Source organism: Microbacterium xerophyticum, from assembly GCF_053543555.1.
Window position 1 is genome coordinate 45,873 of the sequence record NZ_JBLVOB010000002.1, and the last position, 57,671, is coordinate 103,543.

Consider the following 57,671-nt stretch of genomic DNA (forward strand, 5'->3'; position numbering starts at 1 on the left):
CGGGGCCTTTTACGCTGTCGTCGAGTCGCTCAGCGAACGACGACGGCGAGAACGTCGCGAGCCGAGAGCACCAGGTACTCGTCGGCGCCGAACTTGATCTCGGTTCCGCCGTACTTGCTGTACAGGACGCGGTCGCCGACGGAGACGTCGAGCGGGACGCGGTTGCCGTTGTCGTCGATGCGGCCGGGGCCGACAGCCACGACCTCGCCCTCCTGGGGCTTCTCCTTGGCGGTGTCGGGGATGACCAGTCCACTAGCGGTGGTCTGCTCTGCCTCGACCTGCTGGATGACGATGCGGTCTTCGAGCGGCTTGATGGAAACCGACACGGTCTACCTCTTCTTTCTTGACGCTGACACGAAAGACTTGTTCGCACTCTCAACCCGAGAGTGCTAATCACAAGTGTAGGGCGTCGGCTGGCACTCATGCAATGCGAGTGCCAGTTTCGGCCGCGTAGGCTGAACCGGTGGAGATGTCCGAGCTGACCGCGCTGCTCACCCCCGAGGGCCTTCGGCTGCTCGACGAGGTGGGCACGGTCTCATCGACCGCCGAGGTCGCGCAGACCGTGTCACGCCTCCGCGGAGCCGGGCACTCCCCCGATCTCGTGTCGGCGGTGGTCGGCCAGGCGCATCTGCGATCCAAGGGCGCGGCGAAGTTCGGTGGCTTCGCCGAGCGGATGCTGTTCACCAGAGCAGGCCTCGAGCAGGCCACGCGTCTGGGAGTCGCCGCACGGCACGCCGGCCGCATGCGCCGGGCAGGAATCTCGCGCGTGGCCGATCTGGGATGCGGCATCGGCGGCGACTCCCTCGCCTTCGCGGGAGCCGGGCTCGACGTCGTGGCTGTGGACGCCGATGAGGTGACCGCCGCGATCGCCGCCTACAACCTGGCCCCGTTCGGGGAGGATGCCGCGGTGCAGCACGGTACAGCCGAGGAGTTCGTGAGCGCGAACTTCGCGAGCGCCAACTTCGGAGAACTGCAGCATCTTCGGACGAATTCGGCAGATTCCTCCGAAGCCCCCCCACTTCTCCGACATACGCGTACAGCGGTGTGGCTCGACCCTGCCCGGCGCACCACAGGTCACAGCGAGACGCGTCGGGTCACGGCATCCGACTACTCCCCCTCTCTCGACTGGGCGTTCGACCTCGCCTCACGGATGCCGACCGGCATCAAGCTCGGCCCCGGCCACGATCGCGACGCCCTTCCCGCCGACGCCGAGGCGCAGTGGGTCAGCGCCGACGGCAGCGTGGTCGAACTGGTGCTGTGGTCTGGCGCTCTGGCGCGCGAAGGCGTGCGGCGTGCGGCGCTCGTGATGCGCGGCGACGAGTCCCACGAGCTCACGGCGGGGGCGGATGCCGAGGATGCCGGAGTCCGCGAGCTCGGTGCCTTCGTGCATGAGCCAGACGGCGCCGTCATCCGTGCACGCCTGATCGGGGACGTCGCGCGGAGCATCGATGCGGGGATGCTGGACGAGAAGATCGCCTATCTCACCGGAGACGCGGCGCTGACGAGCCCGTTCGTGCAGTCGTTCCGGGTGCGCGAGGTGATGGCCGCGAACCCCAAGGCCATCAGCCAGGTGCTGCGCAGCAACGACATCGGCACGGTCGAGATCAAGAAGCGCGGGATGGACGTCGATCCGGCGGCGTTCCGCAAGAAGCTCACGCTGAAGGGCTCGCAGAGCGCGACGCTGATCCTCACTCGTGCGGGCGACAGGCGGATGGCGATCCTGGCGGATCGCGTCTGAGGCTCAACGAGGGGTCTCGCCGGTCTCGCCCTCGCTCACGAGGTCGTCGTGCGTGGGATCCTCGAACGTGAACTCGATCGGGTCGCCGGACCCTGGTCCGACCGGAGCACCGGAGGCATCGGCGTCGCGCGTGATCACGACCGACGCGATCATCTGGTCGGTGTAGCGCAGCGTCACGGACACCGAGCTCGGAGTCTCACCCACCCGGTACGGCACCGTCATCGTCATCCCGTCCGTCTGCGCCTCTCCGATGGGCCCGCAGACGGAGGATGCGTCCGGACCACCCCCGTAATAGATGCATGCCTGCTGACCGGAGTCGCGCGTGCCGATCCAGATCTGCGTGTCGCCGTCGTACGCCGCGAGCATCGGCGACCATTCGTCGAGGCCTTCGTCGAGCAGTCTCTCGGCCGTCGCGCGCTGCTCGGAGTCGGTGAACTGGTCGAGGTAGTCCGTGCCGGAGGTCGACCATCCCCGCTGGATCATCACGACCGGTTCGCCCTCGCGGACGAAGCCCATCGACGCACTGATCATCTCGGTGGCGTTCTCGGGCGCGTCCTCGAGGGAACCGGCCGGTGCGTCGCGGGACAGCATCCCGTACAGGCCGGTCTCGGCGATGGACTCCGTCGGCGCGCACGACGGCGCATCGTGTTCGCCGTCCTCGATGATCATGCACGTGATCTCGCCCGAGTCACGCGTGCCCACCCACACCAGCACGTCGTCGTCCTCCGCCATCGGGAGGATCGAGCCGGCGTCGAGATTCGACTCCTCGGCGAGCTGCTCGCCGCGCACCTGCTGCTCGGCCGTGATCGGGATGCCCGGCCCTGTGTCGCGGCCGAACACGAGCCAGCCGATCCCGACTCCGAGGACGAGCGCGATGGATGCCGCGACGGCGAAGGCGAGCGGATGCCTGCGCCACGGCTGTCTCTCGGTCGAAGCGGACGCTTCGGGAGGGTCAGCGTTCGGCTCGTCAGACTCGTCCGACTCGTCCGACGGGGTCGTCGTGAGGGGCTCGGGGTCTGGATCCGCTCGCGGAGCCGTCTCGGGACCTGCGCCCGTTTCGAGCCCACTCGCCGCAGGCACTGCGCCCGTTGCGAGCCCGGCGTCCGACCTGCGATCCGGCGCTCCCGCTGAGGTCGCAGCCCCCTCCGCCACCGCGGCGCTGCGCAGTCGGACGGGGTTCAACTCCCGCAGTCGATCGAGTTCCGCAGCGGTGATGCCGCCGTCAGGGCCGTAGGCCTTGGCCTGCAGCATCCGCAGCTCTGCGGTCTCGTCGGCGGACAGCATCCGTCAGCCCAGATTCTCGAACTGCATGCCGGCCCAGATGAGCCAGCCCAGGCTGTAGATCGTCGCGGTGATGCCGAGGATCAGTGCCCAGAGCGCGATCGCGCGGCTCTCGACCGGTCGCCTGAGCGACATGATCGCCGCCACCACGGCGACGATCGCGAGCGGGATGCCCCAGCCGACGAACCACGATGCGCACAGCGCCACGATCGCCGCCAGCAGGGCCCACGGCGCCAGGCGGGTGTTGTCCTCCGCGACGGCTTCGTCATTCGGTGCCCACTGCACCGCCGGCATCCCCGCCGTGTCTGCAGGACCGCTGGCGACGACGGGCTCGACCCCGACCGGTCCGGTGGGCAGCTTCGTGTAGCCGTCACGAGGGGCACCGGGCATCCGGGTCGCGCCGGCGGGGCGCTCGACCTCCGCGGACGGCCGCTCGAGCGTCGGCTGATCCGACGCCGCGGCCTGCGGGCCGGGATCGCTCATGTCGCGCTGGTCACTCATGCGGCATCCTCCGCCGGTGACTCGGCGATCTGGATCTCGGTGACCGGCAGCGTGGAGTCGGCCCCGAACGCGAGCGTCGACGGTCGGCGGCCCGAGCTGATGAGATCAGCGGCGAGCGCGGCGATCATCGCGCCGTTGTCGGTGCACAGCGAAAGCGGCGGGATCCGCACGGTTACACCGGCAGCCGCGGCCCGCTCGATCGCGACGTCGCGCAGCCGCTTGTTGGCGATCACGCCGCCGCCGAGCAGCAGTCGCGGCACGCCCAGATCGGCGCACGCGGCGAGCGCCTTCGTGACGAGCACATCGACGACGGCTTCGCGGAAGCTCGCGGCGACATCGGCCACCGGCACGTCCTCGCCCGCGGCCTCGCACCGCTCCACCCACCGGGCGACGGCGGTCTTGAGCCCCGAGAACGAGAAGTCGTAGCGGTGCTTCTCCATGTCGGAGGCACGCGACAGGCCCCGCGGGAAGCGGATCGCCTTCGGATCGCCCTCTGCAGCCGCACGATCGATCTCCGGTCCGCCCGGGTACGGCAGCGAGAGCAGCCGGGCGACCTTGTCGAAGGCCTCGCCAGCCGCGTCGTCCATGGTCTCGCCGAGCAGTTCGACGTCGGTGGTGAGATCGCGCACGTGCAGCAGCGAGGTGTGGCCGCCGGAGACGAGCAGCGCGATGGTCGGATACTCGAGCGGGTCGGAATCCGGCGTCACGATGTCGGCGGCGATGTGTCCGACGAGGTGGTTCACGGCGTACAGCGGCTTGCCGAGCGACACTGCGAGGCCCTTGGCCGCGCCGACACCGACCATGAGCGCACCGGCCAGCCCTGGGCCGCTGGTGACGGCGACGGCGTCGAGGTCTTCCAGCCGCACCTGCGCCTCGGCGAGCGCGGCCTCGATCGACGGCTGCAGCGCTTCGAGGTGCGCGCGGGCGGCGACCTCGGGGATGACGCCGCCGTAGCGGGCGTGCTCGTCCATGCTCGAGGCGATCGTGTTCGACAGGAGCGTGCGGCCGCGGACGATGCCGATGCCCGTCTCGTCGCAGCTCGTCTCGATGCCGAGGACCAGGGGTTCGCTCATGACGTGGTCTCCTTCGAGGCGGCGGCCTGGGTTGCGGCATCCGGGGTCGCGGCCCCACCCTCATAGGCGGAGTTCACGCCGTCGGGCGGAGGAATGCGCGGGATTTCTCCTCCCGAGGCGGAGTTCTCCTCCCGAGACTGTGGTGTCGCGGCTCCCGCAGCCCACCCACGCAGATCGAGTTTCATCACGATCGCATCGACACCGTCCGGCTGGTAGTAGCGCGGGCGGCGGGCGATCTCCTCGAACCCCTCCGAGATGTAGAGGCCCTCTGCACCGGGATTGTCGGCGCGAACCTCGAGGAACACCTCACGGGCACCACGGGCGGATGCTTCGTCGAGCAGAGTCCGCAGCATCCTGCGACCTCTCCCCTCCCCGCGCCGCGCCTCGATCAGCGCGATCGTCTGGATGTCGGCATCCGCATTCCCACGGATCGATCGGAGTCCGGCGTAGCCGATCACCTCGCCGCCGTCCTCGTCGACGAGGTAGTGGCTGTACTCGGTCACGAGCTCGGCCGCCATCGACTCCGCGCTCCACGCGTCGGTCGGGAAAGAGGCGTTCTCGATCGCCATGATCGCGTCGAGGTCGGCGGGGGTCGCGGTGCGGATGGTCACAGTCCCACCCGCTTCGGTGCGCCGGGCATCGTGACGTCGGGCTGCCGCAGGTAGAGGGGTTCGGCGCCGACGAGCTCGCGCCCGGCGCGCGCCGCACGGATGCCGACGCGGGCGAGGGCCGCCCCGTCCAGCGTCGTGACCTCGCGCCCGTCGAGTCCGTCGAGGTAGGCCTCGGCGCCGGTGCGCGGCACGAGCACGGTCTCGGACGTGAGGTGCGGGATGCCGTCGTCGTCGAGCCCGCGGAACAGGCTGATCGCGACCTCGCGGCGGCGAGCATCCGTCACGATCGCGAACGTGCCGATCTGCGGGTTCTCCTCGAGAACGGCGAGGGCGGCGCCGAAGTGGCTGGGCACGGCGATCACGTCGATGCCGCGGCCGAGCGCGAACGCGCGTGCGGTGGCGATGCCGATGCGCAGGCCTGTGAACGGGCCGGGGCCCATGCCGGCGACGACGTGCGTGATCTCGTCGCCCGCTTCGGCGAGAGCCCGCTGCAGCAGGGTGCCGACGACTTCGGCGTGCCCGAGCGGGTCGGGGCTGGACGCGTCGGCGCGGCGACGACCATCGGCGTCGACGATCGCGACGGCCGTGCCCAGGGAGGTGTCGACTGCGAGAATCACCTCTCCAGGGTAGTCGGCCGCGCGCCGTGGTCGCTGAGGGGCATCCTGGTCCGGTTCGCGGCGCTCACTGTCGGGATTGGACGCCACCGCCCGCACACTTGTCAGTGGATCTGCACACCTGTCAGCGTGAACCGCCCTGTTTCCGCTGACAACTGTGATCCGGACTGACAGATGTATCGGCATCCGCCGTGCGTGAGCGCCTGCGGCGTCCAGCGCGGCGCGCACCTCCTAGCCGGCGACGCGCTCGATCGTCACGACGCGAGGTGCGTCAGCATCCAGATCCTCGTCCGCCACGTCGTCACCGGCGGCGCCGACCGGGCGCTCGAGCTCGATGTCCCACCAGGCATCCGCGATCGACGGGGCCATCTCGCGCCCCCACTCGATCACGACGACGGAGCGCACGAAGTCGATGTCGAGATCGTCGAGCTCTGCGGCCGACCCCAGCCGGTACGCATCAACGTGCACGAGCGGCGCGCGGCCGACGAGCGACGGATGCGTGCGCGCGATCACGAACGTCGGGCTCTGCACCGGTCCGCGCACGCCCAGCCCCTCCGCGAGGCCGCGGGTGAACGTGGTCTTGCCGGCCCCGAGCGGACCTGTGAGCACGAGCAGGTCCCCCGGCTCCAACTGCTCGCCGATGACGAGGCCGAGGTGCTCCATGTCATCCGACGTCGCGATCTCGCGGCGTCCGAGGAAGGCGGGGTCGATCATGCGTTCCGCCGCGGCACTCGATTTCCGATGCGGGCGACGACCTCGTAGTTGATCGTGCTCGCGGCGTTCGCCCACTCCGTCGCCGACGGCGCACCGAGCGTTGGATCCCCGAACACGACGGCCTCGTCGCCCACAGCGACATGCGTGTCGCCGACGTCGACGACGAACTGATCCATCGCGATGCGGCCGGCGACCGTGAACCGGCGACCGTTGATGAGGACAGGGCCGCGTCCGGACGCCTGGCGCGGGATGCCGTCGGCATAGCCGAGCGGGATCAGGGCGAGCGTGGTGTCGTGGTTCGCCCTGTGGTCGTAGCCGTACGAGACGCCCGCGCCGGCGGGCACGCGGCGGACGGCCGCGACGGATGCGCGCAAGGTCATGGCCGGACGCAGCCCAAGGTCGGCGGACGAGCGGTCATCGAACGGCGAGAGCCCGTAGATGCCGATGCCGATGCGCACGGCATCCAGTCTCGTCTCGGGGATGTCGAATGCGGCGGCCGTGGCGCCGAGGTGCCTGATCTCGGGGCGGATGCCCGCGGATGCTGCGGCAGTGGTCCCCTCCTCGAATCGCGCGAGCGCTTCGAGGTCGTCGGCGCGCGATGCGTTGGAGACGTGGCTGAAGAGGCCGACGACGCGGATGCGTCCGATTCGCTCGAGCCGCGCGGCTTCGGCGAAGACCCGACCCCAGTCGCCCGGGGCGACGCCGTTGCGCGAGAGCCCGGTCTCGAGCTTCAGGTGCACGTCGACGGGGCCGTCGGCGCCGGCGGCTGCGCCGGCCGCCTCCAGTTGATCGAACGATGAGATGCCGAGCTCGATGCGGTTCGCGGCCGCCTCGGTGAAACGCTGACCGGGCTCGTGCAGCCACGCCATGATCGGCGCGTTGATGCCCTGCCGGCGCAGGTCGATGCCCTCGGCGATCTCGGCGACGCCGAGCCTGGTGGCACCGCCGGAGAGCGCGGCGACGGCCGCCGAGGCCGCGCCGTGTCCGTACGCGTTGGCTTTGACGACGGCGATGACGTCGACTCCGGTGAGACGGCGGATGTGCCGGGTGTTGTCGGCGATCGCATCCATCTCGATCGTGGCCTCACGGAACGGGACGGTGTGCGCGCTCACAGCGGCTCTCCCTCGGCGACGACGAACGCGGTGGCGAGGCCGGCGTCGTGCGACATCGTCAGGTGGAGGTTGAGGATGCCCTTGTCCTTCACGGCCGCGGCCGTGGTGCCCGTGAGCAGGAAGTGCGGCCGGCCGGAGGGCTCCGACGCGATCTCGATCTCGGTCCAGTGCACGCCGTCCGATCCGCCGAGCGCCTTGATCAGGGCCTCTTTCGCGGCGTAGCGCGCGGCGAGCGACGGCAGCCGGAGAGTGCGCTCGGACGGGGCGAAGAGTCGCTCCATGAGCCGCGGTGTCCGGGACATGGTGCGCTCGAACCGCGGGATGTCGACGAGGTCGATGCCGGTCCCGATGATCACCGCTCCAGCCTACCGGCCCGCTGTCACAGCGCCCCGAACCGCGCTTCGTAGTCCGGCGAGAGTCCGGCGAGAGTCCGACGAGAGTCCGGCGAAGCGGACTGCCACGCGTCACCGTCGCCCTTCGTCCTTGTTGACACTTGTCGGTGCTGATCACACCTGTCAGGAGAAAACGAGCGGTTCGGGCTGACGACTGTGATCCGGGCTGACAAGTGAGCGGATGCCGAGTCGATGAGCGGATGCCGCTGGCTCGACTCGTTCTGCACATACAGAGCTACGGCGAAATCGTCCACATTTCAGTCATCGACGGCCGTTCGCGCCGACCGTTGAGGCATCCTCTGTGGGATGTTCCCGCCCGACCAGATCCTTCCCCATTTCGACGGCATCGCACGCGGTGTGCAGCTGCAGCGGTTCGGCTGCACGCGTACTCAGCTCGCCGCCGCTGCGAAGACCGGCACCATCGTCCGAGTCCGCACTGGCGTGTACGCACTGCCGGGAACCGATCCGTACGTGGTTGCTGCCGCTCTGCACGGAGGCGCGCTCACCTGCGCGGCTGCTCTGCGACGCCACGGGGTCTGGCTCCTGTCCGATGTGACAGACGTGATCCATGTCTGGATGGGTGCCGCCGGTCGGAAGCATCATGGGAAGTGCGGATGCACGACCCACTACACGCCCGGAACCTCTGGACTCGGCCTGGCTCCGGTCGCGGCGGCGCTCGTCCACCTCTACCGCTGCAGCGATCAGGAGACGTTCTTCGCCGCTTACGAATCCGCGTGGAACCAGCGACTGATCTCGGCAAGCGACCGTGACCGCATCAGACGTGAACTGCCGCGCACCGCGGGGTGGCTCCTCGACCTCGCGCGAGGTGATGCGGAAAGCGGTCTGGAGTCGCTGCTTCGATTGCGGCTGCATCTGCTCGGAATACGGCTCGACTGTCAGGTCAGGATCGACGGCGTCGGTCGGGTGGATTTCGTGATCGACAGACGGGTCATCCTCGAGGCTGACGGCAAGCAGAATCACGAGAAGAGCAATCGGCACAAGGACCTGATCCGGGATGCCGCGGCCTCCGCCCGAGGCTTTGAGACTCTGCGCTTCGACTACGCGATGATCGTGCACGACTGGGACCGGGTCGTCGCTGCGATCCTGCCCGCGCTCGCTCGCGCGCGGGCCTGACGCCGCGGCATCCGCTCGTCGGGCGTTGAAATACGTGTCGAACCGCAGCTCCGCAGCGGATCCCGATCACAGGTGTCAGTCCCGAATACAGATGTCAGCCGAAACATCGAGGTTTCGACTGACATCTGTGATGTGGACTGACAAGTGTGCGGGGGCGGTGCTGGTGGGGGCGGTGCGGGCGCTGCGGGCAGTGCGGGCGCGACGGGGTCTCGGCACGAGACGTGACTCGCCGAACCAGGGCCTACTCGACCGTGACGGACTTCGCGAGGTTGCGGGGCTGGTCGACGTCGAGGCCCTTGGCCGTGGCGAGGGCCATGGCGAAGATCTGCAGCGGCACGACCGCGAGCACCGGCTCGAACATGGGCCCCGCGAGCGGGATGTGGATGACCTCGTCCGCGAAGGGCAGCACTGCGGCGTCGCCCTCTTCGGCGATCACGATGACGCGGGCACCGCGGGCACGGATCTCCTGGATGTTCGAGACCACCTTGGAGTGGATCAGCGCGGAGTGACGCGGCGACGGCACGATGACGAACACCGGCTGGCCGGGCTCGATCAGGGCGATCGGGCCGTGCTTGAGCTCACCGGCGGCGAAGCCCTCGGCGTGGATGTACGAGATCTCCTTGAGCTTGAGTGCGCCCTCGAGCGCGATCGGGTAGCCCACGTGGCGACCGAGGAACAGCACCGAGCGGGTGTCGGCCATCCAGCCGGCGAGCTGCGAGACGTGCTCGTTCTCCTTCTCCAGCACGCTGGCGATCTTGGCTGGCAGGTCTGCGAGCTCCGCAACCGCCGAGTCGTCGGTCAGCGTCTGACGCACGCGGCCCATGTGCAGGCCGAGCAGCAGCAGCGCGGTGATCTGCGCCGAGAACGCCTTGGTCGATGCCACGGCGACCTCCGGCCCCGCGTGGGTGTAGACGACGGCATCCGATTCGCGCGGGATCGTCGCGCCCTGCGTGTTGCAGATCGAGAGGGTGCGTGCACCGCGCTCGCGGGCGTACTTGACGGCCATGAGCGTGTCCATGGTCTCGCCGGACTGGCTGATCGAGATGACGAGCGTGTCGTCGCCGATCACCGGGTCGCGGTAGCGGAACTCGTGCGCGAGCTCGACGTCGGTCGCGACGCGGGCCCACTGCTCGATCGCGTACTTGCCGACGAGGGCTGCGTAGGATGCCGTGCCGCAGGCCGTGATGATCACACGGTTGATGCCGATGAAGAGCTCGTCGAGCCCGTCGAGCTCGGGGATGACGACCTCGCCGTCGTGCACGCGGCCGAGGATCGTGTTGGCGACGGCCTCTGGCTGCTCAGCGACCTCCTTGGCCATGAACGACGACCATCCGCCCTTCTCGGCGGCGGCGGCGTCCCACGACACGTCGAACGGCTCGGCCTCGACGGCGTTGCCCTCGAAGTCGGTGACGGAGACCTCGGACGGCGTGATCGAGACGATCTGGTCCTGGCCGATCGCGAGCGCCTTGCGGGTGTACTCGACGAAGGCGGCGACGTCGGATCCGAGGAAGTTCTCGCCCTCACCGAGGCCGATCACCAGCGGCGAGTTGCGGCGCGCGCCGACGACGAGGCCCGGGTGGTCCTCGTGCATCGCGAGCAGCGTGAAGGCGCCCTCGAGGCGGTTGACGACGTTCTGGAACGCCTCCTGCAGGTTGCCGCTCTTCGCGTACTCGCGTCCGAGGAAAGCCGCGGCGACCTCGGTGTCGGTCTCGCTGCGGAAGCTGACGCCCTCGGCGAGCAGCTCTTCGCGGAGTACCGAGAAGTTCTCGATGATGCCGTTGTGGATGACGGCGAGCTTGTCGTCGTCGGCGAGGTGCGGGTGCGCGTTGACGTCGGTCGGGCCGCCGTGGGTCGCCCACCGCGTGTGCCCGATACCGGTCGTGCCGTCGCCGAGCGGGGCGTCGGCGAGCGAGTCACGCAGCATGCTGAGCTTGCCGGCCTTCTTGCGCATCCCGAGGTCGCCGTTGCCGTCGATCACGGCGACACCAGCAGAGTCATAGCCACGGTATTCCAGACGGGCGAGGCCGGCGAGAAGGATGTCCTGGCTGGGGCGAGGGCCCACGTATCCGACGATTCCACACATGGTCACAAGGATAAGCGCGGGTTTTTGCGAGGGTTCCGAACGAACTACGAACGGATGCTGCGCCCCCAGTCAGAGCTTGCGCAGAAGCACGCTCTCGACGTTGTGATCGGCGCCCTTGTTCAGCACGAGGCTCGCCCGGTGCCTGGTGGGCATCACGTTCTCGACGAGGTTGGGCATGTTGATGTCGTTCCAATAGCCGAGGGCCGTGGTGACGGCTTCTTCGTCGGTCAGGTGCGCGAACACGTTGAAGTACGACGACGGGTTGCTGAACGCGCCCTGGCGCAGCGCGAGGAACCGGTCGACGTACCACTTCTCGATGTGGGCGCTGTCGGCGTCGACGAACACCGAGAAGTCGAACAGGTCGCTCACTGCGACGTCGTTCGGCGCGGGCGGCGGCTGCAACACGTTCAGCCCCTCGACGATCACGACGTCAGGGCGCCGGACGACGACATGCGCATCGGGGACGATGTCGTAGCGCATGTGCGAGTAGAAGGGCGCGCGCACCTCGGGCGCTCCCGACTTCACCTCGGTGAGGAACGACAGCAGCGCCCGCCGGTCGTACGACTCGGGGAAGCCCTTGCGGTCCATGAGTCCGCGGCGCTCGAGCTCGGCGTTCGGGTAGAGGAAACCGTCGGTGGTGACCAGTTCCACCCGCGGCGTTCCCGGCCACCGGCTCATGAGCTCGCGCAGCAGACGGGCGATGGTCGACTTGCCGACGGCGACCGACCCGGCGACGCCGACGACGAACGGCGTGGTGGTGTCGTCCTCCTGGAGGAAGGAGCTGGTCGCCGCGCCGAGCTGCTTGGTCGAGGTGGCGTACAGGCTGAGGAGCCTGCTCAGCGGCATGTACACCTCGCGCACCTCGTCGAGGCTCAGCCGGTCTCCGATGCCGCGGATCTCGACGACCTCCGTCTCGCTCAGCGGCTGATCCAGGCCCGCCGCCAATCGCGCCCATTCCGCGCGTCCGATCTCTCGATACGGCGACAGGGGCAGCGTGGGGTCGGCGGTGGTCACGCGTTACATCGTATCCGCGCCCACACGCGTAGTCTCATCCCGTGCGCCTCGGAATCCTCGACATCGGTTCGAACACCGTCCACCTGCTCGCTGCGGACGCCCGGCCCGGTGGCCGCCCGCTGGCGACGACCAGCGATCGCACGGTGGTGCGCCTGATGCGCTACCTCACGCCAGAGGGTGCGATCACCGAAGAGGGCGTGCAGGCGCTGGAGGCCGCCGTCAGCAGAGCGCGCGCGATCGCGGAGTCGGAGCGGGTCGAGACGCTGCTGGCGACCGCGACCAGTGCCGTGCGCGAGGCGCTCAACGGCGAAGAGGTCATCTCCCGCATCGAGGCCGCTCTCGGTCAGCCACTGCAGGTGCTCACCGGCGTGGAGGAGGCGGAGCTCACCTTCCTCGCCGTGCGGCGCTGGTTCGGGTGGGATGCCGGGCGCATCCTGCTGCTCGACATCGGCGGAGGCTCCTTCGAGTTCGCGGCCGGTGGCGACGAGGTGCCGGAGGTCGCGGCATCCGTCCCGCTCGGCGCCGGACGCATGACCGTCCAGTTCCTGCCGGAGGACCCGCCGGGTGAGGATGCTGTCGAGCAGCTGCGTGCGCACGCCGCCGAAGTTCTCGCGCCCGTGGCCGCGAAGCTCAACGCCCTCCCCGACCCCGACCACATGGTGGGGTCGTCGAAGGCGATCCGCTCGCTGGCGAACCTCGCAGGGCGAGAGGTGTCAGGGCTCGGCTTCGACCGCACTGTGCTCTCGCGATCGTCGCTGAAGTCGTGGATCCCGCGCCTCGCCCGCATTCCGGCCGTCGCCCGTCAGGAGCTGCCGGGGATCACACCCGATCGCACGTTCCAGATCGTCGCCGCCGCTGTCGCGCTGCACACCGCGATGAAGATGCTCGACATCGACGAGCTCGAGGTGTCGCCATGGGCGCTGCGCGAGGGCGTGCTGCTGCGCTACACCGAGTCGCTCAGCTGGGGTGGTGCCGAGATCTGACACGGACCCGACACAGTGTCAGCGCGCGGAGACGAGATGCCGCGGCGGGCCCTCGATTCGGGCGATTGCGACCTTCAGTTCCACCTGCTCGCTCGCGACCTTGTCGATGCGCGCGCCGAGCTTCTCCTCGACAGCGTCGATACGCGCGCCGAGCTTCGTTTCCACGTCATCGATGCGAGCGCCGAGCCGGCTCTCGCAAGAATCCATGCGCGAGTCCATGCGGTGGATCATCCAGCCGAAGCCACCGGCGAGCGCGAGCAGCATCGACACGACTCCGACCAGCGTCGTGATCATCTCGACGGACATGTACATCCTCCTATTGTGCCGGAGATTCGGTCATCGCGGCGGTGGATTCACCCTAGGACGGCACATCAGAGCGCGGGGGCCTGATGCCGTCAATCGTGGACAATCGGAACTGAACCGTCTCCTGTGCAGAGCTCACCGGTTCCCAAGCCCACGCACAGCCCGCCTCGCTACGCTCTCCCCATGCCCAAAGTGTCGATGCTCGCGCTGATCGCGCGCATCCTCCTCGTCCCCTACACGATCGCGTTGGCGTTGGTGGTGTGGCTTCCGGGCGACCAGGCGAGTCGGGTCACGGGGATCGTCGTGCGTCTCGCGCGCTCGTTGGCGTACCGCCTCGACGTGCCGTTCGTGTACACGTACACGGTGCTGGAGTTCCTCGCGAACATCGCTCTCTTCATCCCGTTCGGGCTCCTGCTGGCCGTGGCGTGGTCGTGGTTGAAGACCTGGCATCTGGCAGTGCTGGGCCTGGTGACCAGCGGCGTGATCGAGTTCGTGCAGCTCTTCCTGCCGTCGCGGTTCTCCACCGTCTCGGATCTGATCGCGAACACGGCGGGAGCGGTCGTCGGCTGCCTGTTCGTGCGCATCATCGCCCGCCTCGCGTCGACACCGGCGTTCGACGAATCCCGCCGCGCAGCGGTGCGCTGACGAGCGGCGCAGGCGAATCCCGCCGCGCAACCGTCAGATGACGGGCGCCGCGACGAGTCCGACGGCGGCGAGCTCGTCGATCACGTCACGCACCATCGACGACGCCTCGCCGTTCGGCGGTGCCCCGTGGCTCTCGATCACCGCGCCGACGACCCGGTCGAGGTCGGTCGATCCGCGCGTCGCGCGCAGCACCGTCGGAGCGATCCCCTCGAGTACGCGCAGCGTGCCATCGGAGAACGTCACGACCGTGTCGCCGAAGTCCACGGCATCCGCCGTCGACGCAGAATCCTCACCGCCCAGACGCATCCGCTCCCAGGGCGCGGGGTCGGGATCCCGCTCGAGGAGCGCGTCGATCACGGCGGGCACATCGGCGGCTTCCGCGTAGCGCAGCAGGCGCACGCCGCCGACCCGGTCGCACAACTCGGCGAGAGCGCCCACGGTGCCCTCGTACTCGATCAGGTAGCTGGACTGCGCGGCGAGCAGTGGTGCGGCATCCGCGAAGTGCAAGTGCTCGATCTCGGGCTCGGCGGCATCCGGATCGCGTTCGAGCAGCACGATCGCCGCGAGAGTCAGATCGGCGTCGGGCAGCTCGCGCAGTCCCGCATCCGCCGGTGACACCTGGTCCTTCGGCGCGTCGGCGCGCACGACGGACAGCGGCTTGCGGTACGGCAGGACGCGCAGCTCGTGGTCGAAGGCGATCGTCTCATCCGAGACGTAGCCGTACTGCGTCGCCAGCGTGCGACTGAGCGTCGTCTTCCCTCGTCCCGACGGGCCGACGAAGGCGATCACCCGGCCGTCGTCGAGCGCGACACCGGCTGCGTGCAGCATCATGAGCCGCCCACGATTGTGCACCAGCGCGTCGAGGGTCACCGTCGTCGACAGCGTCTCCAGACGACGTTCGACGTCTTGCACGTCGTCGATCTCGATGCGCGCATCGGCGACCTGATCCGCATCGGACGCGGGTCCCGGCTCGATCGCCGCACCCGACCACGCACGTCGAACGCGTGCGATGACGTCTTCCGGCACGTTCTCGCCGAACGCCAGTTCGATCCGGGCGCCCAGCGCGGACACGGCGAGCGCAGAACTCGTCACCACAGCATCCACCCCCAGATTCTCGCCCCAACCGTACTACAGCGCGGGCACGGCATCGATCACGTCGTGCTGCAACGGTAGGCGCGTATTGAGCACTCCCGCAGGTACGGCCCGCCCCGTGCTCGTACGATGAGTCCATGACGACCCGAGCAGCCGAGCGCGCCCGCCGCGCCGACCGACAGCGCCGCCCCCTGCTTCGCAGCTTCCGCCTGTGGGTTCCTGTCGGCATCGTGCTGCTGCTCATCGTGATCGCCGTCGTCGGTCTCATCGTCGGCACCCGGCTCTACGACCGGGCGATGGCCGCCAGGGATTCGCTCGAGCAGGCGCTGCCGCTCGCGACGACCGCCAAAGACCAGATTCTCGCCGGCGACTCCGAGGGTGCCGCGGCGACCGCGGCGACCCTGTCAGCGCTCACGGCGGATGCTCGTGAGCAGACCGACGACGAGATGTGGAAGAGCCTGGAGTGGGTGCCGTTCGTGGGGCCCAACCTCAACGCCGTGCGCACCGCAGCTGTCGTCACCGATGATCTGGTCAACGACGCGCTGACCCCCGCGACGAGCCTGAGCCTCAAGGCGCTCACCCCGGTCGACGGCGCCATCAACCTCGCGGCGATCACCGACATGCAGGCGGCCGTGACGCAGGCGGCGGATGCCGTCGAGAAGGCCGCGGCGGATCTGGACGGCATCGACCGGGACTCCCTCATCCCGCAGGTCGAGGGGGCGCTCAGTCAGCTGACCGGAGCCGTCGACGAGATGCAGCCGCTGCTGGGTCCGGCCAAGGACATCATCGGCATCCTCCCGACCGCGCTCGGCGCCGAGGCCCCTCGCAATTACCTGATGGTGTTCCAGAACAACGCCGAATCGCGCGGCACCGGAGGCAACCCGGCCGCGATCGTACTTCTCACCGCTGACCAGGGTCGGATCAGCATCACCCAGCAGGCGTCGAGTTCGGACTTCCATAACGGACGCCCTGAACCGGTCATCCCGTTGAACCCCGAATTGGAAGCCCTGTACGGCGACAAGGTCGGTCGCTGGATCTCCGACACCACGATGAGCCCCGACTTCAGTGAGTCGGTCGAGATCATCCGCGCGTACTGGGCCGAGGAGTTCGGTACTTCGGTGGATGCGGTCGTGTCATTCGACCCGGTGGCGCTGAGCTACCTACTGCAGGCCACCGGTCCCGTAGTGATCCCTGCGGAGCCGCTCGAAGTCAGCGGCGAAATGATTCAGTTCTTCGACGAACCGATCACGCTCACCAGCGAGAACGCTGTGGCCTTCCTGCTGAACCAGGTCTACTCGATCTACACCGAGCCCGTCCAACAGGACGCGATCTTCGCTGTGACGGCGCGATCCATCTTCGACATGATCACGGCGGGAAACGCCGACCCGAAGGCACTCCTGGACAGCCTCGCCCGCGCGGTCGACGAGAACCGACTGCTGTACTCCCCCGCAACCGAGACCGAGGCCGCGCTCGTCGGGGAATCGAAGCTGTCCGGCCGTCTGCCCAGCACGAATGAGGACCGCACGCTTGTCGGCGTCTATGTTAACGATTTCACCGCGAGCAAGATGGACTACTACATGCAGCTCGACGTCGCGGCGTCGTCAACGCAGTGCACCGCGCCCGACAGTCCAACATTCACGACGACTGCAACCCTGACGAACACCGTGACGCCGGAACAGGCACCCGATCTACCGCTGTCGGTCGCTCCGGGCAGGTTCTTCGACAAGGGCACGGTCGCCACGTATCTCGTGTTCTACGGCCCCGTGGGCTCGACGTTCACGGGTGCGACCATCGACGGGCAGGCGGTGACGGCCAGCGGTGTGCAGCACCTTGGTCGCGGAGCGGTCAAGATCGCCGTCGAGAACCTGCCGGCGCAGACGCATACGGTCGTGGCGGCCTTCACTGGTGCTGCCGGCGAGTACGGCCCGCTCGACATCCAGCACACCCCGATGGTGCGAGACGTCAGCGAGCAGCTCACCGCAGAAGGCTGCGGCTGATCCATCACTGAACGGAGCGCACCAGGAGCACAACGCTCTTCTTCAGCAGGTTTCAGACCTGCGGCCTGAATGATCGCAGTCTTCCAGAGGTAACTGAACGGCCATCTCCCGGCTACCGAAACGCCCCATCATCCCGCCCGTACGGACGCGATGATAGGGCGGAACATCAGCCTGGGAGAGGAACTGCCGTCATGCGACTTTCGGTCATAGGCTGCGGATATCTGGGGGCTGTGCACGCCGCGGCCATGGCCTCGATCGGGCACGACGTGGTGGGCATCGACGTCGACCCGCGCAAGATCGATGCCCTGTCAGTGGGCAGGGCGCCGTTCTTCGAGCCCGGGTTGCAGGAGATCCTCGACGACGGGATCAGGTCGGGGCGCCTGTCGTTCACGTCGGACATCTCCGCCGCGGCAGGCGCCGCGGTGCATTTCATCGGTGTCGGCACACCGCAGCAGGCGGGCGGGCACGCGGCGGACCTCACTCATGTGAATGCGGCGATCGACTCGCTGCTCCCCCACCTCGCCGATGGCGACATCGTCGCCGGCAAGTCGACGGTGCCGGTCGGAACGGCTGCCGAACTTGCGCCGAGGATCACGGATGCGGGTGCGACGCTGGTGTGGAACCCGGAGTTCCTTCGCGAGGGCTGGGCGGTGCAGGACACGATCGATCCCGATCGACTGGTCGCGGGCGTTCCCGCCGGGGCGGACGGCGAGCGCGCAGCGGAGATCCTGCGCGCGGTCTATCACCCCGCCATCGCCAAAGGCACTCCTTTCATCGTCACCGACTTCGCGACAGCCGAGCTGGTGAAGGTCGCGGCCAATGCGTTCCTCGCGACGAAGATCTCGTTCATCAACGCGATGGCCGAGATCGCGGAGGTCACCGGCGCCGACGTCACTCAGCTGGCCGACGCGATCGGTCACGATGCGCGCATCGGTCGCCGGTTTCTCGGGGCCGGGATCGGGTTCGGTGGCGGATGCCTGCCGAAGGACATCCGCGCGTTCGCCGCGCGTGCCGAGGAGTTGGGCCGCGGCGAGTCGGTGAACTTCCTTCGCGAGGTCGACGCGATTAACCTGCGGCGGCGCGACCGGGCGGTGCAGCTCGTCGTCGACGGGCTCGGCGGCAGGGTGTTCGGCAAGAAGGTCGCCATGCTGGGCGCCGCGTTCAAGCCTTTCAGCGACGACGTGCGCGACTCTCCCGCGCTCGATGTCGCTGTGCGGCTGAACGGACTCGGAGCGGATGTCGTGGTCACCGATCCGCAGGCGATCGAGAACGCCAGGCGTCTTCACCCGCAGCTGACGTACGTCGAGGGACGCGACGACGCGATCCGCGATGCGGATGCCGTGGTGATGGTGACGGAATGGGATGAGTACCGCCGCGAGCTGACAGCCGAGCACGCATCGACGCTCACGGACGGACGGGTGGTGGTCGATGCCCGCAACGGTTTCGATGCAGGGGCGTGGCGGGCGGCCGGCTGGCAGTACTCCGGGATGGGTCGACCGTGATGACGCCGACGCGCGACGTTAGGCTGTGAGTGTGATTTCGCTACCTCCCAATGAGCCGCCGGCCGGCATCAGCCGCCGTGAGTGGCGTCGACGCGTCGCGGGAGCGTCAACCTCCGAGAGCACGCAATCGTCCGGGCCTCTGCCCGGGCTCTTCGCCTCGACCGAGAGCTCGGCGGCGCGCCCGGAAGACGCGCGCCCGACCATCTTGACCGTATGCACTGGCAACATCTGCCGCTCGCCCATGGCCGAGATCCTGCTGCGTCGCACCCTTGAGCCGCTCGGCGTTCACGTGCACAGCGCGGGGACTCAGGCTCTGGTGGATTACGGCATGCCGGAGCCCGCTCAGGCGATGGCGATCGCCCTCGGTGCGGATGCCGGCATCGTCGACGCTCACCGTGCGCGCTACCTGATCGAGCCGATGCTGCTGCAAGCCGATCTGATCCTGACGATGAGCCGCGAGCACCGCTCTCGCGCCGTGCAGATGATGCCCCGCAGCCTGCGGCGCGTGTTCACGATCCGCGAGTTCGCGCGGCTGGCCTCGACGCTCAGTACGGAAGACGCGCGTGCCGCCGCGGATGCTGCGGGATCGGACCCGCGTGAGCGCCTGCGCGCCGTGGCGCTCGCGGTCGCCGACCAGCGCGGGCTGTCAGAGCCTGTCGCCGACGAGGACGACGTGATCGACCCGTACCGTCGTTCGCAGGAGATCTACGAGCAGTCGGCGGCGGAGATGACACCCGCGGTCGCCGAGGTGGATCGGATCGTCCGGGCAGCGCTCGGCTGAACATGCGTTTGTCGGCGGCAACACCGACAACGCCGTATGCTCTTTGGCAATGCACTCCCGCACGCGATCCCGCGGGAATCGTGAGGGGAATGACTGTTGGAACTAAGCGACTACATCCGGATTCTGCGCGCGCACTGGGTCGTGATCGTCATAGCGACCATCGTCGGCGCCGTTGCAGCGTTCGGTTGGAGCGCGCTGCAACCACGCGTGTACTCCGCTGATACAACCGGAATCGTAACCTCGACCACGGGTGATGGCTCAAGCGGCAGCGCACTGGTAGGTAACCAGCTTGCTCAGAGCCGAGTGCAGTCCTACCTTAACCTCGGCTCTTGGCGCGCGGTCGCTGAGCATGCCATAGACGATTTGGGTCTTGATGCCTCGCCGGAGGCGCTCGTCTCCCGCATCACGGTCAGTAACCCAGCAGACACCACCGCCTTGAAGGTCGCGGCCACGGGCTCGACACCGGAGTCTGCTCAACAGCTCGCTGAAGCGTGGATGCGCGGCATGGCGATCGAGATCGAGAAGCTTGAGGGAGGCACCGAGACCGCACCCGCAGCCGTCACCCTGATCGTTGGAGATTCCGCGCGGCTTCCTATTTCTCCGTCGTCGCCCAACACCCGTCTTAACGTCGTGATCGGCGCACTTGCAGGCGTAGCGCTAGGCCTCCTGTATGCGTTGGTTCGGCACACCCTAGACCGTCGCGTACGTCATCCGCGCGACATCGAACGCGAGACAGGCGTCTCTGTAATCGGCACTCTCCCTTTGGAGAAGACGATGTCGGATGGCCGCCAGGTGATCGATTTCTCTCTCGACGCGCAACACGGCGTCTCACATCACACGGTTGAGTCGATGCGCGAGCTGCGTACCAACCTGCAGTTCATCGACGTCGACAACCCCCCACGTGTCATCGTCGTGACGAGCTCAGTTCCCGGCGACGGGAAATCGACCGTCGCCGTCAATCTCGCCTCAAGCCTTGCAGCTGCCGGGCAGTGGGCGATGCTCATTGACTGCGACCTACGACGCCCGGTCGTCGCCGATATCTTCGGGTTCTCCAAAGACGTCGGGCTGACCGACATCCTTGCCGGACGAGCAGAGCTCAACGACGTCGCGCACCGACCGGACAAGAATGTGCCCTTCGTGGTGATCGGTGCTGGGCGCATCCCGCCGAACCCCAGCGAACTATTGGGGTCGGCCCGCATGCGCGAATTCGTCACCGAGCTCAGCAAGACGGCCGTCGTCATCCTCGACTCACCGCCCGTGCTCCCCGTGACGGATGCTGCAGTGCTCGCGGCGAGCGCGGATGGTGTAATCATCGTCGTTTCATCCGGCAAGACGACGTTCGACATGCTCCAGCGTGCGATCAGCAGCATCACCCGAACGACCGGTCGAGTTCTCGGTGTCGTGCTCAACAAGGTGCCCCGCAAGGGTGCGGAATCCGCGTACTACGGCCGCGAATACTACGGCGCATACGAGCGCTACGGCCAGGACCAGCCGAGTATGGAGAAACCCGAGCTTCCCGAACCGGGCGTTCGTCGCCGCAGCGCCGCGCAGCACTGATCTCGACCCCTCGAACACCGAGAAAGAGGCCCATCGTCATGGCAGGACGAGTACGGGAAATCGGCCACCTTGCCTTCGCCGCGCACGGTTTCCGCGGCCTTTCTGGGAAACTCAACGTAAACGGACGTGAACGCATCTGTGGCGGCGTGTCGATCTGGTCGGTCTGGGGCGATGCCGCGGAGTTCACCGTGCATCCGGAACCCGGTGACGACCATCTCTCGTTCATCTTCGTGGAGGCAGGGACATTCACTTCGCGGCAGACCGGTGAGCCTTGGTTGACATTCGATGCCGGGCTGATCGTGGCTCCGCACGGGCTCGCTCGCGAAGTGCGTTTCGACGGACCATGGCGGTTGCTCGTCGCCCAGATGCCTCGCTCGGCAGTCAACGCCTTCGTGCCGCAGTTGCCCGATGTCGTGAGTTCATTTCCTGACCGCCGACTGCTCGATCTGGCGATGAAGGCTTTCCTTGCAGAAGTGATCGACCGAGACGAATCGAGTTCAGCCATCGAGCAATACGCCATCGAGCAACTCGTCATGGAAATGGGCGGGGCGGTGCTTCTCGATCGTTGGGGAACTGGCGGCACTCACGGGAGCCCGCGCTCCGTTCTCCGGGATCGAGCGCTTGCGGTGATAGCTCAGCAGAGCGCCGATCTCACGTTGACTCCTAGTAGGGGCGCGCGCGACGTGGCCTCTTCCCTTCGACACCTGCAGTCGATATTTGCGGAAGCCGGCACAACCGTCGCAGGAGAGATCCGTCGGCACCGCGCTCGTCTCGCACGAGCGCTATTGACTGACAGTCGCTACGACGTTCTGACAGTGGAGCAAGTGGCGCAGCGGTCGGGCTTCGGCAATGCGATGACCCTGCGGCGCGCACTCCATGATGTGTATCGCGCGAGCCCGAGAACCCTGCGCTCTGGGCGATGAACGTGACCCAGATAGAACATCTCGCGCAGCAATAGCGCACAGAACGCGGAGTTCTCCTCAACGCTCGATTCGGGCGAGACTGTGCCCCTAAGTTGATGGCTACGGGGAGGTTCCTGGGGGATGTAGCGCTATCGCGTCGCCTCACCGTTTACCCTGCGGCGACGCCGCGCATCCATCAGGAAACAGGAGTAGTCAACAATGACTGAAGAGAACAAGGGCCTTTCTCGCCGTACCGTCGTCAAGGGCGCCGCATGGTCGGTTCCCGTCATCGCCGCCGCTGTTGCCACGCCACTTGCGGCAGCATCAGTTACACCGGCCACAATCGCATGGGGACCGTCCGGTGGTCAGCTCCTTTCGGTTGCTCTGCTGAACGGTGCACAGTCCGGGGGATCCCTGGCGAACGTCAACGTGCTGCCAAGCGGTGCAAACTCCTTTACGATCACTAACCCGTCCGCCGGAGACATTGTCGGTCCCCTCACGGGTACCGTCGCGGTGACCTGGACCAGCGGCATTCCCCTCCTCAGCCCTAAGGGGTACGGCGTCTACGCCGTGAACGGCGACACAGCTGCGGTGTCGGACCGCGTCGAGACCCGTCGATCGATCGCTATCGTCATTGGCGCTTACGAGACGACACAGAACATCGTGATCCCGCAGGGTGTACCGGGTAACGATTCTCTCGAAGTTCCGATCACATGGGGACTTACGGACGCTGGAGACTTGGGTCTTAGCGTCCTTGTTGGGTACACCGCGACGCTCACGGTCCGCGACGCAAGCGGGACTCAGATCGGTTCGACCGTCACTACGCCGCTCTCGGTTCCTGTCGGACTCGATATTCTCGGCTGAACGACCACAAGAGCAGATGGGTCTGCCTTGACCTAGACGGTCAGGGCGGGCCCATCCGCGTTGCTCCAGCTTCGGCCGACTGGCCCGTTCTGGGCGCACGACCTCGTCTCCTCGGCCCTTCTCTTGCTCGTTGCTGTGTCACGCAAGAAAACTCAGACACGTTGAGCCCGAGACGCCGCACCGGCCAATCAGGTCTGTCTGACGACACCCACGGACCACAGCGCATGCAGTAGGGCGATAGTGTCCTCGGCAATAAGCGACGAATCGATACCGAATTGCAGCGCACACTCGGCGACCAGCTGTTCCTGGGACATTGAAAACTGATCCGCAAGCAGGGTCCAGATCACGTGCGACGATCCTTCTAGTGCAAGCGGTTGCGCCGACGCGGAAGCGAGATTGAGTACCGTGCTCTGTTCGGACGATGTGGTCCATGCGACGTCATCACGAATCGTCCAGGTCGGCGTTCTACTGAGAAGCCCTTCTTGCAGCATGTTGTTCAATGCCTCGCCCATGAGACGATCGCGGTCAACGCCGTCGGCGACACCCTGCGCGTCGAATGCAGCGTCACCAAGAGCGGACCGAGTGTTTTCGACGGGAGCGGCCGTCCAAAGTGCAGCCTTCATCCCATCGAGGACGTGCAGTTTCCCGCCGGTCGACGTCTGTTGCAGGATCGCGATGCTCTCCTCGTCGAGCGTGAGCGCATCAACCGCTGCGCCACGAAAGTAGAGGTCGACACCGTCTGGTTCGGCAGGCCGCGGAGGATGTGCTGGTCCTTGTCGAATCCTCAATGGGCGTGCTGGAGGTTCGTGACGGATCAAGTCATCGAAGACGCCGTCGATCGTCTCGAGATCCCCGTGTCGCACGCGAGCAGCGCCACCAGTCGCGTTCAGGAGGGACTCAATCGTGCGGAGCGGCGCCCGCATGTCAGTGAGATAGCTGCTTTGAGGCACCAACAGTTCCAGCGCGCTCGGGACATCGAGCTCTTCGATCTCCGCTGGCTCCGTGCCACGCTCGTCCTGTTCGAGAACAATGATCTTGGACAAGCGCAGGTTGCTAGGGAGCTCTTGTGATGTCTCGGACGAGGGCATCCGCTGCTGGGAAGAAAAGCCAGGTCCAACGAACGAAAGGGGCCTCCTGTACGGCAAAACGCCACCCTCAATATCGATGCCGATTGTGTCATCGCTGACATAGGCGTATCGCTGAGAAAGATGTCGCACAACGATGGCTTGTGCATCCTCGGATGCCCCGCAAAATACGACAACGTGTCCTCGTTTGTCAGCAACCCCTGCCGCACGCATCAGCCATAGGCCATCGCGTCGTCGCTGTGCGAGTGCCTCAAGGGTCACGTCGTCAGAGAGCATCGCGAGAGCCAGATCATCGCAGACACCGTCACGATCACGAACCGTCGCGTGAGGCGTGTGGCCTCCGTGCACGAGCGCGTCGTTCCAGGCTGCGAATGCTCGCTCTTGGAATGAGATACCCCTGCGAGAGAGATCGATTCTGATGACAGCACCAAGCGCGCTGATGAGAAACTGATCAGGCATGATCTGACCCTATCGAGCAAACAACGATACCTATATCCGGAAGCGTCAATAGGTCATGGTTACGTCCAGAACGCAACGGAGGGGCGATTGAGCTGATTGCCGATGCGGTGGCATCACGGGGACGGCGAAGTTCCTGGTAAACGGATCCTCCTTTAATCGCCATCTTCAGTGAAGTCTCGTGAACGTCATCTGAAGGGGGCCAGCAGTCATCGCCGCGAGATCGATTGATAGTCGCCGTTCCCTCGATGACAGCAGCGCACAAATCAGATCTGAGCATCAGCGGCGTTGGCGCTCAATAGTTGCCGGTAATTTACCGGCTACTATCCGCGGCGTCATGTCTCCGTCTACTATCAACTTTCGCAAGAGAACTACAATCACCAGCAGAAAGAGGACTGAGGATCCTCGGAAGATCTGACCCTTAACGTTGGCGATAACGAGGCCCACTAGAAGAGCAAAGAAAAGCGTCGTATCCGGACGAGAATTCTTGAACATGAAATAAACAAGCGCAGCATACCCGAGAACAACATAAACGAGCCCGCCCATGAATAGATCATTGGTAAACCCGACGTCCGCACGGAACTGGAGTTCACCCGTATTCTTGTAGACGTGATCACCCGTTCCAAAGATCAGTCCGAAGCCCTCGGGAACGGTTACTAGCTGGTCGTAAAGGACTGCGTATGTCCCTTCCCTAGAACCATCCAAGAGCGCGTCAGTCTCACTTATGAACCGCTCAATAAACGCCGCAGTCGCGGGAACATACTGATTGATGAGGTTCCATGCGAGGCCACCGACGGCCCCGATTCCAAGCAATATGCCGATGGCTGCAAAAACGCCGCGCCCCTGCAGCATCCGCCACAACACGATCACGAAAACCATGGCGACGAAGACGATCAATCCCGTTCGCCCATTCAACAGAATAGACACGAGGATTAACGGAATATAACGAACCCCGCGGAAGCCGTAGGCCAAAGCGAAGTACACGGCGATCGCCGCGAGCATCGCGTGATAGATCGGCGTAACGAAAGTAAACTCGCCCATGAACCCATAGATTCGCGCTGCAACGGTGAACTCTCGCTCTCCGGCAGAGAGCTGATAGAGGGAATTCGAGATGGTTTTCAGTGGCGGAATCACAAACGATGCCAGCGCCCATACGCCCTGGAACGCAGCGAGCTTATACAGCATACGCAGCGTCGATTCTGCAGTAAACCCGCGGCTCTTGCAGACGTGTAAAATGAATGCACCATGTATAGCCATGAGCAACATAATGTTGTTCTGAACGAGTCGGAGATCAACGACGTCCGCAACCTCGGGCTGAGCGATAATTCGCACGACGGCGACATAGAGACTCAGCGCGAAAAGCATGATGAGCAGCATTCGAAGCGGCGGGTACGCGAGTAGTCTCAATGGCCGGTGGCGGCCGAGCATGGCGTGCACCATAATCACCACTGCTAGAGCGGAGAGGATCACGAACTTACTCACCAGGAAGGAACTGGAGAAGGTCGGGTTATACACGACATAGAACGTGTACACGTACAACCCAGCGTTCCTTATGAAACTCCCCGAAGGGGCACGTCGTTCCAACTGCTGGGCACGCTGCGCCGTTCGTATGGTCGTCACCATACCGATTCTAGCTTGTAGCCGACTCTAGCGACGCTTACGAAAGGCAAATCGCACCGCCACAGCTGCTCCCCTCTGCAACCTGGCAGCGTTGTAGGCGATAGCCTCCCTATGGCTCGGCGATCTCATCGGATCACTCCTAGGAACATGGCGGCGGGGCACCCAGAGCGCGCGCAGAGCGATCTGTACCCGAGGCAACCATCGGGAGTGTTGAAGCTCCACCAACCACCCCACCGCGCCGGACTCCTGGCCATATGTTCGCTGATAGCTCCACCGCGTCATCTGGTCGACGCTCGCATCCGCTATCGTGGGCCCAAGCTCGCCGCGGGCAATGACGTGGCGCAGGACCCAGATGGCACCCCCGCTTGATGCAGTCGCATAAAAGTCACGTCGCTCCTGATCACTGAAGTGAAACAGCAGCCGATCCACGACCTGGGCCTCTTCCTCGACATGACGGGGAGAATCCGGGTGTCGCGCCGCGTGCAGAGCGGCAATAACTGCAGACGTCGGCAGGGAAGGTATCAATATTTTGGTGTTCGCGACCTCCAGGACGCTTCTTCCCTTCCACAGCTCGTCGAACACGTCCTGCGGCTCGGCGAAAAACCCGGGGAAATAGCGATGAACATCGATAGCGCACGGCCAACTCGGGTGAGTGTAGGTCCGCGCATGCCAAGGGAGCAACGAGGGCGTCTCCCGTCCAAAGTACGGACGCCATCCGTACTGCTCGAGCAACTCGCAGTATCGCTGATGGTCCACCGGATCTACGAGAATGTCCGTGTCCGCCGAAACGCGATCGCGACGCAACCCGTAGTAATTCGCGGCCGGACCTTTGATGGACAGCATTCTCACGTTGCCATCTCGCGCAACGCGCGTAGCAAGTGCATGCGCGAGCAATGTCGCGCTACCCAGCTGAAGCGTGGTCACGAGCCCAGGGGCACCACATGCGATACTCGCATGTTCCTCCGGCGCTCCGCTCACAGTAGATGAACATAGCGCACGACCGAATCAAGCATGCGCGGTCATCGTTGCCAAACGCGGGCTGGAGGCTCAGCCAACAGCGCTAGCTCTATGGCAACATCGGCGCAGGTTGTTCGTCGCACGGGAGCTGGCTGGCGATGCGCAACCCGTCGCTGCCTTGTGCGTCTGCCGTTCGTTGTGCGTCTGCCGTTCGTTCTTCCCAGTACAGGCGCCAAGAACCAGCGTGAACTGAGGCGGTCGGGAGCGGTTCATCCAATGTTCTTGAGGCTCGGGAGCGAAAATGTAACCGGTCGTGACCGTGCCGCTAATGTTAAGTGCGCTGGGAGCACCATCTCCGTGTTCACCGCCCGGCACCGCTACCGCCATCCCATTGCTTCGAAGTGAAGAGTTCAGCATGAAAAAAGTACTAGTTGTCGGCCAGGGCTACGTAGGGTTGCCAGTCGCCATGCGCGCCGTCGAGGTTGGGTATGACGTGGTGGGAGTCGATCTTGATCAGCGTCGCATCGCCGGTCTGGCAGCAGGCGACTCCTACGTAGAAGACATACCATCGTCAACCTTGCGTGCTGCGTTGGCCTCTGGCCGGTACCGAGTTACGGCCGACTACGATGATGCTGGATCTTTCGATTTCGCCATCATCACAGTTCCGACTCCACTAAAAGAGTCGCTGCCTGACCTTTCGTTCATCGAGTCTGCTACGCAGTCTCTCTCGCGTCATCTCAAGCCCGGCGCGACGGTGGTTCTAGAGTCGACGACCTACCCAGGAACAACAGAGGAACTCGTTGCTCCGCTCCTGGCAGCCGGCAGCGGATTGGTCGCCGGCTCCGATTTCCACGTCGGCTATAGTCCGGAGCGGATCGACCCGGGAAATAAGACCTGGGGCTTTGTCGAAACGCCGAAGGTTGTCTCCGGAATAGATGCTGAATCGCTCACCGCCGTGGACGCCTTCTACTCGTCACTTGTGCACACGACGGTCCCAGTCTCCGGCACAAGCGAGGCCGAGCTCACGAAGCTTCTCGAAAACACTTTCCGCCATGTGAACATTGCCCTAGTAAACGAACTTTCGGTGTTCGCCCACCAGCTCGGCGTCAATATCTGGGAGTCGATTGACGCTGCGGCAACGAAGCCGTTCGGATTTATGAAGTTCACGCCTGGGCCGGGTGTGGGCGGGCACTGTCTGCCCGTTGACCCGAGCTATCTCTCCTGGCAAGTCCGCCGTAAGCTGGGGCGGAGCTTCCGCTTTGTTGAGCTGGCGAACGATGTCAATGAGCACATGCCACGTCACGTCCTCGATCGCGCAACCTCGCTCTTGAATGATCAGAGTCAAGCACTGCGCGGGGCAACGATTCTGCTCGTAGGACTCGCATATAAGAAGGACACCGGCGACATCCGGGAAGCTCCGTCGCTGCGACTCATCGACCTACTCGAGGAGGCGGGGGCCCGCATTCTCGCGGTAGACCCACACGTTGAGGACCACCGCTGGCCGACCGGGGTTGAGAAGGCTGAGCTGACTGCAGATATCGTGCGGGACGCAGACCTCGCGATCGTTCTCGCAGATCATAGTTCCATCGATCTCGCCCCACTAATCTTGTCCGATACACGCATCCTGGACACTAAGAACGCCCTACCTGGGCAACCGAACGTCTCCTCAATCTGAGTTTCTGACGTGGTTGACGTAGTACATCTGATCGGAGGGCTCGGCACTGGTGGTGCCGAGCACCTCGTGGTCAACCTATGCACCGAGCTTCGTGAGACAGGGATCAACGCGTCTATCGCCACGTTAACCGACACGACCGGCGTACCGTACCATCGCGCGATCGCGAATGGGATCCCTGTTACCGCCCTGGGGCGAGTTCGAGCAGATCCACGTCTAACACCGCGGGTTCGGCGGCTCTTCAAAACGTCGCCAATCGTGCACGTGCACCTCTTTCCCGCACTGTACTGGGCTGCATTCGCAGCAGAGCGCATCCCCACTCCGTGGGTCTACACCGAGCACAGCACAGGCAACCGGCGGCGTTCGCTTAAGGCCCTGACTAGCCTTGAGCGGGCTGCGTACTCCCGCCCATCAAAACTTGTTGCGATCAGCGATGGTGTCCGGTCTTCGCTCTCGCAACACTTACAACGACTCCGAATCGATCGGAACATCGATGTCATCCCAAACGGCGTTGCCCCGGAGTTCTATCTTGACCCACCGCGCCGGCAGACTCCTTCCGGGAAAATTCGAGTCATCGCAGTCGGCACGCTCGACAGCCGGAAGAACTTTGGGCTGGCACTGGAGGTGGTAGCCAGATCGCCAGCAGCAACATTGACGATTTTGGGGGCAGGACCTGATCGCGAGCAACTGACAGCCTCCGCGCGACGACTTGGAATCACTACTCGTGTGACGTTCGTCCCCACCACCGATAATGTGACGGCTTATCTCGACCGGCACGATGTGCTGCTCTCGACGTCCGTACGCGAAGGTTTTGGATTGGTTGCCGTCGAAGCCATGGCCCGCGGTCTGCCGGTCGTCGCCCCGCGCATACCTGGAATCGGTGAGGTAGTCGAGGACAATGTCGTCGGCTTGCTCTATACCCCAGGCAAAGATGCTGCCTTTAACGCCAGCGAGCATCTTCGGTCGCTGATTGATTCACGCAAGTATCAAGCGCTATCTGTAGCCGCCACGTCACACGCCCATCGATTTAGCATTAGACAAGCAGCTCGGTCTCATGCACAACTTTACGAAACGGTATTGAGTGAATCGGTCGTCTGAGCCAAGGCTGTCGCTCATTCATGAACAACGAGAAATATGAACGGTGACGCGACGATTAGTTGCCTGCGAAGTCGCCGCAGCGAATTAGCCAGGCAACCAAAGACACAGGGGAACGTTGCAGTCGATTGTCGAAGCGGGACGATTCTCTCATCGGAGACAGTATCAATGTTTCGATGCCCACACGGCACGCGTTCCGGGACGCGACCGGAGGAACTGAGCACCACCCGACCAGCAGCTCGAATGGAGCACCATGCCAATAAAAGTCTCTATTATAGTTCCCGCATATAACGTAGCGGATTATATCGACCGCTGCATAGTCTCGCTACTCGACCAAAGCCATTCGCATATCGAGATCCTCGTCGTAGACGACGGATCCACCGATGAGACCTATCAGCTCTGCGCCGAGCATGCGGCACGAGACTCCCGAATCAGACTCGTTCACCAACAGAATTCCGGAGTTTCCGTGGCCCGGAATACGGGCATTGAGTTGGCGACAGGCGATTGGATTTCATTCGTCGATGCAGACGATCTCATGCCGCAGCATGCAATTGAACATATGGTGGCGATCGCGAGTGAATTCAATGCCGACGGCGTGTGTGGTCGTTACACTAACGACGACAAGTTTCTGAGCCATGATAACCTACAGTCACACCCGGCCGCCATCCTAAACGGCCGTGAAGCACAGATCGCACTCCTTTATCAGCGAACGATCGCAAACGCCCCATTCGCCAAGCTGTTCTCGAAGAATGCGATCGACGAAGCACGCTTTCCGCCAGGAATTCCAGTTGCGGAGGACCTCGCGTTCAACTTCAGGGCACTAAACAACATGCGGGTCGTCGTACTTACGTCAGTTGTTGTATACCAATACTTGACTCGCGTAGATGGAGCAATTAACTCCACCGAGGCGGGTCGACGTGCGTTGGCTCTCTATGTAACAAGCCGTATTCTTGAGGAAGCGCGCGAGAAGAACGACGCTACACTCGTGGCCGCTGCTACTTCTCGACATTTTATGGAGGCAGTGTTTGTGGGATCTCGTTCGCAACTATCCGCTCAGCGACAAGACTGCCTCGCTATCATGCGCGAGAATGGACGGGCCGTCTCTCAAGATCATCACGCACCGCGGGCATATCGTGCGCTTGCGATGATCGCCCGCCTGAACCCATCTCTCGCGCTCTTCGTCTTTACGGGCTACAGTGCCATCAAGAGCCGCCTCAGCGTCGGTGCACGATGAAGCGCGTCGCCGTTCGTTTTTACGCAGCGGACAACCTCGGAGACGACCTATTTCTCAAAGTGCTAGCTGAGCGGTATACTACTCAGTTCGTATATCGTCGGTACTCCCGCGGCGGAACGCTCTCACGACTACCGAGCCTTCGTGGCGTTGGCGGCAGATGGTCAAGTCGCGCCTACATCCTACTCGAGCGCCTCTTGGGCGTCGGGAGCCTCGCAACGCTGCGGCTTGCGCGCGGCACGGAAGCATTGATACACGTCGGTGGATCGCTCTTCATCGATGATGGCGATAGTCGAAGGTGGGAGCGCGAGAGTCGCTTTTATCGCCGATTGGGACGTCCTTACTATATCCTCGGTCTCAACTTTGGACCCGCACGAACCCCCGCGTTCATACAACGTGTGGCTGATATCTTCAAGAATGCGCAAGACGTGTGTTTCCGCGACAGAGCATCGTACGAGATCTTCGAGGGAATTAAGTCGACCCGAGTCGCGACGGATGTTGTTTTTGCGATGGACGTCACTCGCTTGGACCCGACGAACGAGCGATCGGTGGTCATCTCCGTAATCGACGCGCGGCGCCGTTTCGACGCATCGGTGGCAGAACTGTACTTGGAAGCCGTCGGCAAGCTCGCAGCGAAACTGGCAGGTGACGGCTATCGCGTGGTCCTCATGTCCTTCTGCGAACGCGAGGGCGACCTCTTAGCCGCCGAGGAAATCCTGCGGAAGCTTCCGGACGCCACGCGAGACGATGTCAGCATCTACGACTACCAAGGCGAGATTGACGAAGCCTTAGCTGTGATCGCTCGCGCCGATCTGGTTGTAGCTTCTCGGTTCCATGCAAACGTCTTGGGGCTGCTGCTTGACAAGAAGATCATTTCCCTTGCCTACAGCAGAAAGACCACGGATTTCCTGACCGAAATAGGTTTTGAAGGTCCGATATTTGACATCAAGAATCTTGATGTCGAGGAACTCTGCACGATTGATATCAGGTCGATTCCGCGTACCGATATTTCAGCTCAAGTCCACCTGGCTGAGCATCAGTTCGACTCTCTTGACAAAGAATTGGAACGCAGAGCATCGAGAATGGTATAGACCGAGTTTCGATGAGCCGAATTTAGATCATCCTTCCCCGCCCATGTCGGCATGGATTGATTTACAATCGCAACTATCCGCTAGATTCTACTGTCGAGGTTTTTCGACTAATCTCAATGAAGTTGATCACGGTGGATATGGCAGAGCCGCCCGTCACAGGCTAGCCCCGCGAAAGCATCGGTAGCTTGAGCTGCTCGCCCTTCTCCGCTTACTCGCTGCAGTCTTGGTCGCGGTGTTCACTGGCTCGGTCGCGGGATCAGCGGTGTTCCCAAGTTGGGGCGGGCTACTGCGCCGTGAAAGTGTCACCGTCGCCGGCCGCACAGGGCGAGCAGATCGGCACGACCCGACCTGACCCCGCTGCGCCGCGGGCACAACGGCGGTCCCCCGTGGACCGACCGAACGACGGATCACACGTGCGCCCAGTCTCCTTACTACGGGTGGTCAACTTCACATACGTGTCGAAGTGGTCGGGCATGGCGTTCACGGCATTCGTTACTGACGTGTCCTCCCGTCGGATCGTGGGCTTCCGAACGATGTCGAAGTTGCCTACCGATCTGCCGCCCGACGCGCTCGAGATTGCCCCGTGGGCCGGAGATTGGATGAGGATGTGAAACCTCGGACGCGGGATCGCAGTACACGGCTGTGCGCTATGCGGAACTGCTTGCTGAGGTCGGCGCGTTCGCGTCGACCGGGACTGGCTAGTTACAGTTACAACAATGCGCTCACAAGTCGCGTCGCCGCGCTCTGCAAGACCGAGCGCGTGAAGATCGATGGACAGTGCTTCAGCGCCGACGACCCGAAACTGGCAACGCTGACACGGACGCACTGATTCGATGAGGCCCGGTTGCACTCCCGAATCCGATACTCCCGCTCACCGAGAAGGAGAACGAGCATTGCCCTGAGATGAACTCCAGGCCAATCGGCGGTGCTTGGGTAACTCGCCTTCCACTAAGCCTGGGAGTTTCATAGGACTTAGACATGACGTCATGCTTCCAGACCAGTCCACCGGTTCACCAACTCAGATCTCATCTATCCGCGCATCAGACCCTCATCGGCCTGAATGCTCCGTGCTTGACTGTTTTGGAGCGTGGAAGTGACGTTGAACAACTTCAAGTAGAGTGCTTTTGCAGTACTGCGACCGCCGCTCAATGCTGTACAGGCAACGCTGTCATGAGCACCCTAGATTCGATCGGCCATACCCCGACGGCCAACGATGACAGCGATGGAACTGGCCGTCAGGACGCGTCGGCAGGCGGTGGCGCAACTGCGAGCTTACGGTCTTCCGAACGACACACCTGCAGTCCGCAGATCCAAGTTGCGACGTCAGCAATCGTGAGCGCCAAGAGCATCGTCCACACCGCTTGCAACGCGTCCGCCCCAACAATGGCGGATGTCAAGACACCGACACCAAGCAGTGCAGCCCGGAGAAACTCCAAGACCATCGACAGTCTGGCTCGCTCGAAAAGGTCGACGAAACTACGCGTTGGATTCACAACCATGCGGACGCCCGCTGTGATGGCCATTGCTTTCGTGAACTCTCCGGCATCCACCCATTCTTTACCAAGTGCGATGGGCAACAGCCACGGCCCAAGAATGAAAAAAGTACCGCCGACGATGAAACCGATAGCCAAGAGCAACAGCGAGACACGCACGTAAAGGTTGCTGTAGTCACCGTTCCGTGCCCGTATACGCTCGGCCATATGAGCACGAAACACGGACCCTATCGAAAGCCCCAACATCGCGAGAGGAGCTGAGATGACTCGCTCTGCCATTCCCATCTGACCACCGGAGCTCGCACCGAACCAAACGATAATGATCAACAGGGGCCCTTGTTGTGTAAGAAACACCATGAAGGAGGAGGGCACGAAAACTGCGGGAAATCGCCAGTATCTCCGAATACTCGCTGTCACCTCGCGGAACGAGGTCGGCTTCAGGTATCTGCGCGAGCGTGGGAGGAGCGTAAGAACCCCAAGCGCGGTGCCGGCCGCACTGCCCAGTATGAGCCCGTTGGCGACTTGCGATTTGAGTGGCGCTAGTCCAAGTTGCGTGGCACTAATTGACAACGAGTGAACAATATTCCGGCCAGCCACGAAGCCAAACTGTTTATCACGCAACGTGAGTTGCACCAGAAGATATTGCAGAGCGGTCAGCGCTACAAGCAATCCAGCGAGGATACAGTCAACAAACGTAAGGTTCAAGTCTGAAAGTCCCGCCTGAACAACACCAATCAGCACGAGCGCTGTCGCAAGGCCAGTAAAAATGGAACTGGCAAACACCGCAGAGACGAGCGAACGCACAACACGCTGGGAACGAGGCAAAACTACCGCGTAGTCGAATCTGAGAGTCGCGATGGGGGCCAGTATCGAAGCGATTGAGAGCACGAAAGACAAAGCGCCGAATTGACTCGGAGAATATAGTCGGGACAGAATAGGCAGAACAGCCAGCGTGATGACCTGGCCAAGTGCAGTAGCGATTGTTATCGACGCTGCGCCCCTGAACGCTCCGAACTTCATGTCGTCAGAATGCAATCAATTCGCATAGATCGAGTCGCTATTCGCCCGGTTTTCATTGGAAGCTTTCCCCACGATTGCACAGGATATCCCTGACTTGATTCATCACGATTGTGATCGAAACCACCGCACTGTCGAAGCAATTCCGTCTGCCAGCGGAACCGCTCGCACAGAAGGGAAATGTTCCTGCAGACGCAGACCGTCGGACTGAGATGCGCGTACATCTCCGATGCGTGATTCGACGTGTTCGATGGTAAACGATTGACCCACCTCAGCAGAAATTATCGCAATGAGGTCGAGTAGAGTTGTCGATGTTCCGAATGCAAGATTAACCGGATCGGGCAACATCAAACGTCTTTCAACAGCAGACCAGATCGCAGCGCAAACGGTGTCAACGTGCGTGAAATCTCTCGACTGGAGACCATCGCCGTGTACAATCAACGGACTGTCCGACAAACCTGCGTCGACGAACTTGGGGATCACCGCCGCATAGACATGATCCGCCGGTTGTTTCGGACCGTAGACATTGAAGAACCTGAAGGCGAGCGTCGGCAGGTTATATGCATACTGATACGCAACGACATAGGCTTCGGCGCCAAGCTTCGTGACCGCATACGGGCTCATTGGCCTGGTCCAGTCAAACTCTGACTTGGGGAGCTTGCTGTTGGCACCGTACACCGAGCTGGACGAAGCGAAAACTACGTACGCTCGATTTTCTCGCGCAGCTTCCAGTACGTTAAGTGTGCCAGTCAGGTTGGCTACGTGGCTCGCCACGGGATCCTTCACAGACCGGGGAACACTACCCAAGGCACCAAGATGAACGACCGCATCAACGCCAGCCATGGCTCGTGAAACCGTCTGTTCGTCCGCGACGCTTCCAACAATGAGTTCGATGGACAACCCATCGAGATTCGATTCTCTGCCAGTACTGAAGTCATCGAGCACTACGATCTCGTGCCCCTGTCCCAGTGTGGAAATGTATGCGACCAGGTTGGATCCTATGAATCCGGCCCCGCCGGTGACGAGTATCTTCATGCTGCCTTTCGATTCTGAAGTTTCATTTTCCCCGACTGTGTTGAGGCTCTGACAGCGCCTGGGTCAGGTGTGCTTCAAGGTTCTCCCAAACGAGTGCCTGCCTAAAGTGCTGAACTACCCACTCTCGGGAACGGTTTCCATATTCTCTGCGTAGTTCCGGATCAGAAATGAGATCCGCGAGCGCGCTGGCAAGTTCACTATCGCTATCCTTGTTCACAACGCGTCCAGTCAATCCGTCTATCACCGAGTCAATCGCACCAGTCGCGTTGGTCGTCACGGTTGGAACACCGCTGGCACCTGCTTCGAGAACGACGTTAGGAAACCCTTCCCGCCGCGTGGGAAGGCAAAGCACATCAATCAATGCATAATACGGACTGGTGTCTGCGACGTGTCCAGTGAAAAATACGCGCGACTCGTCGAGCGGGTCAGTATCTACTGAGCTTTGTCCCTCCGCTCCGCCGATCACGAGAAGTTGAAAGTCTATGCGTTGCTCGACTAGTCGCTCTATCGCGGCTTTCAGCAGCGTGAATCCCTTGTCGGCAGTGAGGCGCCCGACGAAGCCGACCACCGGAATACCGTGAGCAAGTCCAATCTGATGTTGAAGCGTGCGAACCGTTTCGTCGTCGGACGCACGTGGACGAAAGCGTTGCGTATCAACGCCGTTTGAACTCCCCTGCCCGAGGACCACGAGTTTAGTCGGATTAGCCAACCCGAGCCGCACGAGCTCTGATCGCAGACTGGGACTCACAACAACTGCGCGCGTCGATAGCGCAAAGGTAAGCTTCTCGAGCCCAACGAGGATTCTTCGCAGAGCTCCACCCGCGGTCTCGAGCCGTAGCCCGCGAACCACATAGATCCGTTCGGGTACCCGAAGTATCCAACCAGCAATCGTCGCTAGAAGTGCTGCCTTCGGCGTTCCAGCCCAAATCACATCCGGTCGGATTGCCCGAAGTTCACTAGTCCAGGTGACTAGTGCCCGGAAGTCCTGAACGGGCGACGGCTCACGTCTCATCGGAACCGCGTGGGCTGTCACCCCCGCCACGTCACGAAGTGAATCCAATTCTGTTCCAGGACTCGTCACTACATGAACTTCCCAACCACGACTCACGAGGAATGAGGGGAGCCCCCGCATGAGGATGAGGGAAACATTAGCTGTCACCGCGAGAACGATACGACCTTTGGGACGTACAGCGTTGCCCCCATCATTCGGCGTTGCTACGCGACGTCGCCGCGTCCACCAACTCATCGTGCTGGCACCCCTTTCACAATGGATGCAGCTTCGACGTCGCGAGTGACGACGCCACCCGCACCGACAACAGCGCCAGCGCCAATCGTGAGCTCCTGAAGAACGACCGAGCCTGCGCCAAGGAGCGTCGAACGCTCGATCACGACGTTTCCCGAAACGATCGCCCCTGGATTGACTGACACAAACTCCGCTAACTTCGTATCGTGCCCGATGATGCACCCGGGATTGAGGTGCACGTGATCGCCGATCGACACGTTCGTCGACGCCTGCACGCCGGCCGCGATGACGACTCCCTCGCCGATCCGCGCCTGCGATCCGACGACGGCCCGCGGATGGACGACGGTCGCTGGATGCAGTCCCGCATCCGTGAATCGGCGGACGACACTCTCGCGAACGGCGGGCGAGCCGATCGCCACGACGAATCGCTCAACCCCCAACGTCGTCGCGAACCATTCGCTTTCGGTGCCCAAGTAGGTCACTCCGCGTGATGCCAGCCGCTCAAGGTCTGCTTCCCTCGGCCCGGAATCGATAACGCCGAGCAACTCCAGCGCACCACCGGCAGCGATGACGGCTTCCACGACGTCGATCGTTTCGCGTCCGAATCCACCTGCGCCGACGATGACAATCTGGTCAGCCATCAGTTTCTCCGAACTTCCTCATGGTCGCGTGCCCGTCGGCGCTGATACCTTCCCGGACGACGACAGACCGGAGCGTGCGTGCGAGAATTCGGGCATCGAGACCAAGGCTGCGGTTATCAACATAAGCGACATCGAGCTCGAACCGCTTCTCCCAGTCCACGGTGTTTCGCCCACTGACCTGCGCGAGCCCAGTGATTCCGGGACGTACTTCATGACGCCGAGCCTGCTCGGGCGAATAGCGTGTCAAGTACTCGACAAGCAGAGGACGCGGCCCCACGAAGCTCATGTCTCCGCGAAAGACGTTCCACAGGGACGGCAGTTCATCGAGACTCGTCGACCTGAGGATGCTCCCGAACGGGGTCAGTCTCTGCTCATCGCTCACCCACCCACGTGTCGCATCAATGCTGCGCATGGAACGAAACTTGTAAAGTCTGAAGATTCGGCCACCTCGTCCAGGACGCGGTTGCGTGAAGAGCACCGGAGCGCCGAGCTTCATTCGGACCACCAGCGCGGTCGCGACTATCACGGGGCTCAGGATGACCAGCGCAAAGGCTGAGACGACCAGATCGAGAACTCGCTTGACTGCGTCGTAAGGTCGACGCTTGGCCTTAGCCATGCATCAACGCCCGTCGAGGAACGCGACGATCGCACTCCGTGCACGTTCGCGCTGCGATGTGCTCAGTGCCGATCCACTCGGCAGCGTGAGTCCGCGTTCGAAGAGCCTCTCTGACGCGCCCGTGATCAGGCCTCGGGCACCGGCGAAGACCGGCTGCAGATGCATGGGCTTCCACAGCGGCCGGCTTTCGATGTTGACCTCGGCAAGTGCCGCCGCCAGCTCGCCGGGCGCCCAGCCGGTGATCGACTCGTCGACGACGATCGACGTCAACCAGACATTGTCGGCTTCGTCGCCCTCGGCACCAAAGACCTCGACCCCATCGACGTCGGCAAAGAGCTGCTTGTAGAGCTCACGCATCTCACGACGCTTCGCGATCATCTCGTCGAGGCGAGACAGCTGTGCGCGTCCGAGCGCCGCCAACAGGTTGCTCATGCGGTAGTTGTACCCGATGTCGGTGTGCTCATAGTGAACGACGGGTTGCCGAGCCTGAGTCGCCAGGTATCGCACGTGCTTCGCGAACGATTCGTCGTCGGTGAGCAGCATCCCTCCACCCGAAGTGGTCATGATCTTGTTGCCATTGAACGACACGATCGATGCGCGACCGAAGCTACCCGCCGCCTTACCGGCGTGTGTAGCACCGAGGGACTCTGCGGCATCTGAAAGAACAGGCACATCGAACTCGGCAGCGATCGCGAGAATCGACGTGTAATCGACAGCCTTGCCCAGCAGGTCGACGGGGACGATCGCGGCAATGGTCTCGTTCGACGCTCGCAGCGACGTGAGCGCCTCGCGCAGCACAGCAGGGTCCATGTTCCCAGTAATGGGATCGGCATCAATGAAGTACGGCTCGGCTCCTGTGTACACGATCGCATTCGTCGTTGCCGCGAACGTCATCGTCGATGTGACCACGACGTCGCCGGGTTTGGCTCCCAACGTCAACAATCCGAGATGCAGCGCAGCTGTGCCAGAGCTCAGCGCGACGCCATGCGCCACTCCGACCCGTTCAGCGAGCTCACGTTCGAACGCGTCTACGTCCGGACCGAGCGGGGCGATCCACCCCGAGCGCATCGCCGCGACGACGGCGTCTTCCTCCCGCTGCCCGACATCGGGGGAAGACATGTAGATGCGTCCGCTCACTGGGTGCTCTCCGTGTTGGTCAAGCGCAATGGCTCGATGACAGACGTGTCGTTGTTCCGCGGCTCCGAGACCATCCGCGCTTCCCAGCCTGCCTTGTCCAGACGTTCCGGTGAGATCGGATCGGCGGTGGTGTGGGATACCTTCGGGTGGAACGGGCGCTCAAGATCCTCACGGTTGCCGACGAGAACCTCATGCAGTTTTTCGCCGTGACGCAGCCCGGTGAAGACGATCTCGATGTTCTTGCCCGACATCGCGATCATGCGCTTGGCCACCTCGAGGATCGAGACCGGCTCACCCATATCGAGGATGAGAACCTCGCCTGTGCGGCCGATGCCACCGGCCTGGATCACGAGCTGGCAGGCCTCGGGAATCGTCATGAAGTAGCGGGTCACGTCGGGATGGGTGACCGTCAAAGGGCCACCGGCCTCGATCAGTGCCTTGAACGTCGGGAGCATCGAACCACGGCTGCCGATCACATTGCCGAAGCGCACCGAGAGGTAGCGCATTCCGGTCTGCTCCCCCGCCCAGGCGGTGAGCTTTTCAGCGACGCGCTTGGAGTGCCCCAGCACGCTGGTCGGGTTCGCCGCCTTGTCGGTCGAGATGTTGACGAAAGTGTCGACGCCCACCGAGCGAGCGGCCTGCAGCACGTTCAGCGTGCCGAGCACATTGGTCTTCCACGCCTCGTCCGGGTACTGCTCGAGCATCGGCAGGTGCTTCAGCGCGGCGGCGTGGAAGACGACCTCTGGGCGGCGGGCGGCGAAGATCTCGTTGAGTGTGTCGCTCTCGCGGATGTCGGCGAGCACGACGTCTTTCGTGTCGAGCAGTCCGTGTCCGGACGTACCCAACTGGGCGAGCTGCAGTCCTGTCTCGTCGCGGTCGAGCATGATGAGCTCGCTGGGGCCGTACTTTGCCAACTGCCGGCACAGCTCCGATCCGATCGAACCGCCGGCACCGGTGACGAGCACCCGCCTGCCGGTGACATAGCCGGCGATGAGCTCGACGTTGGTGTCGACGGGGTGGCGACCGATGAGATCTTCGATGCTGATGTCACGCACGTCGGCGGCCGACTCCTCACCACTCACCAGATTGGAGAGGGTGGGCGTGACGGATACGGTCAGGCCCGCGGATGCTGCGGCATCAGTGAGACGACGAAGCAGAGTGCTGTCTGCACGCCCGATCGCGATGACGGCGACCTTCGCCCCCGTGCGCTCGGCGGCCGCGGCGATCTGGCTGGTGCGTCCGATCACCGGCACGCCGCGCAGTCTCAGATTCTTCTTCGCCGGATCATCGTCGAGAATGCCGACGGCACGTATCGGGGAAGTCGGGTCGGTCGTGATGTTGTGCAGAAGAGTATCGGCCAGGTAGCCGGCACCGATGATAAGTGCAGGCTCGGCCTCATCACCCGGTTTGCGATTGCGCTCGAGCAGCAGGCGGGCCAAGTAGCGCACGCCGAACATCAACAGCAGCACGAACGGGAACGCGAGGATCACGGTGCCACGCGGGATGTTGATGAGCGGGCCGACCGTCATCACGATCACGGCCAGGACAAAGGCCTGCGCGGTGACGGCCAGGCCAAGAGTGCGCACCTCTTCGAACGAACCGTAGGTGAATCGGCCGCGGTAGAACGCGAGGAAGTAGCCCACTCCGACCTGCAGTCCGGCAGCGACGAGAGCCAGTATCAGCGTCGCGATCCAGCCCGTCGTCGACGGTTCGAACTCGAAGCGCAGCACGACTGCCGCCAGGATGCCGACGATCCAGGCAAGGCTGTCGACGATGGCGGCGGCCATGCGTCGTCTCCGCTGCGCTATCGACACGATCGTGATCGATCCGGTGTCCGTGCGCACGCCGCTGCTGTCTACTGAATTCACCTCTGCTGCCCCTCACCAAATGCAGCACCCCTGCTGCGCTCAGCTGGGCCCCATGGAGTCCATCCAGCTGATTGCTAATTTCTTACATCGTGGCATACAACCGGGCACCCAGCGTGCACGGCTTCTCTGCATTACCCGCACAAGATTTGTACACGCGGGTCAGCCCTCGGGCACCTCGTTGACCGGATCCGTTCCGGGATCGGTCCCAGGATCCGTGCCAGGATCGGTGCCGGGATCGGTCCCCGGATCCGTCGTGCCGGGATCCGTCGCGCCCGGTTCAGTCGGCTCTGGATTCGGCGTGAAGGGTTGCTGATTGTTCTGCGACTGTTCACGTTCTCGTTGCTCGATCTCACGCACCCGCAGATCGTCAGCTCGCAGGGCGATCACCGCGTCACGGAAGGCTGTCAGCACAGCCGCGCCGGAGTCACCGTTCAGCGGTGTCGCGTTCACAGTCGCAGCTGCCGCGGTGACGGCATCCCGGAACTCCTGGCCGGCGACCGGGTACGCCTCGTTCTGCGCCGCCGCGTAGCCGGTGAGCGTCGCGGCGAATGTGCTGAGCTGATTCGCGTAGGTGGTGTTCAGAGCGTCGACGGCAGTGACCACGATACGCAGTTCGTCGGCGGCTTCGTCGACGACGGTGGAAGCCTCCTGCACCTCATTGATCGCATCTGCGACGCTCGCCAGTGATCGCTCATCGACCTCGCCGCGTTCGTACGGCGCCGGTGCGGTCGGAACCACGGTCTGCTCGAGAGCAGCGCGGTACCCATCGATGGCCTGGATCGCGGCCCCGAGCGCGGCGGGGTCGGCGGTCTCCAGACGATCGTCGGTCGCGGCGAGCTCGCTCAGCGCGGTGCGGATGCTGGCAGAGTCGGCGAGACCTGTCGCGATGCTCTCTTCGAGGCGCGTCGTCGAAGTCGCGAGCGAATTCTCTGCGGCCGTCAGCGCCTCCTCGTCGGCAGCGAGAATCTCGACTGCTTCGGCGGAGGGGTCGGCGCTCGCCACCTGCACTCCCGTGAACACAGCCGTTGCGGCGACCACCACGACCGCGACACTCGCGGCGATCGCGTTGACCCAGTCGACACGCCGATGACCCCGCGGCTTCTTGAGCTTCGCGTTCGGGGCATCGGCATACATCGCCGTAGGCGAGCTGTTCACGACCGCGGAGTCGACGAGATTGACGAGCTTGACGGAGTCCGCGCCCGCGTTGCGCGTACGCGTCTCTTCCCGAGGGCGACCGACCAACGCCTCCAGCAGCGGGTCAGCGCGCGCCGAACCATCCGCCGCGCGGACGGGCGGATCGAGATCGGGGATCTCGTTATTCGGAGGCATGGACTCACCGTTCTGAATGCGTGTGCACGCCGAGGGCAGCGGCGAGGTGGACTAATCTCTGAAAGGATACCCGGCTCCCGCCGGAAGCATATGGAGAGTGGAGCGCGATGACCGTGCAGGACTACGTGCGCCTTCTGCAGCGCAATCTCGTCCTCATCATCTCGCTGACCCTCATCGGGCTCTGCGTCGGGGTGCTCGTCGCGCTCACGACACCGACCAGGTACAGCACATCCGCGCAGTTGCTCGTCTCGGCGCAGACCGCCGACGGTGCGACCCCGGCCGAGCTCAACCTCGCACGCGGCTACGCCCAGCAGGCCGTCACCAGCTATGTCGACATCATTCCGAGCTCACTCGTGCTGCAGCCGGTGATCGATGACCTCGGCCTCGACACCACCGTCGAACAGCTGTCGTCGCGCGTGAGCGTCTCGACCGCCACGGCGAGCACGGCGATCACCTTGACCGTCACGCATCCGAACCCCGGTCAGGCCGCGCGTCTCGCCAACGCGATCGGAGAGAGCTTCGCCACGGTCGTCGCAGAAGAACTCGAACGCCCGATCGACACCCGTCCCAGTATCGTGCGCATCGACACGCTCGAAGCGGCGTCCGTCCCGGTGACTCCATCCGCCCCGAACATCCCGCTCACAGTCACTCTCGGCGCACTGCTCGGACTCGCCGTCGGCGTCGGAGCCGCGGCGCTGCGCTCTGTGCTCGACACCCGTGTGCGCACGATCGACGACGTCGAACGAGCCGTCTCGGCTCCGACTCTCGGCGGCATCGCGCTCGACCCGCTGGCGAAGAAGCGACCGTTGCTTGTCGCCGTCGCCGGGCGCGATCCTCGCTCCGAGGCGTTCCGGTCGCTGCGCACGAATGTCAAGTTCCTCGCGCTCGACGGCGAACCGATGGCGCTGGTGGTCACGAGTTCGGGCCCCGGCGAAGGCAAGTCGACGACCGCGGCCAACCTGGCGATCGCCTTCGCCGAGTCCGGCGCGCGGATCGCGCTGATCGATGCCGATCTGCGGCTGCCGCGTATCGCGGACTACTTCTCGATCGAGGGCGGCGTGGGCCTGACCGAGGTGCTCATCGGGCGTCTCGACGCCAGCGACGCGCTGCAGCACTGGGGCCACGGAGCGCTGTTCGTACTGCCCGCAGGCACCATCCCGCCGAATCCGGCAGAACTGCTCGGGTCTTCGGCGATGACCTCGCTGCTCAACGACCTGAAGGCCGCGTTCGACATCATCATCATCGACTCGCCGCCGGTGGGCCTCGTGACGGATGCTGCAGTGCTCGCCCGCCTCACGCAGGGAGCCATCCTCGTGGCGGCGTCGGGAAAGACCCGCACCAACCGCCTCAGCGAGGCGGAGGCCACCATCGAGAAGGTGGGCGCCAAGGGCGTCGGCACGGTGACGACGATGCTGCCCACCAGAGGCGCTGATCGGACGGCCTACGGAGTGTACGGCGCGTAGGGCGCGCCGTACAAGGGCAGCAATGCCCATGTGGCGATCCCAAGGGGCGCAGAGCCCTGTGGAACAATGACTGAAGCTTTCGTACGAACCTGACAACAACGATCAAGGGAACCAGACCGCGTGGAACTTCGCGACTACATACGCATCCTGCACAAGAACTGGATCATCATTCTCGTGCTGCTGCTCGTCGGCCTCGCCGGCGGCGCCGCGTATGCCTTCAGCCAGGCCGCGAAGTACGTCGCGTCCACCCAGCTCTACGTGTCCGTGCGCACCGAGGGCGCCGCCACCGGCGACCTCGTGCAGGGAACGACCTTCGCGCGTCAGATGGTCACCAGCTACGTCGACGTGATCGGCACGGCCCTCGTGCTCGAGCCGGTCATCGAAGAGCTCGATCTCGACAAGTCGCCATCCGCCCTTTCGTCGCAGATCACCGCGACCACCGCCCTCAACACGGTGCTGATCGACATCACGGTCACCGATACAGACCCCGCACTCGCGGCGAAGATCGCCGATGCGACGGCGTCGAGCTTCGCGAACGTGGTGCAGACCGATCTCGAACGCCCCGACGCCGAGGGCGGGGCCAGCCCCGTGCAGATCACCATCACCGACCCGGCCGCCGAGCCCACCAAGCCGTCGAGCCCGAACATCCCGCTGTTCATCGTGCTCGGCGGCCTGCTCGGCCTCACGGCCGGCATCGCCTTCGCCGTGCTGCGCACAGTGCTCGACACACGCATCCACACGCTGCACGACCTCGAGACCCTCACCGACAAGCCCATGCTCGGCGGGATCGCCTACGACCCTGACGCGCAGAAGCGCCCGCTGATCGTGCACGCCGACCCGCGCAGTCCGCGAGCGGAGTCGTTCCGCTCGCTGCGCACGAACCTGCAGTTCCTCGACATCGACAGCGACTCGCGCACCTTCGTCGTGTCGAGCGCCGGACCCGGCGAGGGCAAGTCGACCACGACGGCGAACCTCGCGATAGCCCTGGCAGAGACCGGTGCACGCGTTGCGCTGATCGACGGCGACCTCCGGCTCCCTCGCGTCGCCGACTACATGGGCGTGGAGGGCGGCGTCGGCCTCACCAACGTGCTCATCGGCCAGATCGAGATCTCCGAGGCCCTGCAGAAGTGGGGCACGAACGAGCTCTACGTGCTCGCCAGCGGTCCCGTGCCGCCCAACCCGAGCGAGATGCTGGGCTCGGCGGCCATGGATCGCCTGCTCAAGCCTCTCGAGGACTACTTCGACTACATCCTGATCGACGCTCCCCCGTTGCTGCTCGTCACTGACGCCGCGGTCATCGGCAAGAAAACGCGCGGCGTTATCTTGACCGCGGCGTCCGGCAAGACGAAGAAGCCCGAGCTCTCCGGCGCCATCCGCACCCTCGAGACCGCGGGCGTCGATCTTCTCGGCATCGTCGTCACGATGCTTCCGACCAAAGGACCGGACAGCTACGGCTACGGCTCGTACACGTACGGCTCGAAGACCGATCACGGTCAGGACCCGGTCCAGCTCACGCAGGCCGAGGCCAAGCCACGGGCGCGCGCGCGGGTCAAGGCCAAAGGGTAGCCGCTCCGGTCGTCCGACCCGGCAGCGTCTCGCGCCGCTGAATCACAGAAGCTCTCGACCTTGCGTCGAGAGCTTCTGTGATTCAGGTGTTGCAGCAGGACGGATCAGGCCGGGTAGCTGGCCGAAGCCGCGACGGCAACTCCGCCGTTGATGTTGGCAGCAGCCACCGACACTGTGCCCTGGATCGGATTGCGACGGTTCGGCACGCCAGGGCTGAATGTACCGGCATACCGTGCGGGCGGCATGGCGATGATCGTGTCCGCGCTCACGGTGACGGAAGCACTGGTGAACTGCACCTCCCAGGTGTCGGCCCCGTCCACGTCGACGAACGACACCGTCCAGACGGTGCCGCCACCGGTGATGACCTCACCCTGCGTGAAGGGGGAGCCGTCGGTCTTGACGATCGCGGCCGATGCCCAGGGGCCGGTGATCCGGTAAGAGGCGGTCAACGCGCCGGTCGACCACTCGCCGACCACGTCCGCGATCTGGATCCCTGACGTCGAGAACTGTCCCGACGCCGTGCCAGCGGTGCCGTCGGCGCTGATTCCGCCGCCGACGATCGCGGCGATGGAGGCCTGTGCCGCACTCGCGGCGGCCAACGGAGTGGCGACGGCTGCGGCGATCACCGGCACCGACCAGGCGGCGGCCAGGACGGTCGTACGACGGCTGATGGTCGGCCCGCCGCTCTTCGAGGCTTCCGATTCGTTGGATGACAACGTCACTATGGTTTCCCTTCCCCAGAAACTGCTACCCGACGCCATGCGCGATCGGGTGGTCGGCTTCCATACAATCGAGCCCGGACGACTCCGGGGCCTGTGACGCGGAAGGATGTCGTTCTGGGTATGGAGGATGTCGCTTCAGGTATGAGCTGTCATGCCGCGCGATCGAACTGGAGGCTGTCCTCACCGCCGGTGCGTGCGGCTCGGGTCGGGGAGGCGTACCCTTCGGCGGCCATCGCTCGCGCAAGACTCGAGCCGCTGCTGAAACCGACGAACTGAGCGATCTGGTCGATGCTCAGCACGTCGTACTGTCGACCGCGCAGATGGGTGAGCGCCTGCTCGACACGCGCGCGGCGGATCTCACGCCCGATCGTCGTGCCGCGCTCGCTGAACAGCCGTTGCAACTGCCGCAACGACAGCCGCGCCTCTTCGGCGACCGCCGACGGCGTCAAGGCCGGGTCAGTGCACCGACCGACGATCACCGCGAGCGCATGCGTCAGCGGATGCTGAGGGCGCAGAGCCGGGGCCGGACGGTTCGTGTCGATGAGCAGTCCGAGGAACATCTCCTGCAACAGGCGCTCGAAGTAATAGGTGCTGAACCCGTTGAGATCCGGCTCGCGCGCATCTCCGGCGCGCACGATGAAGTCAACGACCGGAGCCAGCAGCGGGCTTTCGGCGATCGTCCACGCAGACGCTTCCGGTAGAGGAAGGTCTTTCGCGGCGACCGAGGGAATGCCCAAAGTGGTCACTGTCGCGCCGTTCTTCGCCGCCACGCTGGTCGGTCGCTGCGTCACGAAGACCGAACCGGAATCGAGAAGCGCAGGGTCTTGTGTTGCAGCGTCCATGATGAGTTCGCCTGAACGCACAAGATGCAGATTCAGAACCGGCCCCCGTGCGGGCGGGTCTGAATGCAGCAGCACCGCAGAGTTCTGCATGACCCGCCTGTTCACGACGCGCACTGAACCGAACACTGCGGCACGCTCGAACTGCCGCGCAGGCATGATCCCCAAAATCGTCCCCAGTCATCGACGCTTCTCCGCATCCCCAGCGGATGAGTCGGCACCCCCGTGCCAACCGCAATCAATCGTTGTAAGGGATCTTAGCGGAATCGACGCCGCTTGGGTCGTCCCGTCACCCACCCCAGCAGCCATTCCACCGGGCCAGGGCCGACGAATCGCCACCACAGCCAGCCGACGATCAGCGGCAGCGCGACGACGCTGAGCCAGCCGAGCAGTTCGTTGTGCTGGGGTCGCCCGTCGAGCGCGCGCACCCACCACGCGATGATCGCGACGTGCAGCAGGTACAGGCTCAGCGCGACCTGTCCCCAGGCGCTCAGCGGGGCGAACACGGCCTCCCTGACTCGGGCAACACCCACTCGGCGCATCTCGGCGATGAGGACGACCACGACGTAGGTCGCGAAGACCAGACCGACGTCGCGCAGCGTGTCGAGGTAGTCACCCGAATTCACGTCTGCTCCGAGGAATCGTCCACCGACCATGCTGATCAGGTAGGCGATCGGCGCGATGATGGCCATGCTCCAGAGCACCCGGTCGCGTCCGATGCCGCGACGCAGCAGGACCGCGCCCAGCAGGAAGAACGGCAGCAGATTGACGAGGCGGTACGACGGCCCGAGCGCGACCCAGTTCGCGACCTCGAGCACGGGTGCGGGCTGCAGGTAGATCCAGACGGCGCTCCGAGCCCACTCGAGGATCGGCTGGCTGGCGAGCACGATCACCGCGGTGACGACGATCAGCGCGCGAGTGCCGAGAAGCAGCAGCGGAGCGCCGACGATCAGCAGCAGTCCGAGGTACTGCAGCACGACCGCGACCCAGCTCCCCCACGTCATCATCCAGACGCCCAGTGCGATCAGTGCGACGCCGCGCAGCGACTGCTGGAGGATCGTGCGCCCGATACCGCCCCTGCGGTTCCAGACGATCTGCGCGGCCATGCCCATGACCAGCGCGAACAGCGGCGAGGCGAGCGAGTTGATGTTGCCCATCACGAAGGCCAGCGGGCGCGGCACATCCGGGATCATCGGCACGGCGTGCGCGATCAGCATCGCGATAATCGCGACGCCCCGCAGGACGTCGGGAACGACGAGCCGCTTGACGCTCGATCGAAGTGGGGCGTCGCGGGTCTCAAGATGCATGTTCGCCATTATGCCGAAGGCGTGGCCCGGCCGCTGGTGACGCGATCACGGGTCAGTGAAGTCAAAACTCATGTCTTCGGGGTCTGGACCCCACGGGCCCCATATGACGTCGGGGTCGTACACGTCGACGGCGTCTTCGAACGCCGGACCCCAATAGCCGTCGGCATCGTACGCGCTGAACGAGAAGTAATACCAACCCGGCGCGTGCATCCGCAGCCGCTTCACGGTGTGGCCGGTCTCATCGAGCTGGATCATCGCGGAGTCGCCGGTCATCGAACCGACGTAGACGACGCCGTTCGCCGGTCCGGTGACCGCGACGACGATTCCCGTGGTCGATGCTTCGTCGACGTGCATGTCTTCTTCGCCAGTGGTGTTCTCGAGCCCTTCGACGGCGACGGCGAGAACGGTGAACGTGCCGGTCACCGCAGGTGACTGCGTGGTCTCGTCGAAGGCCCAGACCTTGTATTCGTATGATCCTGCGGGGCGCGTGAACCCTCGTGGATCGAAGCTCCACGACCCGTCCTCCGCCGAGGTCGCCGTGTACTGCTCGCCGTCGTACTCGACGGCGACCGTCGACCCCGGCATCGCCGTTCCGGTGATGACCGGCGCGAGGTATCCGGTGTACGCCGGAGGCGTTGCGACGCGGGGCGTGAACGGATTGCTTGTCGGATCGTCAGGACCTGGCGGAGGAACCTCCGACGGCTGCGGTGCCGCCGGCTGCACGGGCACGTCGAACGTCGGGTCGAAAACCAAATCGACCGATTCGATCGTCGGGTCGTCGTTCCACCGTCCCAGGACGGGCGGGGCGGGGACGACAATCGGATCCTCGACCGCGTCCGTCGGATCATCGACCACCGGTGCACCCTCGCGAAGCAAGTCGAAGGCGGTTTCCGAAGGTTCGATGCTGATCGAGCGCGAGGGCGACTGGGCGGCGACGACTTCGGGAGCCGGCCCAATGAGCCATGTGCTGAGAACGACTCCTCCGATCGTCAGTGCACTGAGACCGGTCGCGATGAAAGCTGCACCGATCCCGACCGTGGAACCGCTCGCGAGCGCGAACGTCGCCACGGCAGAACCTGATGGAACCAGTGCCGCCGTGGCCGGCAGAGCCGTTCCCAGCGCGCCGAACCCTGCGGCCGCCAGAGTCGTCCGTTCCAAGCGCACTGCCGCGCCGCGCATCCCCTGCAACAGATCACTGCACATCACGCACGAAGCGATGTGCGAAGCAACCTCGGCAGCGACGGCTTCATCGCCGGGGTCCGCCAGATGTGCGGGCAGCAGCCGGGCGGCGTGACCCTCATCTTCGCGCAGCGCAAGAGGTATCTGTCGTGTCAGCCAGGTCGCTTTCAACCCGGCCCTGGCTCGTCGTTGGAGCGCGGACACCGCGTTCGGCTTGATCCCCAGCTCTTTGGCGATCTGAGGTCGGCCCACCTCCGCGACCTCGGCGAGCCACAGAACGCGCTGCCATCGCTCCGGCAACTCCTGGAATGCCGACAGCAGGTCCGAAGCGGCGGATTCCGTCGCCACCACGCTGAGCGCGTCGCGATGATCGATCTGATCGACATCGACCGCATCGACGACCTGGCTGGCGTCCTTCGACCAGCGCACGGCCGTGTTCCGCATCACTGTTTTCAAATACGATCGAAACGCGAACTGCGGGCCCTTGTCGGTGGTCGTCACCTGCTGGTACACAGCCAAGAACGACTCCGACACGAGATCTTCGACGCGCGACGGATACAACCGCTCCGCATACCGCAGCGCCGCGCTCACATGCCGAGTCCACAGGGCCGCATACGCTTCACGGTCACCGCCCCGAAGCGCGCTGAGCAGCTCGGCATCACTTCGGACATCATCCACGGTTCTCTCCCAGAAACGTGTCTGCGCTCATCGAGGGCGGGCGATCCCGGTGCCCCTCAACCGGCCCTGAGCAGCAAACGTTGGCTCTAGAAAGGAGTCTGCCGTGCCTCAGGGGTGACGCGAAATCTCAAAAGTATTTTGCGCGGATTGTTCGCAACGGCGTCACCTCCCGTCGGCTTCCCACTCCTTACGAGTGTTCGTTGCGTTTCATCTATCAAACGGGAGAGAACCATGCAGGACATTCAGTTGAATTCGGGGCCCGATCACGACGCTGCCGCCAGCGGCGGCATATCGGAGGAACGAGGAATTCGCCGGAGGACGGTTGTGAAGGGGGCCGCCTGGTCTCTTCCCGTCATCGCTGCGGCGATGGCCACGCCGTTGGCTTCGGCATCCACGCTCTGCTCTGTCGGCCTGAGCACGACCACGGCCACATTCGCGCGCCTCAGTTACACCTCCGCCATCTTCACGTGGACGAACATCTTCGGAGACGGCAAAGATCTCACACTCACCCTCACCGCCGTTCACAACGGTGCGTTCAACATGGCGATCAATCCGACGAACAACCTCGTGCTGGACAACGCCATGCGCGGCGGGGAAGCAGCGCCCAGCGTGCGGTTGTCACTCGACACGGCAGATCTCCGCGATATCGGCGGAGGTGAACGTGTGACGTTCAGTTTCGCCCTCGATGGCGCTCCGCTGACCGTCGACGATCTGACCTACAAGGTCAAGGACATCGACGGCTTCCTCGCGCAGGATGGGCGGGGCGGCGCGGAGCGCATCTCGGTCTCCGCGGGCACGGGCACCTACGATGCCGCATGGGTGCACGGCCAGGGAACAGGGGTCGACCCGTGGCGGCTCACCACTACTGTGCCGAACGTCGAGGTCGCTGACAGCAGTGCCAGCGGCAACGTCAATATCGCAGCGACTGCGATCAGCGCGTTCGATCTCACCTTCGTGGCCAACAACTCAGGCCGTTCTGTCGGAGATCGCCCGAACCAGAACATCTGGGTCGGACCGTTCGCATTCACCGCGGTGAATCCGACCTGCATCTGATGACGGCGATGGCCTGGTCCGGTGGGGACCGGAACCAGGCCGTCGCGAATCTTCTTCAGGGCGGATTGCTCGCGGGCGAGAGCCGTCTTGAGGCTCATGCAGCCCGTTCCGGTGCAACCGCATCCGCAGCGTCCACGTTCCCGAGAGATCTTGCGGCACGCATGGGTGAGACATGCCCTTCGGCGGCCATCGCTCGCGCAAGGCTCGAGCCGCCACTGAAGCCCACTGACTCGGCCACCTCATCGATGCTCAGCGCATCGCGCCCCTGGTCACGCAGAACAGCCAGCGCCTGTTCGACGCGCGTGCGACGGATCTCACGCCCGATCGTCGTGCCGCGTTCGCGAAAATGCCGCTGCAGCTGCCGCAACGACAACCGCACCTCGTGGGCGACTGCGGCAGGAGCCAGGGCGGGATCCCGAAAACCTAACGCGATCACCGCGAGCGCCTCGGTGAAGGGCTGCCGCTGGCTTGCGGCCCACACCGGGCGGCTGGTCTCGATCAGCAGTCCGAGGAACATCTCCTGCAGCAGATGCTCGAAGCGGTACGCGCTGAATCCGTAGAGGTCGACGGCATCTCCCGCACGCACGACGAACTCGGAGACCGGCGCCAACAGTGGGCTTTCGGGCATTCGCCACACAGTTCTTCTCGGCAAGGGCAGGCCTCTCGCTGCCGCAGCGGGAATCGTCAACGTTGTCACCGCCGTTGCGCTCTGCGTCAGCGCATTCACGGGTCCCTGCGTGGCGAACACCGAACCGTCGGCAAAGCGTGAAGATCCGGTCGTCGCGCCGTTCAGGATCAATTCGCCGAAACGCACGAGATGCAGACCCAGCACCGGCGCACGCGTGAGTGCTTCGGAATGCAGCTTCACCGCGGACTTCTGCGCGAAACTCCTGTTCAGCACGCGTACCGATCCGAAAACTGCAGCACGCTGGGCTTGGCGCGCGGGCGTGATCCCCAAAATCGTCCCCTTCAATGACCGAGACCCCATCCAGCGGATCAATCGGCAGTCCGTACCGACTTCGATTGCTCAGGAACACCTGTCGAGACGTATGGGTGCCCCCGCATCCCCAGGGACGACTCGACGTGGCCTGAACAGCCTTCAGGAGTAATGAGTCAAGATGCGGTCAGAAGTGTCGTGAGCGCGAGAAAGAGTCGGAGGCGCGTCAGCAGCAGCTCACGGCATCACTATTGCTTGGAAGGACAATCGCCGTCGTCGGCGTCGTCGGAGCCGCCGATTGACGCGCCACTACAGCGCTGAGAATCGTCTGGTGACGCGGTTGAAACGAACCGACTTCAGTTCGTGGGCGCAGCCCGGAAGACCACCTTGTGGTACAGCACGAACCGCAGGAGCACCACGATCACGATGCTCACGAGGTTCACGACGTTCAGCGCCAGCGCGCCGGGTGCGTGCCCGCGCAGGCCGGTGAAGGCCTCGACGCCGAGCCAGACCAGCGCGGCGCCCAGCAGCGTGCAGGCGAGGTTCACGCCGAGGAAGAGCACGAGCTCAGAGACGCGACCGCGGCGATCGCGGTGCCGGAACGTCCACTCCCGGTTGCCGATGTAGGCATTGACCAGGGCGACGAGCGACGCCACCACTTTGGAGAGCACAGGGTCCCAGCCCCAGACGAACACGAGCAGGTTGAACACCGCGATCTCGATGACCGTGCTGAGCGCACCGACCACGAGAAATCGACTTCCCACGCCCACGAGGCGGCGCAGACGGGCTGGGATCTTCACTCCACTAGGCTACTTCGTGCGCGCACTCTCGCCGCACACGCCCGCCGAGGAACCCTTTGACCTTCACCCATCTCGCCATCGTCATGCCGGCCTACAACGAGGCCGAGGGCATCCGCGGCTTCATCGACGAGATCCGCGAGCACGTCTCGCCGCTCGCCGACCGCGTCTCGTTCGTCATCGCCGACGACCGCTCGACAGACGACACCGCCCACGTCTTCGACGAGGTGGCAGACGTCGACCTGCAGACGCAGCCGGCCAACCGCGGCCACGGTCCGACAGCTCTGGCCGCGTATCGCGCCGGGCTCGCGATCGACCCCGATCTGCTCGTGCACGTCGACGGCGACGGCCAGTTCCTCGGAGTCGACTTCGTGCGCCTGATCACGGCCGCCGAGACGACCCGCGCCGACGTCGTGCACGGTGTGCGCGACGGGCGCACCGACCCCTGGTACCGCAAGGTGCTCACCTCGGCCGTGGGGCTGCTCATCGCCGCAGCATCCGGTCGTCGCATCCCCGACGTCAACACTCCCCTGCGCGCGTATCGCCCGGCGGCTCTGCAGACGCTGGTGGATGCCGTGCCCGCCGATGTCACCGTGCCGCACGTGCACTTCTCGCTCGCCGAGGCGCGCGGCGGCTTCATCGTGCGCTACGTGCGCGTGGCCAGCATCCCCCGCCGCGGCGAATCGGCCAGCGGAACCATGTGGGGCCGTGCCGCGGGCGTTCGGCTGCCACCCAAGCGGCTGCGCCAGTTCGCGGTCGCCGCTCTTCAGGAGGCGTGGGCGCTGTCGCTTCGTCCATCGGCTCCGCTGCGCAGCATCCGACGACCCCTCTCTGACGATTGACATGACCAGAGCTCGCTCCGTCATCTTCTGGGTGCTGGCCGCAGCCCTGCTGGTCGGCCATGTGCTCGTCGCCTGGCAGAGCCTGACCGTCTGGCGGTTCTGGGAGGACGAGGCGCTCAACCTCACCGTGCCGCGCAACCTGCTCGCCGGTCTCGGATACGCGAGCGACGGCGCTCTCTCGGGGTCGACGATCACCCTGTTCGATGCGCGGATCTCGACCGGCCCCGTCGTGCTGCTGCCCGTCGCGGCGCTGCTCGCCACCGGCATCGCCCCTGTTCTGGCGGCACGGCTGATCCCGCTCGCATACTGGGTGCTGCTGCTCGCAGGGCTCTGGGCGCTCGGACGCCGCATCGGCGGACGCTGGGCTGCACTTCTCGCGGTCGCCGTGCCGCTCGCGTTCACGACGTCTGCGGGGGTGTCTCCTGTTCAGGGGCCCGCCGATCTGCTCGGCGAGATCCCCGCTGCGGCGCTGCTCGTCTGGGCGCTCGTCGTGCTTCCACGACGCGCGTGGCTCGCGGGGCTGCTGGTCGGGCTCGCCGTGCAGGCGAAGCTCATCGCGCTGCTCGCGCTGCCCGCTTTCGCGGTGGCGCTGCTGCTGCTCGCGCCCGGAACGGGATGGTCGCGTGTGTGGGCATGGGTGCGCAGTTCGATCGTGCCGTTGCTGTTCGTCGCCCTGCCGACGTTCCTGTTCGAGGTCGCCGCTCTGGTGACGTTCGGCTTCGACGGATTCATCGATCATCTGCGGGCGCTCGTCGCGTTCGTGCGCAGCGGCGGACAGCCCGGCGAGCCCACGACAGTGGTGCAGAAGCTGACGACGCTCGCGGAGTCGTGGTCGGTGCCGGTGTGGGTCGCCGTGGTGGTCGCGGTGGTCTCGGTGCTGCTGATCGTCGGCGGGTTGTGGGTCTCGCGCCGCTCGTCTTCGCACGTCGTCGTCTACGTCGCGGCGGCCGCCGTCGGCGCGCTCGCGTTCGTCGGCTGGTGGGCGACCGCGTCGCATCTGCCGCTGTGGGTGCGGCATCCGGCTGTCGGGGTGTTCGCGTTCTTCCCGATCCTTGCGGCGTGCGCCGTGTGGGGCGCCCAGCGGATGCTGCAGACCCGGCGCCTTCGTGTCGTCTCGGCGGTGGCGGCGGGGGTCGTCTTCCTGGGCGTCGGCGGAGGTGCCGCCGTGCACGGGGTCGCTGCGACACAGCCCCCGTGGCTCACGCTCGAGAATCAGCGCGTGGCCGTCGCGCCGCTGAAGGAATGGGTCGAGAAGAACGACGTCGAATGGCTCGCGGCTCAGCCATGGGGCGCGGCGGTGGCTCCGATCGTGCTCACCGGCGCGCACGTGGGACTGTTCGATGCCCCCGCCATGGCCGATGCGCCGCGGCTGACGGGAATGGAATGCACGACCGAGGTGCTCGTCGACAGCGGGTGGTACCGCATCTGCGCGGCGCCGTAGGTTGATTCGCCCGCCGGGTCTGTCGAACGTGCTCAGCCGCCGGTGAAGGCGTTCGCTATGACCGTGTGCCCTGCCGCATCGCACGCATCCATGAGCGCACCTGCTGCGGTGTACCACTCCTCTGCCGAGCCCATAGCGGTGGAGTCCAGGTCTGGAACTGCGGGATACTCCTGCTTGAGCGTCGCGAGCGCCTCGGCCACCGGGCCCTCGTCAGCCGACGGGACGTTGCCGAGAACACGGGACGCGAGACTGAACCACGCGCCCTTCTCCTTCTCGGTCATGCGTTCCTGGTGGAGGGCGGTCTCCGCGTTGAGCAGGATGGTCTGGACGTCGGCGAACCCTTCGCAGGTCGCCGCATCGGCAGCCGAGGTCGTCTCGGCAGGTGTCTGCGTCGGTGTCTGCGTCGGGGTCGCCACCGGCGTCTCCACCACCTCTACGGCGTCCACGTTCGATGCGCTCTCTTCGGGACCGGCGACCGCCGTGCAGCCGGTGGCGCTCACGAGAAGCAAGGCAGCGCCGACCACGATCGCCGAGTATCGAGCGGTGGATCGGGTTCGAAACGGCGTCATATGCGGAGCCTAGCGTGGGCGTTCGGCCGTTCCAGGGACATCGAGTCGCAGCATCCGCTCGCTGAGCTTGTCGAGGCGTGCACCGGCGCAGCATCCGCTCGCTGAGATGCGTCACCGGTAACGTGGGGGTGTGACGACCGATGCTCCCGCCGCTCCCGCATCCCGGCCGCTCTGGCGACGCATCACCGGCAGTGCCTGGTTTCACCTGATCGCCGCGTTCGCGGTCGCCGGTCTGCTGCTGACGTTCGTCGCCAAGCCGTACCTGGTGCCGTCCGCGTCGATGGAGTCGACCTTGCAGCCCGGCGATCGGCTGCTCGTCAACCGGTTGGCCTACGTCGGATCAGAACCGGCGACCGGCGACGTCATCGTGTTCGATGCCGACGAGACCTGGGGCGCGCATGCGGCTGCCTCGGAGCCCTGGTGGAAGGCCGCGGCCCGATGGGTCGGCGAGGTCACCGGATTCGGGCCGTCCGGCCCCCACACCCTCGTGAAGCGGGTGATCGCGGGGCCGGGGCAGGTCGTGGAGTGCTGCACAGCATCCGGAGCCATCACCGTCGACGGCGTCGAGCTCGACGAGACGTATCTGGGATCGGACTTCCCGTTCGAAGCGGGCACGCTCGATTGCACGACCGAGCCCGCGTCGATGCGGTGCTTCGACCCCGTGACGGTACCCGAGGGGTCGTACCTCGTGCTCGGAGACAATCGGGCGAACTCATCGGACTCGGCGGCTCACTGCCGCGGCGTGCCGGATGCGGATGCTTCGTGCTGGCGGTGGGCGACGCGCGAGGATGTCGTCGGCAAGGTCGGTCTGATCCTGTGGCCGATCGGGCGCTGGGGCGCGCTGTAGTCAGGCCGGACGGCGACGCGTCAACATGCCTCCGGGCGTATTGTGAGCGCATGACCGAGGCGCTGGCGAGTTGGAGCGAGTTCAATGTAGCGATGGCGGGCGCGACTGCTGCCCTCGCTGGACTCGTCATCGTGGCCGCAAGCGTGAACATCGACAAGATCATCAGCGCCGGCACGCTCACAGCCCGACTGGGCGCGGCGATCGCTTCGCTCGTGCTGGCGCTCGTAGCATCCGCCGTCGGGCTCATTCCAGGACTCGACCCGACCTGGTACGGAATCGTCGTCCTTCTCAGTGCGCTTACTGCCGGGGTGTTCCAATTCCACGCGACGCGGGTGATCGTTACCGACCCGACTCCCGAGCAGCGCGGTCGATTTGCGAAAGCCATTCTCGGATTCCTGCCGGTCGCGGTGTATGTGGCCAGCGGAGTCATGCTGGTGCTGGGGAGCACGAGCGGACTCGTCCTCGCTGCCACCGGATGCCTGCTCGCGATCGTCGCCGCGATCGTGGTGTCGTGGGTCGTACTCGTCGAAGTGCTGCGGTGAGTTCTCCACAGATCTACGAACCTTTGTTCGAAAGTCCTCGGCCTCTGACACTATGAAGTATGGCCATTTTCAGCGAACTGCGCGACACCCTCGAGGGGTTGGAGTCGCGCATGGGCGACGTCGATATCGACGTCCTGCTGGCGGCCATGCGCAGGCTCGACGATGATGCGGTCATCGGCGCGTTGGCCGGTGCGGCAGCGGTAGCGCACTGCGCCGAACGGATGCTGACGGTCGGCGCGGGAGTGGTGGCCGAGCGCTCGCGGCGCGAGGCCGGGCATTCAGGGCTGGCGGCGGCGCGAGGACACCGCAACGCGATGTCGTTGGTGCAATCGATCGTCGGCGGCACGCGCGCGGATGCGGCGCGCGCCGTGCGGTTGGGCGAGTCGTTGATCGAGGGGGCGGATGCTGCG

Annotated in this window: 53 protein-coding genes (1 of these 53 only partly in view); 22 read left to right on the forward strand and 31 right to left on the reverse strand. The window is 64.6% G+C overall.

The genetic code is table 11. The annotated features are described in order from the left end of the window. Positions 1-29: 29 nt before the first annotated feature. Entirely contained in the window at positions 30-326 is a 297-nt protein-coding gene (gene groES, locus ACNPNP_RS00750) for a co-chaperone GroES (RefSeq protein ID WP_033104978.1), read from the reverse strand. 137 nt (positions 327-463) lie between these two features. Between groES and ACNPNP_RS00755 the strand changes: the two genes are divergently transcribed. Next, on the forward strand, positions 464-1,738 hold the full coding sequence (locus ACNPNP_RS00755; protein WP_448964159.1) for a class I SAM-dependent methyltransferase: 1,275 nt from the start codon (positions 464-466) through the stop codon (positions 1,736-1,738). Positions 1,739-1,741: 3 nt separating this feature from the next. Here ACNPNP_RS00755 and ACNPNP_RS00760 read toward each other — a convergent pair whose 3' ends face one another. The 8 genes from ACNPNP_RS00760 to ACNPNP_RS00795 all read right to left on the reverse strand — a co-directional run bounded on the left by ACNPNP_RS00760 (position 1,742) and on the right by ACNPNP_RS00795 (position 8,000). After that, positions 1,742-3,022: a hypothetical protein gene (locus ACNPNP_RS00760; protein WP_448964160.1), complete on the reverse strand. Its 1,281-nt coding sequence runs from the start codon at positions 3,020-3,022 to the stop codon at positions 1,742-1,744. A 3-nt stretch (positions 3,023-3,025) separates the two neighbouring features. Further along, positions 3,026-3,520 carry a hypothetical protein gene (locus ACNPNP_RS00765; protein ID WP_448964161.1) on the reverse strand — a complete coding sequence of 165 codons (495 nt, stop codon included), beginning with the start codon at positions 3,518-3,520 and terminating at the stop codon, positions 3,026-3,028. Further along, positions 3,517-4,593, reverse strand: a complete 1,077-nt coding sequence (gene tsaD, locus ACNPNP_RS00770; RefSeq protein WP_448964162.1) for a tRNA (adenosine(37)-N6)-threonylcarbamoyltransferase complex transferase subunit TsaD — start codon at positions 4,591-4,593, stop codon at positions 3,517-3,519. The genes ACNPNP_RS00765 and tsaD overlap by 4 nt, the downstream gene beginning before the upstream one ends. Beyond that, positions 4,590-5,204, reverse strand: a complete 615-nt coding sequence (rimI, locus tag ACNPNP_RS00775; protein WP_448964163.1) for a ribosomal protein S18-alanine N-acetyltransferase — start codon at positions 5,202-5,204, stop codon at positions 4,590-4,592. Before rimI ends, tsaD begins: the two co-directional genes overlap by 4 nt. Then, positions 5,201-5,821, reverse strand: a complete 621-nt coding sequence (tsaB, locus tag ACNPNP_RS00780) for a tRNA (adenosine(37)-N6)-threonylcarbamoyltransferase complex dimerization subunit type 1 TsaB (protein WP_448964164.1) — start codon at positions 5,819-5,821, stop codon at positions 5,201-5,203. Before tsaB ends, rimI begins: the two co-directional genes overlap by 4 nt. A gap of 228 nt (positions 5,822-6,049) precedes the next feature. Further along, positions 6,050-6,532: a tRNA (adenosine(37)-N6)-threonylcarbamoyltransferase complex ATPase subunit type 1 TsaE gene (gene tsaE, locus ACNPNP_RS00785; protein WP_448964165.1), complete on the reverse strand. Its 483-nt coding sequence runs from the start codon at positions 6,530-6,532 to the stop codon at positions 6,050-6,052. Further along, a complete protein-coding gene (gene alr, locus ACNPNP_RS00790; RefSeq protein WP_448964213.1) occupies positions 6,529-7,602 on the reverse strand; it encodes an alanine racemase in 1,074 nt (357 codons plus the stop codon). The genes tsaE and alr overlap by 4 nt, the downstream gene beginning before the upstream one ends. Positions 7,603-7,640: 38 nt before the next feature. After that, a complete protein-coding gene (locus ACNPNP_RS00795; protein ID WP_448964166.1) occupies positions 7,641-8,000 on the reverse strand; it encodes a holo-ACP synthase in 360 nt (119 codons plus the stop codon). Positions 8,001-8,342: 342 nt separating this feature from the next. On the opposite strand from ACNPNP_RS00795, the gene ACNPNP_RS00800 reads away from it, so the two are divergent. Then, the gene (locus tag ACNPNP_RS00800; RefSeq protein ID WP_448964167.1) at positions 8,343-9,170 is read left to right on the forward strand and encodes a DUF559 domain-containing protein; all 828 of its coding nucleotides are present in this window, start codon (positions 8,343-8,345) and stop codon (positions 9,168-9,170) included. 241 nt (positions 9,171-9,411) lie between these two features. On the opposite strand, the gene glmS is transcribed toward ACNPNP_RS00800, so the two are convergent. Together glmS and coaA are read right to left on the reverse strand one after the other, a co-directional pair. Then, positions 9,412-11,253, reverse strand: coding sequence for a glutamine--fructose-6-phosphate transaminase (isomerizing) (gene glmS, locus ACNPNP_RS00805; protein WP_448964168.1), 1,842 nt, complete (start codon positions 11,251-11,253; stop codon positions 9,412-9,414). A 69-nt stretch (positions 11,254-11,322) separates the two neighbouring features. Then, positions 11,323-12,267: a type I pantothenate kinase gene (gene coaA / locus ACNPNP_RS00810; protein WP_448964169.1), complete on the reverse strand. Its 945-nt coding sequence runs from the start codon at positions 12,265-12,267 to the stop codon at positions 11,323-11,325. A gap of 41 nt (positions 12,268-12,308) precedes the next feature. Here coaA and ACNPNP_RS00815 point away from each other — a divergent pair, with 41 nt between their 5' ends. After that, positions 12,309-13,250 (forward strand): Ppx/GppA phosphatase family protein, encoded by a 942-nt coding sequence (locus ACNPNP_RS00815; RefSeq protein WP_448964170.1) that lies wholly within the window; start codon positions 12,309-12,311, stop codon positions 13,248-13,250. Positions 13,251-13,268: 18 nt separating this feature from the next. Here the strand turns inward: ACNPNP_RS00815 and ACNPNP_RS00820 are convergent, their stop codons facing one another. Continuing rightward, positions 13,269-13,556, reverse strand: a complete 288-nt coding sequence (locus tag ACNPNP_RS00820) for a hypothetical protein (protein ID WP_448964171.1) — start codon at positions 13,554-13,556, stop codon at positions 13,269-13,271. A gap of 180 nt (positions 13,557-13,736) precedes the next feature. Between ACNPNP_RS00820 and ACNPNP_RS00825 the strand changes: the two genes are divergently transcribed. Beyond that, positions 13,737-14,198: a VanZ family protein gene (locus ACNPNP_RS00825; protein WP_448964172.1), complete on the forward strand. Its 462-nt coding sequence runs from the start codon at positions 13,737-13,739 to the stop codon at positions 14,196-14,198. Positions 14,199-14,231: 33 nt separating this feature from the next. On the opposite strand, the gene ACNPNP_RS00830 is transcribed toward ACNPNP_RS00825, so the two are convergent. Then, positions 14,232-15,290: a P-loop NTPase family protein gene (locus ACNPNP_RS00830; protein WP_448964173.1), complete on the reverse strand. Its 1,059-nt coding sequence runs from the start codon at positions 15,288-15,290 to the stop codon at positions 14,232-14,234. Between the two features lie 137 nt (positions 15,291-15,427). On the opposite strand from ACNPNP_RS00830, the gene ACNPNP_RS00835 reads away from it, so the two are divergent. The 6 genes from ACNPNP_RS00835 to ACNPNP_RS00860 all read left to right on the forward strand — a co-directional run bounded on the left by ACNPNP_RS00835 (position 15,428) and on the right by ACNPNP_RS00860 (position 22,893). After that, positions 15,428-17,287: a DUF4012 domain-containing protein gene (locus tag ACNPNP_RS00835; protein ID WP_448964174.1), complete on the forward strand. Its 1,860-nt coding sequence runs from the start codon at positions 15,428-15,430 to the stop codon at positions 17,285-17,287. 191 nt (positions 17,288-17,478) lie between these two features. Beyond that, complete coding sequence (locus ACNPNP_RS00840; RefSeq protein WP_448964175.1) at positions 17,479-18,789, forward strand: UDP-glucose dehydrogenase family protein; 1,311 nt, start codon at positions 17,479-17,481, stop codon at positions 18,787-18,789. A gap of 205 nt (positions 18,790-18,994) precedes the next feature. Beyond that, on the forward strand, positions 18,995-19,570 hold the full coding sequence (locus ACNPNP_RS00845; protein ID WP_448964214.1) for an arsenate reductase/protein-tyrosine-phosphatase family protein: 576 nt from the start codon (positions 18,995-18,997) through the stop codon (positions 19,568-19,570). A gap of 96 nt (positions 19,571-19,666) precedes the next feature. After that, complete coding sequence (locus ACNPNP_RS00850) at positions 19,667-21,127, forward strand: tyrosine-protein kinase domain-containing protein (RefSeq protein WP_448964176.1); 1,461 nt, start codon at positions 19,667-19,669, stop codon at positions 21,125-21,127. 38 nt (positions 21,128-21,165) lie between these two features. Then, positions 21,166-22,050: a helix-turn-helix domain-containing protein gene (locus ACNPNP_RS00855; RefSeq protein ID WP_448964177.1), complete on the forward strand. Its 885-nt coding sequence runs from the start codon at positions 21,166-21,168 to the stop codon at positions 22,048-22,050. 198 nt (positions 22,051-22,248) lie between these two features. Next, a complete protein-coding gene (locus ACNPNP_RS00860) occupies positions 22,249-22,893 on the forward strand; it encodes a hypothetical protein (RefSeq protein ID WP_448964178.1) in 645 nt (214 codons plus the stop codon). A 188-nt stretch (positions 22,894-23,081) separates the two neighbouring features. Here ACNPNP_RS00860 and ACNPNP_RS00865 read toward each other — a convergent pair whose 3' ends face one another. The 3 genes from ACNPNP_RS00865 to ACNPNP_RS00875 form a co-directional block, all read right to left on the reverse strand. Further along, positions 23,082-24,437, reverse strand: coding sequence for a hypothetical protein (locus ACNPNP_RS00865; RefSeq protein WP_448964179.1), 1,356 nt, complete (start codon positions 24,435-24,437; stop codon positions 23,082-23,084). A 276-nt stretch (positions 24,438-24,713) separates the two neighbouring features. Beyond that, positions 24,714-26,054 carry a hypothetical protein gene (locus ACNPNP_RS00870; protein ID WP_448964180.1) on the reverse strand — a complete coding sequence of 447 codons (1,341 nt, stop codon included), beginning with the start codon at positions 26,052-26,054 and terminating at the stop codon, positions 24,714-24,716. A 27-nt stretch (positions 26,055-26,081) separates the two neighbouring features. Beyond that, the gene (locus ACNPNP_RS00875) at positions 26,082-26,978 is read right to left on the reverse strand and encodes a nucleotidyltransferase family protein (RefSeq protein ID WP_448964181.1); all 897 of its coding nucleotides are present in this window, start codon (positions 26,976-26,978) and stop codon (positions 26,082-26,084) included. A gap of 448 nt (positions 26,979-27,426) precedes the next feature. Here ACNPNP_RS00875 and ACNPNP_RS00880 point away from each other — a divergent pair, with 448 nt between their 5' ends. The 4 genes from ACNPNP_RS00880 to ACNPNP_RS00895 all read left to right on the forward strand — a co-directional run bounded on the left by ACNPNP_RS00880 (position 27,427) and on the right by ACNPNP_RS00895 (position 32,100). Beyond that, on the forward strand, positions 27,427-28,686 hold the full coding sequence (locus tag ACNPNP_RS00880; protein ID WP_448964182.1) for a nucleotide sugar dehydrogenase: 1,260 nt from the start codon (positions 27,427-27,429) through the stop codon (positions 28,684-28,686). 9 nt (positions 28,687-28,695) lie between these two features. Further along, positions 28,696-29,781, forward strand: coding sequence for a glycosyltransferase (locus ACNPNP_RS00885; RefSeq protein ID WP_448964183.1), 1,086 nt, complete (start codon positions 28,696-28,698; stop codon positions 29,779-29,781). Between the two features lie 250 nt (positions 29,782-30,031). Continuing rightward, complete coding sequence (locus ACNPNP_RS00890; protein ID WP_448964184.1) at positions 30,032-31,012, forward strand: glycosyltransferase family 2 protein; 981 nt, start codon at positions 30,032-30,034, stop codon at positions 31,010-31,012. Then, positions 31,009-32,100, forward strand: a complete 1,092-nt coding sequence (locus ACNPNP_RS00895; RefSeq protein WP_448964185.1) for a polysaccharide pyruvyl transferase family protein — start codon at positions 31,009-31,011, stop codon at positions 32,098-32,100. Before ACNPNP_RS00890 ends, ACNPNP_RS00895 begins: the two co-directional genes overlap by 4 nt. Positions 32,101-33,335: 1,235 nt before the next feature. On the opposite strand, the gene ACNPNP_RS00900 is transcribed toward ACNPNP_RS00895, so the two are convergent. The 8 genes from ACNPNP_RS00900 to ACNPNP_RS00935 form a co-directional block, all read right to left on the reverse strand. Beyond that, positions 33,336-34,613 carry an oligosaccharide flippase family protein gene (locus ACNPNP_RS00900; protein ID WP_448964186.1) on the reverse strand — a complete coding sequence of 426 codons (1,278 nt, stop codon included), beginning with the start codon at positions 34,611-34,613 and terminating at the stop codon, positions 33,336-33,338. Positions 34,614-34,715: 102 nt separating this feature from the next. Continuing rightward, on the reverse strand, positions 34,716-35,645 hold the full coding sequence (locus tag ACNPNP_RS00905; RefSeq protein WP_448964187.1) for an NAD-dependent epimerase/dehydratase family protein: 930 nt from the start codon (positions 35,643-35,645) through the stop codon (positions 34,716-34,718). Between the two features lie 22 nt (positions 35,646-35,667). Further along, positions 35,668-36,891, reverse strand: a complete 1,224-nt coding sequence (locus ACNPNP_RS00910; protein WP_448964188.1) for a glycosyltransferase family 4 protein — start codon at positions 36,889-36,891, stop codon at positions 35,668-35,670. Beyond that, entirely contained in the window at positions 36,888-37,529 is a 642-nt protein-coding gene (locus ACNPNP_RS00915; protein ID WP_448964189.1) for a NeuD/PglB/VioB family sugar acetyltransferase, read from the reverse strand. Before ACNPNP_RS00915 ends, ACNPNP_RS00910 begins: the two co-directional genes overlap by 4 nt. Next, positions 37,522-38,145: a sugar transferase gene (locus tag ACNPNP_RS00920; protein ID WP_448964190.1), complete on the reverse strand. Its 624-nt coding sequence runs from the start codon at positions 38,143-38,145 to the stop codon at positions 37,522-37,524. The genes ACNPNP_RS00915 and ACNPNP_RS00920 overlap by 8 nt, the downstream gene beginning before the upstream one ends. Before the next feature lie 3 nt (positions 38,146-38,148). Continuing rightward, positions 38,149-39,282: a DegT/DnrJ/EryC1/StrS family aminotransferase gene (locus ACNPNP_RS00925; RefSeq protein ID WP_448964191.1), complete on the reverse strand. Its 1,134-nt coding sequence runs from the start codon at positions 39,280-39,282 to the stop codon at positions 38,149-38,151. Next, positions 39,279-41,150: a polysaccharide biosynthesis protein gene (locus tag ACNPNP_RS00930; protein ID WP_448964192.1), complete on the reverse strand. Its 1,872-nt coding sequence runs from the start codon at positions 41,148-41,150 to the stop codon at positions 39,279-39,281. The genes ACNPNP_RS00925 and ACNPNP_RS00930 overlap by 4 nt, the downstream gene beginning before the upstream one ends. 159 nt (positions 41,151-41,309) lie before the next feature. After that, entirely contained in the window at positions 41,310-42,479 is a 1,170-nt protein-coding gene (locus ACNPNP_RS00935) for a hypothetical protein (protein WP_448964193.1), read from the reverse strand. A gap of 107 nt (positions 42,480-42,586) precedes the next feature. Here ACNPNP_RS00935 and ACNPNP_RS00940 point away from each other — a divergent pair, with 107 nt between their 5' ends. Both ACNPNP_RS00940 and ACNPNP_RS00945 read left to right on the forward strand, forming a co-directional pair. Further along, entirely contained in the window at positions 42,587-43,942 is a 1,356-nt protein-coding gene (locus tag ACNPNP_RS00940; RefSeq protein WP_448964194.1) for a tyrosine-protein kinase domain-containing protein, read from the forward strand. A 120-nt stretch (positions 43,943-44,062) separates the two neighbouring features. After that, positions 44,063-45,508, forward strand: coding sequence for a tyrosine-protein kinase domain-containing protein (locus ACNPNP_RS00945; RefSeq protein WP_448964195.1), 1,446 nt, complete (start codon positions 44,063-44,065; stop codon positions 45,506-45,508). Between the two features lie 104 nt (positions 45,509-45,612). On the opposite strand, the gene ACNPNP_RS00950 is transcribed toward ACNPNP_RS00945, so the two are convergent. The 4 genes from ACNPNP_RS00950 to ACNPNP_RS00965 form a co-directional block, all read right to left on the reverse strand. After that, entirely contained in the window at positions 45,613-46,230 is a 618-nt protein-coding gene (locus tag ACNPNP_RS00950; protein ID WP_448964196.1) for a hypothetical protein, read from the reverse strand. Between the two features lie 149 nt (positions 46,231-46,379). Further along, positions 46,380-47,228 (reverse strand): helix-turn-helix transcriptional regulator, encoded by an 849-nt coding sequence (locus tag ACNPNP_RS00955; RefSeq protein ID WP_448964197.1) that lies wholly within the window; start codon positions 47,226-47,228, stop codon positions 46,380-46,382. A 98-nt stretch (positions 47,229-47,326) separates the two neighbouring features. Next, a complete protein-coding gene (locus tag ACNPNP_RS00960; protein ID WP_448964198.1) occupies positions 47,327-48,376 on the reverse strand; it encodes a heparan-alpha-glucosaminide N-acetyltransferase domain-containing protein in 1,050 nt (349 codons plus the stop codon). Between the two features lie 45 nt (positions 48,377-48,421). Beyond that, a complete protein-coding gene (locus ACNPNP_RS00965; protein WP_448964199.1) occupies positions 48,422-50,233 on the reverse strand; it encodes a sigma-70 family RNA polymerase sigma factor in 1,812 nt (603 codons plus the stop codon). Between the two features lie 324 nt (positions 50,234-50,557). Here ACNPNP_RS00965 and ACNPNP_RS00970 point away from each other — a divergent pair, with 324 nt between their 5' ends. Continuing rightward, complete coding sequence (locus tag ACNPNP_RS00970; RefSeq protein WP_448964200.1) at positions 50,558-51,286, forward strand: hypothetical protein; 729 nt, start codon at positions 50,558-50,560, stop codon at positions 51,284-51,286. Positions 51,287-51,380: 94 nt separating this feature from the next. Here the strand turns inward: ACNPNP_RS00970 and ACNPNP_RS00975 are convergent, their stop codons facing one another. Both ACNPNP_RS00975 and ACNPNP_RS00980 read right to left on the reverse strand, forming a co-directional pair. Then, complete coding sequence (locus tag ACNPNP_RS00975) at positions 51,381-51,914, reverse strand: helix-turn-helix domain-containing protein (RefSeq protein ID WP_448964201.1); 534 nt, start codon at positions 51,912-51,914, stop codon at positions 51,381-51,383. A 665-nt stretch (positions 51,915-52,579) separates the two neighbouring features. Next, complete coding sequence (locus ACNPNP_RS00980) at positions 52,580-53,023, reverse strand: GtrA family protein (protein ID WP_448964202.1); 444 nt, start codon at positions 53,021-53,023, stop codon at positions 52,580-52,582. A gap of 56 nt (positions 53,024-53,079) precedes the next feature. Here ACNPNP_RS00980 and ACNPNP_RS00985 point away from each other — a divergent pair, with 56 nt between their 5' ends. Further along, positions 53,080-53,862 (forward strand): glycosyltransferase family 2 protein, encoded by a 783-nt coding sequence (locus tag ACNPNP_RS00985; RefSeq protein WP_448964203.1) that lies wholly within the window; start codon positions 53,080-53,082, stop codon positions 53,860-53,862. Between the two features lies 1 nt (position 53,863). Beyond that, positions 53,864-55,303 (forward strand): hypothetical protein, encoded by a 1,440-nt coding sequence (locus ACNPNP_RS00990; protein ID WP_448964204.1) that lies wholly within the window; start codon positions 53,864-53,866, stop codon positions 55,301-55,303. A gap of 32 nt (positions 55,304-55,335) precedes the next feature. Here the strand turns inward: ACNPNP_RS00990 and ACNPNP_RS00995 are convergent, their stop codons facing one another. After that, a complete protein-coding gene (locus tag ACNPNP_RS00995) occupies positions 55,336-55,872 on the reverse strand; it encodes a hypothetical protein (protein ID WP_448964205.1) in 537 nt (178 codons plus the stop codon). A gap of 130 nt (positions 55,873-56,002) precedes the next feature. On the opposite strand from ACNPNP_RS00995, the gene lepB reads away from it, so the two are divergent. The 3 genes in view from lepB to ACNPNP_RS01010 are tightly spaced (at most 59 nt apart) and all read left to right on the forward strand, a layout consistent with a single transcriptional unit that may run on beyond the window. Beyond that, positions 56,003-56,719: a signal peptidase I gene (gene lepB, locus ACNPNP_RS01000; RefSeq protein ID WP_448964206.1), complete on the forward strand. Its 717-nt coding sequence runs from the start codon at positions 56,003-56,005 to the stop codon at positions 56,717-56,719. Between the two features lie 50 nt (positions 56,720-56,769). Beyond that, entirely contained in the window at positions 56,770-57,261 is a 492-nt protein-coding gene (locus ACNPNP_RS01005) for a hypothetical protein (protein WP_448964207.1), read from the forward strand. Positions 57,262-57,320: 59 nt separating this feature from the next. Beyond that, on the forward strand, positions 57,321-57,671 hold the beginning of the coding sequence (locus ACNPNP_RS01010) for an HNH endonuclease signature motif containing protein (RefSeq protein WP_448964208.1). Its footprint extends 1,641 nt past the window's final position; 351 of the gene's 1,992 nt are visible here — the first part of the coding sequence; the start codon lies at positions 57,321-57,323; the stop codon falls past the right edge of the window.

Excerpts from the sequence above, each read along its gene's own strand:
- ACNPNP_RS00975 (WP_448964201.1), bottom strand. The coding sequence starts at position 51,914 with ATGCCCGAAAGCCCACTGTTGGCGCCGGTCTCCGAGTTCGTCGTGCGT.
- ACNPNP_RS00825 (WP_448964172.1), top strand. The coding sequence starts at position 13,737 with ATGCCCAAAGTGTCGATGCTCGCGCTGATCGCGCGCATCCTCCTCGTC.
- tsaD (WP_448964162.1), bottom strand. The coding sequence starts at position 4,593 with ATGAGCGAACCCCTGGTCCTCGGCATCGAGACGAGCTGCGACGAGACG.
- ACNPNP_RS00800 (WP_448964167.1), top strand. The coding sequence starts at position 8,343 with ATGTTCCCGCCCGACCAGATCCTTCCCCATTTCGACGGCATCGCACGC.
- ACNPNP_RS00865 (WP_448964179.1), bottom strand. The coding sequence starts at position 24,437 with ATGCCTGATCAGTTTCTCATCAGCGCGCTTGGTGCTGTCATCAGAATC.
- ACNPNP_RS00995 (WP_448964205.1), bottom strand. The coding sequence starts at position 55,872 with ATGACGCCGTTTCGAACCCGATCCACCGCTCGATACTCGGCGATCGTG.
- ACNPNP_RS00760 (WP_448964160.1), bottom strand. The coding sequence starts at position 3,022 with ATGCTGTCCGCCGACGAGACCGCAGAGCTGCGGATGCTGCAGGCCAAG.
- ACNPNP_RS00880 (WP_448964182.1), top strand. The coding sequence starts at position 27,427 with ATGAAAAAAGTACTAGTTGTCGGCCAGGGCTACGTAGGGTTGCCAGTC.
- ACNPNP_RS00900 (WP_448964186.1), bottom strand. The coding sequence starts at position 34,613 with ATGAAGTTCGGAGCGTTCAGGGGCGCAGCGTCGATAACAATCGCTACT.
- ACNPNP_RS00935 (WP_448964193.1), bottom strand. The coding sequence starts at position 42,479 with ATGCCTCCGAATAACGAGATCCCCGATCTCGATCCGCCCGTCCGCGCG.
- ACNPNP_RS00910 (WP_448964188.1), bottom strand. The coding sequence starts at position 36,891 with ATGAGTTGGTGGACGCGGCGACGTCGCGTAGCAACGCCGAATGATGGG.
- ACNPNP_RS00765 (WP_448964161.1), bottom strand. The coding sequence starts at position 3,520 with ATGAGTGACCAGCGCGACATGAGCGATCCCGGCCCGCAGGCCGCGGCG.
- ACNPNP_RS01005 (WP_448964207.1), top strand. The coding sequence starts at position 56,770 with ATGACCGAGGCGCTGGCGAGTTGGAGCGAGTTCAATGTAGCGATGGCG.
- ACNPNP_RS00955 (WP_448964197.1), bottom strand. The coding sequence starts at position 47,228 with ATGCCTGCGCGGCAGTTCGAGCGTGCCGCAGTGTTCGGTTCAGTGCGC.
- ACNPNP_RS00835 (WP_448964174.1), top strand. The coding sequence starts at position 15,428 with ATGACGACCCGAGCAGCCGAGCGCGCCCGCCGCGCCGACCGACAGCGC.
- ACNPNP_RS00990 (WP_448964204.1), top strand. The coding sequence starts at position 53,864 with ATGACCAGAGCTCGCTCCGTCATCTTCTGGGTGCTGGCCGCAGCCCTG.
- ACNPNP_RS00890 (WP_448964184.1), top strand. The coding sequence starts at position 30,032 with ATGCCAATAAAAGTCTCTATTATAGTTCCCGCATATAACGTAGCGGAT.
- ACNPNP_RS00920 (WP_448964190.1), bottom strand. The coding sequence starts at position 38,145 with ATGGCTAAGGCCAAGCGTCGACCTTACGACGCAGTCAAGCGAGTTCTC.
- ACNPNP_RS00905 (WP_448964187.1), bottom strand. The coding sequence starts at position 35,645 with ATGAAGATACTCGTCACCGGCGGGGCCGGATTCATAGGATCCAACCTG.
- ACNPNP_RS00840 (WP_448964175.1), top strand. The coding sequence starts at position 17,479 with ATGCGACTTTCGGTCATAGGCTGCGGATATCTGGGGGCTGTGCACGCC.
- ACNPNP_RS00940 (WP_448964194.1), top strand. The coding sequence starts at position 42,587 with ATGACCGTGCAGGACTACGTGCGCCTTCTGCAGCGCAATCTCGTCCTC.
- alr (WP_448964213.1), bottom strand. The coding sequence starts at position 7,602 with ATGGATGCGATCGCCGACAACACCCGGCACATCCGCCGTCTCACCGGA.
- ACNPNP_RS00855 (WP_448964177.1), top strand. The coding sequence starts at position 21,166 with ATGGCAGGACGAGTACGGGAAATCGGCCACCTTGCCTTCGCCGCGCAC.
- glmS (WP_448964168.1), bottom strand. The coding sequence starts at position 11,253 with ATGTGTGGAATCGTCGGATACGTGGGCCCTCGCCCCAGCCAGGACATC.
- ACNPNP_RS00860 (WP_448964178.1), top strand. The coding sequence starts at position 22,249 with ATGACTGAAGAGAACAAGGGCCTTTCTCGCCGTACCGTCGTCAAGGGC.
- ACNPNP_RS00960 (WP_448964198.1), bottom strand. The coding sequence starts at position 48,376 with ATGCATCTTGAGACCCGCGACGCCCCACTTCGATCGAGCGTCAAGCGG.
- ACNPNP_RS00895 (WP_448964185.1), top strand. The coding sequence starts at position 31,009 with ATGAAGCGCGTCGCCGTTCGTTTTTACGCAGCGGACAACCTCGGAGAC.
- ACNPNP_RS00820 (WP_448964171.1), bottom strand. The coding sequence starts at position 13,556 with ATGTCCGTCGAGATGATCACGACGCTGGTCGGAGTCGTGTCGATGCTG.
- tsaE (WP_448964165.1), bottom strand. The coding sequence starts at position 6,532 with ATGATCGACCCCGCCTTCCTCGGACGCCGCGAGATCGCGACGTCGGAT.
- ACNPNP_RS00915 (WP_448964189.1), bottom strand. The coding sequence starts at position 37,529 with ATGGCTGACCAGATTGTCATCGTCGGCGCAGGTGGATTCGGACGCGAA.